The following is a 54356-nucleotide window of genomic DNA, read 5'->3' as shown; positions in this document are numbered from 1 at the left end:
GGTGTCCGGCATTCGAGGTGCGCACCTTGCACGGCTCTCCGGCGCCGTCGATCGCCAGCGCATAGAAGCCGAGATCGTCCAGCCAGAAATCACGCTCGACGGCGATCCGCATCTCTTCGGCGCGATTTTCCCAGTGCTCGGCCTGCGCGAACTCGCCCCGGCGGCGGGCGAGAGCGGCAAGGCCCCTGAAGGCGGCGAAGACATAACCCTGCACTTCGACCAGCGCGATCGGCCCCTTGGGAATGCGCCCGTCGGCGTGGAAGACGGAGTCGAAGCTGTCCTTCCAGCCCTGGTTCGCAAGGCCGGATTCGGCAGCGCGCTGATAGGTGACGAAGCCGGTTGCGCGGCTCGCCTCTTCCGTCCACTTGGCGGCGGCGCAGAGAGACGGCCACAGGCTGGCGATGAAGTCCATGTCGCCGGTGCGTTCGGCATAGGCGCAGGCGAGGTGGATGTAGAGCGGCGTGGTATCGACGCCGCCATAGTAGCGGCCGAAAGGCAGTTCCTGCAGCGCCACCATCTCGCCCTTGCGCGTCTCGTGCATGATCTTGCCGGGCTGCGAGTCGCTGAAAGGCGATGTCTCGGTCGCCTGGTGCTGGGCGAGGAAGGCAAGCACGCCGCGCGCCAGGCCGGGGTTGAGCCATAGCATCTGCAGCGCCGAGATGACGCCGTCACGGCCGAAGGCCGTCGAAAACCAGGGGATGCCGGCATAGGGGTAGGGGCCGGTCGACAACTCGGTGGTCAGCAAGGCGACATCCGCGCGGGCGCGTTCGACCCAATCGTTGAAGACGCGACCCGAACTGTGCACCGTCGCGCCATGGCGGCGCTTGGCCCGCATGCCGAAACGGGCGCGCGCCGCGGCCGCCCGGAAGCGGTCGCGGTCGGGCGTTTCGGTCAGTTCCGCGCCGACCTCGACGTAAAGCATCTTGCTGCTGCGCTTGGTCACTGCGATGAGGAAATCCGCGCGCTCGGCGCTCAACTGGTCTGGCGGCTGCGAGAACGAGATCGCAGACACCCGCGCCAGCCCGTCCAGTCCGTCATAGCGCAGCAGCACCGAGGCAGGCTCGATCTCCGCTGCATGCGCCATTCCGCGCTTCGGCCGGGTCGAACCGCGGACCTCGAACATGTCCCGGAAATCGGCGGCAAAATGCAGCGAGACGCGGATTGCCGAATGCTCCTGGCTGTAGTTGGAAAGGGTGATGCGCTCGAACAGCCGGTCCTGCCACAACAGCCTGACGCGCTCGATATGGATGGCGCCCTGCGGGATGTCGCGGCCACCGACGCTTTGCATCGGCAAATTGGTCAAATTGCTGGTGAACAGCACATTGTCCTGGCTGAGCGAGGCGCCGAGCAGCGATGTCTGCCGGCCGCCGACGGTGAGCCTGAACTCCGACAGCACCCGCGTGTCGTCACGGAAGAAACCGTCGCCCGCGCCCCTGATATCGCCGTAGGCATCGGCCACGGCAAAACAGTCGCCTTGCTTTAGGGCAAACAGCCGGTGCGGCTCGCGCGGCGCGGTTTCGTCCAGGGAGGCAAGGGCCACGGCAGGGTCGAGCTTGCGCTCGTCAAGTTCGGTCATCAGTCACAAATCTCTGTTTCGGCTCGGAACGTCCGCCGTCGTTCACGATGCTTTCGATTCAGCCGGGGCGCCGATGAGACGCGTATAGGCAGTGAGATAGTCGCGCGCCATCCTGTTGGCGGAGAACCGACTTTCGAAGACGGCGCGCACCTTTCGCCGGTCGAGTTGCAGCAAGGCCGGCACCGCGGCGACAGCGGCATCGAGAGAATCGACGACAAATCCGGTAACGCCATGGTCGATGACTTCCGGCAACGCACCGCAGTTCCAGCCGATGGTTGGCGTACCGCACGCCATCGCCTCGATCGCGGCAAGGCCGAACGGCTCGGGCCAGTCTATCGGAAACAGCAGACCAGCGGCATTGCCGAGGAATTCAGTCTTGTCACTCTCGGCGATCTCGCCGACATAGTCGATGCGGTCGCCATCGATCAACGGCTCGATCGTCTCATGGAAATAGGCGCGATCATCGTCGCCGATCTTGGCCGCCAGCTTGAGTTTCATGCCCGAGCGCAAGGCGATGTCGATGGCCCGGTCCGGCCGCTTGTCGCGCGAAAGCCGGCCGAGAAAGGCGAGGTATGGTTCGCCTGCCGCCGTCTCGAAGGTCGGCTGATAGAGACCCGTCGGCAGCCCGTGATGGATGGTGGCCAGCCAATTGGCATTCGCAAGCCCGGTCTTCTGGCTATGCGAGATCGAGATCAGCGGAAAGCGCGGAAAACGCTCATAGGCTGGCGCCAGATCGACATAATCGAGCCGGCCATGAGGCGTTGTCACCGTCTTGTCCGGCATGGTCTCGAAGAACGAGAAATGCAGGAAATGGCTGAGATGAAAATGAATGATATCAAAGTCGTGGGCTCGGTTCCTCACATCGGCAAGCATCGCAAGATGCGCCGCCGTGTCCGATTTCAGTGGACGCGGATCGAGGCGTAGCGCGCGTTCGCGACCTGGTATCAGTCTGGCCGACGTCCGGCTGTCGCCGCTGGCGAACAGCGTCACCTCATGGCCGAGTTCGACCAGCCCTTCGGTCAGATAGGAAACGATGCGCTCGGTGCCGCCATAGAGAAGGGGTGGCACCGATTCGTGCAAAGGGGCGACATGGGCTATGCGCATGGTTTGAACGTGTCCCTCAAGGCAATCACGAGAGCGAAATGCATCAGCCGGCCTAACGTTCCGGACAAAAGCGGGCGTCGGCAACCCAAGCCCACCAGCGCAGATTTTTTTGCAATAAGCGGAACAAACGCGCCATCCGCGAATTTAGTAGGGTTGGTTCGCGCTGCGGCCGACCAGGGAGAGAACAAAATGGACCGCTTGCATTTCTTTACGCCCGTGCGCATTGCGCGCGGGCAGGGACACCCCGTCGAGGAAGTCGATAGCGTTGCCGAAGCGATGGTCTTTTTGCAGAAATGGCCATTGGGACGGCGTGGGCCTGTGTATCAGTGCGCCGTGAATTGCTGCTCCGCGGCCCTGTCGGGCAGAATGTCGGCCGAAGCAGCCAGGAAGGCGTTTACGGGCTTTGCCCGCATCACCCGGCTGCTCGATGATGACATGGCCCTGCCGATGGGCGGCGAAAGCATGGCGGAAGTCCACGCGCTGAGGCGCTAGGCGCCGGTCCAGCCATTTGGCTATTGAACACCCGGGCTTTGGCGGCGCGGGCATCATCTTTTCCGCACCGGAGTATTCCGGCGCGGCCCTTCACCTCATGGGCCACACTGTGCTTTCATGCGGCGTTTCGCATGACCGGTGGGTGACGACCATCCACGGGCGGCCCGAACGTGGAGGGGTAGACAATGCCGAGACTGATCCTGGGAACACTCGGCGCTATCGTCATCGCCCTCATCTGGGCGGTCTTTGCCAGTTTGATGGGCGCGCCATCGATCGTGATCACGGTCGGCGCGGTCGCCATTGGGGCCGGCGTCTACACCTACGTCGACCGACGCTCGACTTGACGCGTCCCCGGTCTGCCGCGCGCTCGACCAATTGCACGCCGGTGTTTGACGCGCGCGGCAGCCGCGGCGGGCATTCTTCAAGGATGAGCTTGCTGGCCGCATAGAGAGCCAAGGCGCAGACAGGGCGCCACACGTCGGACCGGGCTCCGCGAGAACTTGGGAGAGATCGTCAAAGATCTTTCAATCCGGCCAATGTAGATCGAAACGGCGAATCTGTGGATTTCCGGTGGAACATCGTCGCCTCGAAACACTTCGGGCGTTGCACTGCCCCATCAGTGCACGTTCCCTTGTTCTGTTGGAACTGGCCGGCTGCCGAAAGGTGGCCGGCTTTTTTGTATATAAGCGGAACCTGAAATTACGGGGCTTGTTCTGCATGCGGCAGCGAGCCCCTCGCTGCTGGTCGAGGGCCGTAACCCTTGGCCGGGCCCGCATCGCTCCGCCAGTGGTGCGGGCCCACGGCCTCCGGTTTTTCCGGGCGTCTCGACTCGCTGATCCTCACCCTGGTCCGGCTAATGCATGTCACTCAAAAAAAGGCTCGGTTGTGAGACAATGACATGCACACGCGGCGCGCTTTAGCACAATCATTCACAAAGCCGTGGGTTCAACTGTTGCTACCCTTCTTGGCTGGATTGTGCGAATGATGACTGTCCTTTTCACCGCCACCCCCTGAAACTCGGCTTTTGGATCGACGGTCTTCATCCGCCGGGGGCTTGTTGATCTGTAAGGGTTTTCTGGCGTTCTCGTGCGATGCGCCTGGCCCGCCCTGCCGGATCGTGTTCGGGTGTTTCTTCGATGTGGACATGATCACCGATCCTGCTGACGGCCCTGATGAGTGGTGTTGACCTTGGTGTTGGCTTGCTGCCCTTGGCGCTCCGGATCCGGCGCTCCGTGAGTGCCGTGCTGGGCATCATCGTGGCTAATCTGTCGCCCTTCTCCTCGACCCTTCTGGCTCTGGTTCTCAGGCGGCACGGGCGGCATTTTGCTCGACATCTGCATCTCCTTGGTTGGTCTCGTGACTCCAAACCGTGATCGTGGGGGGAAGTTCCGTCTGCTTAGTCAGCACCTGTGATTTCGGTGCCGACGGAATCTGACTCCCAACTCGGATTTCAACGAACGGCAGGGCCTGCGTTGCTTGTCGAGGACAGGCAATCTCTGGGCAGGCCCGCGTCGCCCCGCCAGTGATGCGGGCCTGCAATATAAACCTCAAGACTGGGCTGCTATCGCAGTTTATTGCGAGCTTCCGGCGACTTGCGTAGCGGGCTTCAGTGGCTTTCAGGAGAGCAGCGTGTTGTATCCGGTCGATTTCGAGCGACCGAAATACAGTGCTTGACCACGTTGCTGACATGATCGGTGATGGTGTCGCGCCTGGATCGCGGCAGCAGCCTCAGGTCCGCTCTCCCTGCAGCTGATGGCAGCTAAAACGACGTCAAAAGACCTAAGTCTCTTTGATCGCCCTCGCTGCTCGCACGAGCGATGACCAGTCAGCTCCCATGGCTGCGACAAGGTCTCGAGCATCTTCGTCTGATATTCCGGTACGGTCTACGAGCTTCCGTGCCAGCAATTCGAATGCCAATTCTATGATCGTCATAGCTCAGCCCTTACGAGAGTACCCGTGACGATAGCTTGCAAATGGGTCTTCCGCATTTGCACATGTTAAGCGACCATCACGAATGTCTCAGGTACCGCAGAATGTCTGCAGGACGCGCTCATCCGGGCGTGGCGGCTCAGCATAGCGTTCCATTCCCGGCTGCTCATCGAAGGGACGGCTGACGACCGTCAAGATCTCCTCGAACGGTGTGAAGTCGCCGCCCAACGCCGCCTGGATCATCGCCTCGATGCGATGATTGCGGGGGATGAATTTGGGATTGACGGATTGCATGGCTGCCCGGCGCGTGGCCGTGTCGGCTGCTTCGCTTGCAATGCGCTGGCGCCACCGCGCCGACCAGGCATCGAATGAGCCTGGATCCTTAAACAACTGCCGCGCCGTGCCTTGGCCGTCCGCAGCGTCGAGGTCATCGCCCAGGCGCCGGAAGCCGAGCGTAAAATCCGCTTCGCCGCGAGCCAGCACATCCAGAAAGTCGGCAGCGAGCTGCAAGTCGCCTTCCGCTTCGGTCAGCAGTCCGAGTTTTCTGCGGAAGCCGCGCTGCAACACAGCCTCATAGGAGGCCTGGAACGACCTCAGCACCTCTTCCGCTTCAGACACTGCTTCATTCTCGTCCGTGCTCATGAGCGGCAGCAAGGTCTCGGCAAAGCGCGCAAGGTTCCATGTGGCGACACGAGGCTGGTTGGCATAGGCATAGCGACCGGCGCGGTCTATCGAACTGAACACCGCGCTGGGGTCGTAAGCGTCCATGAAGGCGCATGGGCCATAGTCGATCGTCTCGCCCGAGATCGACATGTTGTCGGTGTTCATGACGCCATGGATGAAGCCGACCAGCATCCAGCGCGCCACCAGGTCCGCCTGTGCGGCGACAACGGCCTCCAGCAAAGCCCGGTACGGCCGTGCTTCCCCCGCCAGCTGTGGGAAGTGACGCTGAATGGCATAGTCGGCCAGTATCTTGAGCGCCTCGGTGTCGTGGCGCGCGGCGAAATATTGGAACGTGCCGATCCTGATATGGCTTGCCGCCACCCGTGTCAGGACGGCGCCGGGCAGCCGGACCTCGCGATAGACCGGGTCGCCGGTGAGCACCGCCGCAAGGCTTCGCGTCGTCGGAATGCCGAGCGCCCCCATCGCTTCGCTGACGACATATTCGCGCAGGACAGGGCCGAGTGCGGCGCGGCCGTCGCCGTTGCGCGAGAACCGCGTTGGTCCCGATCCTTTCAGCTGGATGTCACGGCGAACGCCGTTGACGTCCACCACTTCGCCAAGCAGCAGGGCGCGCCCGTCGCCAAGCTGAGGCACGAAGTTTCCGAACTGGTGGCCCGCATAGGCCAGGGCGATTGCTTGAAAGCCTTCCGGAAATCTGTTGCCGGCAAGCATCGCCACTCCATCCGGGCTGGTAAGCTGGTCGGCATCGAGCCCGAGTTCCTCCGCGAGGTGCCGGTTGAACCGGATCAGCCGCGGTTCGGACACCGGCTTCGGATCTGTTTGCGCGAAGAAGCGCTCCGGCAATTGCGCATAGCTGTTGCTCAGGGCGGGAAGCCCCGTCTGAATGACCGGGGGTTGTTCAGCAGTCGCAGGTGACGTCATGACGAGCTGTCTCTGAAGAGGAGGGGTTCAACAGATCCCGTTTCGAGGAGCCTGTGTTCATTTGTTCATATAGGGACGCAACGTCGTTGGTGCCATCCGGATCCATCAGGCCGGCACCGGATACAAGCTGGGAACCACCCGCCTCAACTATCGAGGTTCGGGCTGCCGTGGGACGACGGGCCGTGGCGGAATCCAGAGCTGACGCCCGCATCGCCACTGTCTCCGAACTGAGCACCCGGCAATCTAGTCAGTGCGGGCGGGCAATGCCGGGGCAGGGTCTGCCTTGGGTGGCAGCGGCTCTCTCGGGACCGCTCCCGGCGACGATGTTGAACCCGGTTCGACTCGTTCCTCGGCGATAAGCCGGGCGCCACGCTCATAGGTCAGGTAGCGCCAGAGCCACTGGATCGAGACCTGAACGCGGTGCTGAAAACCGACGAGCAGGTAGACATGGATGAGCGCCCAGGCAGACCAGGCGATCCAGCCTTTCAGTTTCAGCCTGCCCGATTCGAACACGGCAGCGTGGCGGCCGACAATGGCCGTGTTGCCTCGATTGCTGAAGGCAAAAGCCGGCAGCGTGTCGCCAGTATCTATCCGGCGTGCCAGTGCCATGCCGAGGTGCTCGCCCTGCTGCTTGGCGACCTGGGCAAGACCTGGCAATGGCTGGCCGTTCCCATCGAGGACCAGTGCGACGTCGCCAAGCGCGAAGACATCGGGGTGGCCGACGACCTGCAGGTCGGATTCGACCTTCACCCGACCGCCGCGGTCGAGCCCGACACCGAGCTGGGCGACCAGCGGAGAAGCCGCCACCCCAGCGGCCCAGAGCGTCAAGGCCACCGGGATCACCTGGCCGCCGACGGTGATCTGATGCGCTTCGATCGCCTCGACCCGGTTGCCGAGCGCGACCTCGACGCCCAGGCTTTCAAGGCGCATACGTGCATATCTGGAAAGCTCCGGGGCGAATCCGGCAAGCAGACGCTCGCCGGCTTCTACCAGTATGATCCTTGTCTTCTCGGGCCGGATGTTGCGGAAGTCGCGCGCCAGTGTGTGCCGGCTGAGTTCGGCGATCGAGCCCGCCAGTTCGACACCCGTCGGGCCGCCGCCGATAATGGCGATCGTCATCAGCCGGGATTGCTCGACTGGATTGGTGGTCCGTTCCGCGTGCTCGAACGATAGCAGCAGCCGTGACCGGATCGTGCGCGCGTCCTCGATGGTCTTCAAGCCGGGACAAACCCGAGCCCAGCTCTCCTGGCCGAAATAGAATGGCTGCGAACCGGTGGCCAAGACCAGGATGTCGTAGGGGACCGTGGTCCCATCGGCCAGCACCAGTATCCTGGCCTCGGTGACGATCTCGGTGACATCGCCGAAGAGGACCTGAACCGAGGGATAGCGGCCCAGGATCTTGCGGATTGGCTCGGCGATGTCAGGCGCCGACAAGGCGGCGGTTGCAACCTGATAGAGCAAGGGCTGGAACAGGTGGTGATTGTGGCGGTCGATGATCGTCACCCCGATTTCCGCCTTGCCGAGCGCCTTGGCAACCTCCAGACCGGCAAAGCCTCCGCCGACCACGACGATGCGCGGTGTCAGGCTCCGGCCGTGGCTGCTCTCGGTGGCGAATTGCATGCTTGATACTCCCCTATCCCTGTCCGGAAGTCATAGCCTGGCAGGAGTGCCACGCTGCTGGCTGGAGCTACTGCTCACTCCGGCGGCATCGGTCCAGGCAAGGCATCCGGCAATGACAGGCGTCGTGCTGACCACCAAGGCGCCGCGCGCGTGAAGGGCTACCAACCCGCGCCATGAGACGCGGTCGACCGCCCAGATGGTGCCGCTGGCGTCGACCCATTTGAGATGGGCGTCGGCGACTTCAACGGCCCGCATCATCGCCGCCGGTTCCATCCCGACACGAAAGACGATGATGGAATTGGCGGCGCCGTTGAAGAACGGGCCGGCGCCGGCTGCCAATCCCGCGAGCAGGACGATGCTGGTAAGCGCTGCCGAAGCACCGCGTGCCGGTCCGCCGCGGTTGGGCAGCACCAGCACCAACACAAGCGGCACGATGCCGAAGATGACCAGCCACGCAATATCCCAGGCGAGCGGCAAGTCGCTGTTCATCTTGATCCGGTGCAGACCCAGCAGCCAGTGAAACACGACGGCATCAACGACATGCCAGACGCCGAACCCGGCGAAGGCGAGCCGCAGGATCTCCGTGGTGGTCCCGGGCCGCGCGCCGGCCGCCCTCGCGGCCACCAGCAGCACCGTGCCGGCGACGGCGAGCACATACATGAAAAGATGGAAGAGGCCGTCGGCCATGATCTGGAAGCGCAGGTCGGAACCCGCCGGATCGGCGACGCCCGAGAGAAGATGATGCCATTGCAGGATCTGATGCAGGACGATGCCGTCGAAGAAACCGCCGAGCGCGAAGCCGAGCAGCAGCCAGCCGGCTCGCGTCCTCGGGTCGAGTGTCGCGGTGATCGCGTCCATGTCAGGACCACCGGCTCCAGGCCGGGGCGTTCAGTTGCCTGGGCACCGACATGTCCGGCGGCGTGGGGTCATGGAGACCATGACGCGCCTCGAGCCAGAAGGCGGATATCAGCCCACCAACCACCGTCGTCAGAACCAGGGTCGCAGCAATTATCGCCAGCATGGACGTCGATCCTCAGCCGCGCAGGGTCGGCCGCGCGGAACCTAACAGCGACTTCCGTGGAATGTTCCTACCGCCGGTTCGGTGGAGGGAACAATCAAGTTCCAGCACGGTTCGATGCTGGCGACGGACGGCTCAAGCGGAGAAGGTCATGAACGAATATACGGCGGCAGATCCGGACGGTCTCGACAGCCACCAGCCGACCGGCATCACCCGATGGCTGTTTTCGACCAACCACAAGGACATCGGCTCACTCTATCTGGTCTTCGCTTTCATCGCGGGGGTGATCGGCATGCTCTTGTCGGTGAGCATGCGAATCGAGCTGCAGCAACCCGGGATCCAGTTTTTCCCCGGACTGGCGTCGATGATCTACGGTTACCAGGGCGACGCGGCGATCGACGCCGGCAAGCAGCTTTACAACGTCTTCACCACGGCCCACGCGCTGATCATGATCTTCTACACTGTGATGCCCGCCCTGATCGGCGGCTTCGCCAACTGGATGGTTCCGATCATGATCGGCGCCCCCGACATGGCCTTCCCGCGCATGAACAACATCTCGTTCTGGCTGCTGCCGCCGGCATTGATGCTGCTTTTATTGTCGATCTTCATGCCCAGCGTCCCCGGCGGCTATGGCCCTGGGACCGGCTGGTTCCTGTACCCGCCGCTGTCGACCTCCGGCCATCCCGGTCCCGCCGTGGATCTGGTCATCCTGTCTCTGCACATTGCGGGCGCCTCTTCGATCCTGGGAGCCATCAATTTCATCACCACCATCTTCAACATGCGCGCGCCGGGGATGACCCTGCACAAGATGCCCCTGTTTGTGTGGTCGATCCTCATCACCGCCTTCCTGCTGCTGCTGGCTCTGCCGGTGCTGGCCGGCGCCATCACCATGCTCCTGACCGACCGCAATTTCGGAACCACGTTCTTCGCGCCGGACGGCGGAGGCGACCCGCTGCTGTACCAGCATCTCTTCTGGTTCTTCGGCCACCCGGAAGTCTACATCATGATCCTGCCGGCGTTCGGCATCGTCAGCCAGGTGATCTCGACCTTCTCGCGAAAGCCGATCTTCGGGTATCTCGGGATGGTCTACGCAATCGTGGCGATCGGGGTGATCGGCTTCGTCGTCTGGGCCCACCATATGTACACCAGCGGGATAGGCCTCGACACGCAGCGCTACTTCACCTTCGCCACGATGGTGATCGCAGTGCCGACCGGGATAAAAGTGTTCTCCTGGATTGCAACCATGTGGGGCGGTTCGGTCAGCCTGCGGACGCCGATGCTCTGGGCCCTCGGCTTCATATTCCTGTTCACCGTGGGCGGGGTGACGGGCGTTCAACTCGCAAATGCCGGCCTCGACCGTGAATTGCACGACACATACTTCGTCGTCGCGCATTTCCACTACATACTTTCACTGGGAGCGATCTTCGGCATCTTCGCGGGCTGGTATTACTGGTTTCCGAAAATGACGGGATATCTCTACAATCCGCTTCTGGCTGGGGTCCATTTCTGGACGACCTTCGTCGGCGTGAACCTCGTCTTCTTCCCCCATCACTTCCTTGGATTGGCGGGCATGCCGCGTCGCTATGTCGACTATCCCGACGCATTCGCCGGCTGGAACATGGTGTCCTCGTATGGATCGTACCTGTCGGCCGCGAGTGTCGTGATTTTCCTCTTCGGCATCTTGGAAGCTTTCTACCGGCAAAGAGCCGCCGGCATGAACCCATGGGGGCCAGGAGCTACCACATTGGAGTGGGAGCTGACCTCTCCACCCCCTTTCCATCAATGGGACAGGCTGCCGCAAATCAGATGAGGCCGGGTTGTCGAACTCCTTTGCGCAAGCAAGCCCGGTTCGCCGCTGAGGCGAACTTCAGCCTGCCGGTGGCAGACGCTGGCTGCAGCTGAGAACCGGATCGCTATCTGAAGCTGATTAACAGCACAGCGAACAAGCTTGCGAGCGCGACTGCCCAGCAGAACAACCAATTGGCGATCAGAAGAAGCGATTTGAGCACGGTGGCATGGCAGTAATCTTCGATGATCGATTGCATTCCAAGCCGCATGTGAACGCAGCTTACGAGAATGAAGCCAATAAGGGCTGGCGCGACATAGATCGATCCTACGACGCTGAGGACGGCGTCTCGAGGCTCACCGACCAGCATTATAACGATCGCGACGATGTAAATGACAAGGATCAACAGGGCAGCAGATGTCAGCCGCTCCAGCATGAACGTTTCGGTTCCGTGTTTCGCCGATCCAAGGCCCCGCACTCGAGCTAGCGGAGTTCTGATTGAGGGTCTGTCAGCCATGGCGTTTCCCCAAAACTACTTGGTTGCCTTGCGCGCAACTCAAGCTGTTGCTGTTTCGATGCCCGGGCCGTCGGTGCCGACGGATATTGGGCAAGCACGGTCTCCAGTCGAGCAAGGCGGGCTTTGTGGGCGTTCAGTTCGTATCCTGAACGCCATCCAATTTGCCTGGGTCTGCCATCTCTGCATAGCTCGCTTTCAAGCAGCGAGATACGAAGGCGGACCGCGTCGATCTCCTTGACAAGCGCGGCCTTCACCGATTTTCGACTCTGCATGGCTGTAGTTCCGGTGCAAGGATGGTTCCAAACCTGACGCGTCTGGAAATGTTCCCGGGTGCCGAAGGCGTGCTGAAGATTAATGCCTCAGTGCTGCACCCGCACAATGGGTCGCCATGAGCAAAGCCGGGCACTAGCTCAACGGCCGCGGTGTGCCCGGCGAATGATTGTGAAGAGGAGCGAATGCTTGGCCCGCCTCGTCCCGAGAGATAAGTAGCCCTCAGAACAGCGACCGCACGTGGCCGAGATGACCAGAGGGTGTTCTTGGGCCAACATGTGTTAAAGGCCACTTTTGTTTCTCTCTCCTGCAAAAATATTTGGGCTGAAAGGCCGGGAACTAACCGATCCTCCGGATGTTGCGGAGTTAGTCAGGAGAAACGGACTATGTCGGACAAAGAAATTCATCGGGGCGCCTCGCGTTTTCGCCCTATCCGCGTCGTGGACGCCCGTGTGTTTCGCGGGCCGCACCTCTATAGCATGACGCCAATGGTCCAGATTCGGATCGACCTCGGAGCACTTGAGGCGTTCCCGACAGACAAACTGCCTGGGTTTTCCGAACAAATCGTCCGACTGTTGCCCGGCCTTGCGGGCCATGGCTGCAGCTATGGCGCCGCCGGCGGCTTCGTCCGCCGCATGCAGGAAGGAACCTGGCTCGGCCACGTCGTCGAGCATGTCGCCCTGGAACTGCAGAGCATGCTCGGTCACCGGGTGACACGAGGAAAGACACGGTCGGTCAAAGGCAGTCCGGGCACTTATAACGTCATGTTCGCCTACAAGGACGAGCTTGTCGGGCTGCTCGCCGGGCGCGTCGCGCTCGAACTGGTGGACAGCCTGCTGCCGGCCAATCTCCATGGTGTCGAGGGGCTCGGCGACATTGCGGAAACGCAGGGGCCATTCGAGTTCGCAGCCAGGCTGCAGCAGCTCAAGCTTCTGGCCGCCGAGCGTGCCTTGGGGCCTACGACTGCTTCCTTGGTGCGCGAGGCCGAGAGGCGAGGCATTCCGGCGGCGCGGATCGACGACAGCAGCCTCGTGCTGTTTGGTCACGGAAAGCATCAGAAGCGCATCCGCGCCAGTTGCAGCGACCTCACTTCCGAGATTGCGACCGAGATCGCCTCGGACAAGGACCTGACCAAATTCCTGCTGCAACAGGCCGGCCTGCCGGTGCCACGCGGGGAGCTGGTGCGATCGGCGCAGGACGCAGTCGCGGCGGCAGCACGGCTGGGCTACCCCGTGGTCACCAAACCACTCGATGGCAATCATGGAAGCGGCGTCAACATCGGTCTGGCAACAGAAGACGAGGTCCGCTGGGGCTTCGAACAGGCGCGAGAACACAGCCGTAGCGTTATAGTCGAGCAGCATTTCGTCGGCTCGGACCACAGGATCCTGGTGATCGGCGGAAAGGTGGTGGCGCTCGCCGAGAGGGTTCCGGCCCATGTGGTCGGCGATGGCCGGAGTTCTGTCGCCGAGCTCGTCGAGGAGACGAACCGCGACCCACGAAGGGGAGAGGGCCATTCCTCGGTATTGACCCGCATCGAGATCGACGAATGCGTCGAGCATTTCCTGTCAAAATCGCAGCTCACCCTGGCGAGCGTTCCAGCGCCGGGTCAAATGGTGCTCTTGCGGCCCACCGCCAATCTCTCCACCGGTGGGACCGCGATCGACCGAACGGAAGAAATCCATCCCGAAAACGCGCTGATCGCCAGGCGGGCGGCACAGATCGTCGGCCTCGACATTGCCGGGATCGACTTCGTCTGTCCCGACATCTCACGGCCGGTGAGCGAAACCGGCGGCGGCATCATAGAGGTGAATGCCGGTCCTGGCTTTCGCATGCATCTCGAACCCTCGTCGGGGCGCGCCCGCAACGTCGCACGGCCCGTGCTCGATCTTCTCTTCAAAGGCCGCAAGGACGGCCGGATTCCGATCTTCGCGATCACGGGAACCAACGGCAAGTCGACCACTGCCCGGATGCTGGCGCACATCCTGCAGGCGAATGGGGCAACCGTCGGGCTCACCTCCACCACCGGCGTCTACTTGAACGGCGAGCGGATCATGACAGGGGACTGCTCCGGTCCGCAGAGCGCCAGGATCGTGCTGCGCGAGCCGGGTGTCGATGTCGCGGTGCTGGAATGTGCGCGCGGCGGCATCCTGCGCGAAGGGCTTGCCTTCGATGCATGCGATGTTGGCGCGGTTCTGAACGTCCACGGCGACCATCTCGGGCTGAGGGGCATCGACACGATCGAGGACCTGGCGGAGGTGAAATCGGTCGTGGTCGAGTCCGTCCGCCGCGGCGGATGGAGCATTCTTAATGCCGACGACGTCCACACGTCCGCAATGTCGCGAGATGCCGGCGGCAGGATCTGCTACTTCTCGCTGGCGAGCAGGAGCGAGTGGCCCGGTTTCTTGCGCAGCCACCTGGCGGAAGGCGGCCGCGCCGTGACGCGGGAGCCCAGCAGCGACGGCTGGGACATTTTCATCCACGAGGATGGGGAATCGATGTTCCTGATGAGCGTCGACGAAATTCCCGCGACCTTCGAGGGTTCGGCCGAATTCAACGTTGCCAACAGCCTGGCAGCCGTCGCTATGGCGCATTGCCACGACGTTCCGGCGGCAACGATCCGGGCGGCGCTGGCGGAGTTTGGCACCTCGTTCGAGCAATCTCCCGGTCGCCTCAACGTCTTCGACGGGCATGGTTTCCGCACGATCGTCGACTATGCGCACAATCCGGAGGGGCTGAGGGCGCTCGGAAAGCTCGTTTCCCACATGAGGCGCGGCTATCAGCGCACGATCGGCCTGGTCGCCATACCGGGCGACCGCCGCGATTGCGACATCCGCGAGATGGGCGCGATCGCTTCGCGGATATTCGACGTCATCGTCTTCAAGGAGGATGAGCAGGAGCTGCGCGGCCGAGCCCCCGGAGCGATCGCCGGCTTGCTGCGGGAAGGTGCCTTGAACGCCGGCTGCGCCCCAGGCCGCATTCACGCCGTCTGTCCCGAGAAGGAGGCCGTCGACGTGTGTCTCCGGCTTGCACGGGAAAACGACCTTGTCGTGCTGACCGTCGACGACGTTGAAGCCGTGTGGCGGCAAGTAACCGGCTTCGGAGGCGCGACGCCTTCGAGGGGAGGGCCCGATCAGACCCATATTCGCCATCTGAGGGCTGGCTGATGTGGTCGCTGATCCTGCACGGCGGCGCCAAGGAGATCGATCCGCAAGAGGAGGAGGCGCATCGCAACGGATGCATCGAGGCGCTCGAGGCAGGTCGGGCCGTCCTGGCCGGCGGCGGAACGGCGGTCGATGCCGTGGAAGCTGCCGGTCGCGTCCTCGAGGCCGACCCGACATTCAATGCGGGATATGGAAGTGCCCTCAATTCGGACGGCGAGGTCGAGATGTGCGCTGGCCTGATGGAGGGCAGGGACTTCAATGTAGGTGCCGTCGCAGTGATCAAGGGCGTGCGCCATCCAATCAGTGTCGCGAAGGCCATGCTGCATGAGGAGCCGATCCTGCTGGCGTCGGAGGGGGCCCGGCGTTTCGCCGCCGACAAGCAGCTGGAGCTTTGCGATCCGGCGGATTTGATCACGCCGCAGCAGCGCGACGCCTCCAGCAAGTCGGAGGCGAAGGATACGATCGGTGTGGTTGCCCTGGATCAGTACGGGGACATCGCCGTGGGCACTTCGACCGGCGGACTGGACGGCAGTGCTCCGGGTCGTGTGGGGGATTCTCCGCAACCCGGTTGCGGCTACTATGCCGACAACCAATTGGGAGCCGTCGCCTTCTCGGGAGACGGTGAGCATATTGCGCGAAAGGCTCTCGCGGCCCGTGTCATGCAGGCACTCTCGGCGCGGCAGGCATTGTCCTCGGGGCAGGCTGAAGGCGGCCTGGAGCAGGTGCTGAATCCCGCGCTCAAGGAAGTCGAGGCGATCGGCGGCGAAGCCGGAGCCATCGTGCTTACCGCGACCGGCGTGTCTGGATGGGCGCATAACAGCAGGGAGTTCGCAGTCGCATTCATGACCAGCGAGGACAACCACCCACACGTTTTCCTGCGCAAGAAAGACGTGGACAAATGACCGACAAGAAGAAAAAACGATCCTCGAACGGTAAAGCCGGAACGCTCGTCATCATCGGCGGCCACGAGGACCATGATGGCGATCGTGTCATCTTGAAGGAGGTGGCGAGCCTGGTTCCGAACGGCCGCCTGGTGCTTGCCACCATCGCGTCTCATGAGCCGGATGGCTATCTCGAGAAGTATCAGAGGTCCTTCGGTGAACTGGGCATCAAGGATGTCATCGAGCTCTACGTCAACGACCGCCTCGAGGCAGCTCATGAAAAGAAAATAAGTGCGCTCGCAGACGTGAGTGCGGTGTTCTTCTCCGGCGGCGACCAGCTCCGGATCACCAGCCAGATCGGCGACACGCCCATCGACGAGCGGGTGCACGAAATCTATGAAGCCGGAGGCGTCATTGCCGGCACCTCAGCGGGCGCGTCGGTCATGAGCGACACGATGATGGTGAAGGGGCCGAACGCAGCGTCCTTTCGGATCGGCCACATTCGGATGGCGCCGGGACTGGGCCTGCTGCCGAATGTCATCATCGACCAGCACTTTGCGGAACGGGGCCGCATTGGGCGGCTCATCGGGGCGGTGTCGCAGAACCCGCGCGTCCTCGGCATCGGCATCGATGAAGACACGGCGATCGTGGTGAAGGGCGAGATGTTCAAGGTCATCGGCAGCGGCGCTGTCTATCTGGTCGATGCAGCCGGCGTGACCCATTCCAACATCGCGGAAGGTGAGCCTGATGCCGCCCTTTCGATTCATGATCTGAGGGTTCACGTGCTGAGCTCAGGCGATGCGTTCGATCTCGCGCTGCGACGGCCGGTGGGGATTCCTTAAGAGTTCGCCGCACTCAAGTTAATGGTGTGGTGCGGTCCGCGTACCGGCCCCTCGAGCGGTGCCGATCCACGCGCGAAAGGCGCTAAATATGTGAAGCTGTTCTCCTATCTGAAGCAGCCCAACTTGGATTGTCGCATTGTTGCGGGTCCGGCAGGATTACAGACGGCCTCTCGTCGGCTCCAATCCCGCAAAGCTGAAGACCTTCGCTCGCCCGGCGTTCTGTCGGGCTAACCCCGCCGGCGACTGGCCTGAATGGCAGCAAAGGTGACCGGACGAAACCCCCATGCGTCGACGCCGACATCATGCTGGCGCGTCATCGGCTTCAGACGGCCGTGCGAATGACCGTGCAGGTTTACCGATCTCTTGCCGATGTGGTTCCAGGTGCGAAAAGGATAGTGGCAGAGAACCAGCAAGCTGCCCTCGACAGGAAGCTCCATGTAGTGGTGCACGCTCGCCCAGGCCGGGTCGCCAATGGTGGCAGCGCTGTCATTGTTGCCAATTATCAGGTGCTTGGACCCGTTAAGAGACGACAGCAGTGAAGACACGGTCTCGGCTGGGCCCTTGGCGAAATCGCCGAGGTGCCAGACCTCGTCGTTCGGGCCAACGGTTTCGTTCCAAAATGCAACCAGCGCCTGGTCATGCTCGACCAACGAGGCGAAGGGACGCCGGTCGAGGCGCAGAATGCGCGGATCGTTGAAATGCGTATCGGAAGTGAAGAAGATCATGCGCCGCAGCCGGCTGCGACGCGCGACCGGCGATCGCCTCTAACTGCCGGAGCGCTCTTCGGCTTCATCATCGATCCCGATCGGGGCTTCCCTGAGCATCTTGAGTGCCTCTTCCTTCGTAAGGCCGCACTTGCGCGCGAAGTAGAGCGCCTCGATCGCCTTTTCGCGATCCGCCGTAGATTTTGCGTGCTGTTTGGGCTTTTTGCCCATCGTTCTCTGCCACCTTCCGAGGCCACCAAACCATCACAGTGCCGCGTTGTTCCCGTGCATGGGCTGACCTGCCGGACTGCTCGACTGCCGATGTGGCCGACACCGCGCGAGCCCCCGGACAGCGCGTATATCAGCCGGCTCGCGACAACGGTGGAGCGACTCCAACCCCGACAGCGTGAATTCAAACGAAAGCCCGCGCCGTGGGAGGGGCCGGCGCGGGCGATCGGGCTACCGATCTTGCAGCGCGGGGGTCGACCGCTGCATGGCTCGAACTGTGCAAGCGAGCATTTGTTCCGGGGCGCATGCAAAGCATCGGCGTTTCATTGCATCCTGGGGGACACAACCAGCATTCCGCTTAAGTCCGCCGCCGATGTGGGAGGATGAATACCGCCTTGCGCTAATTCGTCCGCCCTGGACACGAAACCAACCGCGCATTGAGCGCGTAGCTTCGGCGATTTAAAACACCTGCACTGGAATATTTCCGGGCGCATGGAACATCTCCGGCCGCTGATGTTTAGGCCGGAATGACGATGATCTCTGTTCTTACAATGATTTACTCTCTCGCCATCTTTATCGGCGCGAAGCGGCGCAACCTCTTGGTGAATGCGAAACTCGATAGAGTTTTGCGCAATATGGCTGGCGCAGAACTGAATCATCGTGGCCAGTAAACCGCAACAGCGCCGGTTCCAGTTCACAGCCAGTGTCCTCGCAGCCGCTACCTCGGTTCGGGTGGCAAGCGGCTCGGCAGGACTGCAAGGGCCGCCCCCTCTGGGCTGGCTGGTGCGTGGTCGATCTGATTTAGTCGATGAGGGCGGAGCACGCTGGCTCGAATTGGGAGCCACGTCCACGATCCCCGCACCGGGGCACGCACCTTTAGGTCCGGCCCACGCGAGTGGCTTCGGAGGACCTATCCATGAACGATGATGATCCTATAAATTCGCTCGCCAATGCAATTCGTCATCGCAGCGCAATTTTGTTTGTGGGGGCGGGGGTATCGATCAGCGTCGGACTTCCGTCTTGGGAGAAGCTCATCGAGCGAATGGCAAAGGAGCTCGGCGTCGACGATGAATTTTCCACGCGACGCGATCGTTTTCAGACCTTGGCCGAATACTATCGGATCAAGCATGGCAGCATCGGACCACTTCGCAGTTGGATGGACAGAAACTGGTCTGTCGCCAAGGAACGGATCGAGAAATCGGAATTGCACCGTCTCATCGTGACGCTCGATTTTCCCGTCATCTATACGACGAACTATGACCGGAACCTGGAACTCGCTTTTGAAATCCACGGTCGAGAGTACGTGAAAGTGGCCAACGCACGGCACGTTGCGCAGGCCCGTCGAGGCGTAACCCACATCGTGAAATTTCACGGCGACTTTGACGAGGACTCTTCCCTTGTCCTCACCGAAACCGACTATCTTGACCGCCTGTCCTTCAATTCTCCCCTTGATGTCCGCTTTCGCTCGGATGCTCTCGGCAGCACGATCCTGTTCATTGGCTATAGCCTCTCCGATCCAAACATTCGGCTGCTGTTGCACCGGCTTTGGCAAACCTGGCACCGGTCTGGATATGAGAAAGATCGTCCCCCTTCGTTCATCTTCATGCCCAGCCGCAACCCTGTGGAGGAGGCCGTGCTTGGGCGCTGGGGTATTTCGGTGCTCGTTGGCACAGGTGATGATCCTGAAGCCGGTCTGACGGATTTCCTCAGGCGTTTGGTGGAAGCGGTGGCGGTGACCTGAGGCGCGCTCCCTAGTGGACTGCAGTCGGGTTTTCTCAGGTGCGCGATGACCGACGCACCAGGCGGTGGCCGACAGGCGCCAGATCGGCGACTGTTGGAGCCACGACTTCCACAATCAATCCCGCCGCTCTCATCTTGGCGTGAAGTCGATCTCCGGCGTCAATTGCCGGCAATATGCACAAACCAGGTCAATCGTCGTTTGCACATCATCCAGGCAAACAACTTCGGACGGGGTATGCATGTAACGCAAAGGCACGGAGAGCACCCCACTTGCGGCGCCGCCGCGGTTCTGCTGCATGACACGCGCGTCGGTAGGGCTTGAGCTGCCCACCGCCTGAAGCTGATAAGGTAGGCCCTCTTTCTCGGCCACCGACTTCAGCAGTTTGAACACCACCGGGTTGGTGTTCGCGCCTTGAGTAATTGCCGGCCCTTTCCCAAGGTCCAGTTTGCCCTGATCCTCGGCGCGAGCGCGCGGATAGTCCATTGCCACGCCCATATCGATTGCGAGGCCGGTTCGAGGCGCGATATTGAACGCCGAGGTCATCGCGCCTCGGGAACCGATTTCCTCTTGAACCGTACCCAGGATATAGAGCCCCACGCCGGGGTGAACGCCTCCCTCCTCAGAGAGGCAGCGCAGCACCTCGGCGCCGATGAGGAGGCCGACCTTGTTGTCGAACGCTCGTCCGACAGCAAGGTTGCCCTGGAGCGCTGCAAACTCGCCATGGATAGTCACCGCGCTGCCGACCTCTACGACCTTCAACGCTTCCTCTCGCGAACTCGCGCCGATATCGATCCATAGTTCCATCAGCGAGGGTGTTTGAGACGTGTCAGAGGCTTTGAAGGTCTGGATTGCTTTGCGACCCACGACCCCCAGGATCGGCTCTTTGCCGTGCACCCAGACACGCTGGCCGATTTCAGTGGCAACGTCCGTTCCACCTATGGTGCTGAAGAACAGAAAACCGTCATCGTCGATGTAGTGGACGATGAAGCCGACCTCATCCATGTGCCCGGCATACATGAAGCGCATAGACGCCTCAGGATTGATGATCGCTGTGACATTGCCCATGACGTCCGTCGTCAACCTGTGGGCATACGGACGAACATACTCGCGGAAAAGCTCCGCTACAGGTTGCTCAAAGCCGCTCGGCGACGGGGTCGCCACAATTTTCTTCAAGAACTTGAGTGATTCATCGCGCATGAAGCTGACTTTCACAGTTCATGGGTGGAGGGCCATTCGAGCATGGTCATACTCGTCGGGCTTCGCGCCAATTTTGGCCTTCTTCGGTGCGATCGCCCGCGAATTGGTCAGCCCAAGGCAGGTTGTGGAGCCAGGCTTCGCGCCGGGGGGTCCAAAGCTCGTATGCCGGGAGAAGGTCGTTTGGCGCATCATCGAGAGTGCCGATCATGATCTCGGCTTCGTCGTCGCGAAGGTTCACCACGCGCGACCCGCATGCCGGACAAAAACCTCTGCCGTTGAATGCAGCAAGCTCGCCCTTGCACTGGTAAGCCGACCGCGGCCACACGGCAAAGGCACTGTAGGTGCTGCCGCTGGTTCTCTTGCAATCCTGGCAATGACACAAGCCAACGCGCAACGGCGCGCCGGTAACAACATACCTCACAGACCCGCAAAGACAGCCGCCGGTCCGCTCTATCTTTTCAACCTTGCCGTTCATGGTCGCCGGAGCCATGAGTGAGGGAAGCGTGTTGGACTCGGCTCTGCCGTTTGCATCCGAGGCGTCAAGTTAATCGGCAATGTCTTCAACAAGGCCCAACTCCAAAGCTCTGGCTGCCATCAGGTAGCAGTTGGTCAAGGCATGGTCGCGCAGCTCTTCCAGCGATGTTCGAGAACCTTGGACGAGATCGGCGAACCCTTCATTCTCGAGTCGCTCTGCCGTTTCCAACAGCGCAAGTTGTTCGCGAACGATCTGAAGACAGCTTCGAATTGGTCCATTCAGAACCAAGTCTTTCTCAAGCCTTCTTTCATGAATCAGCAGGACTGCTTGCGGGCAAAGGAACCTGCAGGCTTTCGGGAAAGCGGCAAGGACCGTTACCCCGGCAGAGTAAACCGTATTCTTGCCAATGATGTAGCCGTTGCGGCCCGAGTGTTTCAGAAAAAGTTTGAACTCTAGAGTTAGACGTCGCGCGCCGTCGGCGTCGCCTCCGGGCGTGTCGATTTCAACGTAGAGATCGTCTTCCCCGGAACGCACGGTTTTCAAATCGTCCAAGGCTTTGGTGACGACAGTGTCATCAATCAAGCCGTGTATACGCAAGTTTGGATCGAACAAAAGCCGGTGAAGGTCTGGAGCGGGCGGCGGGGAGACGGTGTGTTCGGCTGACTGGGGCAACAGGTCCATATAGGCATCCTCATTATGGGGGCCGAACTTAGTTGGTACCCTTTTGTTCCCTTGAGGGAGTTCGAGCGGTGGTGATCACAGCCGCGTCTCTCGGCGGCTGTTGAGCTCCCTCTTGCATTGCAGATCGTTTTCGCACCAGGCCCGGTAGAGGCACCTCAGCCGCTGGGTTGGCTCCATGGGCATATCGGGCATTTGCCGGAGCTGACGCAGTCGCTTTGCTGACATCTGCCATGTCCGGGGCCAGTCCTGTGGACGGTTGAACTCGACGGCCTCAATGGTTCCCGGCTGCTGCCTTCCGGACCCCCGCGGTCGGGCTGTTTTTCCTGGCCGTGCCATTTTTCCGGGGGGCTGAAACAAACAGCTTTGTTGGCAGTTCTAGCGTCCGGAGCACCGGCTCCGCGCGGCGCGGCCGAGCGGCCGGGGCTGTCCGGCAGGAGGTCCAGCAATGTCTCACGATATGCAAAGACGATTTGCAACGCGCTTGATCGCGGTTGCGCTGATGCTCTCGGCCAGTGGCGTGGCGCCTGTCCTGGCCCAGGATACCCCGACCGACTTCACGGCGATCATTCAGCAGAAATTGCCGGCCGTGGTCGCGATCACGACCCGGGAGGTTGTCCAGGACCAGACGACGGCGGGCGACTTTACAAGTCCGTTCGACGGCCAGGGCCTCGGACCCGTTCAGCCACAGGTGAGGGAGGCGCTTGGCTCCGGATTTGTGATCAGTCCCGACGGCTATATCGTCACCAACAACCATGTCGTTGCCGATGCGACAGAGATCCATGTCGTATTTTCCGACAAGGAAACGGCGCCGGCGCAATTGGTCGGCCGTGACCCCGCCACCGATATAGCGGTGCTGAAGGTCGACCCGCGGCCCAACATGACCACGACCAAATGGGGTGACTCGGATGCAATGCAGCCGGGCGCATGGACAATCGCGATCGGCAGTCCCTTCGGACTCGGAGGGACAGTCACTGTCGGCGTTCTGTCGGCCCGCTCGCGAGACATTCAAGCCGGGCCGTACGACGATTTTCTCCAGACGGACGCGTCGATCAATCGAGGCAACTCGGGCGGTCCGCTGTTCAACGCACGTGGCGAGGTGATCGGCGTCAACACCGCCATTGTCTCGCCGTCGGGCGGCAGCATCGGGATCGGATTTGCGGTGCCATCGCGCACCGCCCAGAGCATCGCCGACCAGTTGATTAGAACCGGCCGGATCGAGCGTGGCTTCATCGGGGTCCGCCTGCAGGACATCACGCCGTCGCTGGCTGAGGCCCTCGGGATGAAGGATGACAAGGGCGCGCTGGTTGCTTCGGTCGAGCCCGGCAGCCCGGCGGAGAAAGCCGGCTTGAAGCCGGGTGACGTGATCACCCGGTTCAACGGCAAGGGCATTGAGGGTGTCCATGACCTCACGCTTGCGACGGCTAGCCAGAAGCCTGGCAGCAAGGCCACTCTGACACGGAGTAACGGCGGCAAGGACCAGGAGATCGCGCTTGTCATCGGTGAGCGCAAGGATGCGGAGGTGAAGACCGGCGCTGTTCCCGACAAGAAGTCGGCGGCCGAAGGCCTCGGCCTATCCCTCAGCCCGATTCCGGATCAGGCGCGTCAGCAGCTAGGCATCAAATCAGGAACGACCGGCGTCTTCGTCGTGGAAGTGGTTCCCGATGGCCTTGCCGCCCGGAGCGGATTGCAGCCGGGCGATGTCATCATATCGGCCAACGATCGCCGCGTGACGGAGCCTTCGGATATCGTCGAGGAGTGGGCGAACTCTCGCCGGCAGAGCAAGCCCATCCTGTTTCGGCTGGAAAGGCAGGGGCAGTCCGTGTTCGTGGCGGTCGCCGGGAAATGACCGTCTCCAGGACGGCCATGTGACTGCACCACGATCCGCTTGCGGATCCGCTCCAAAGGCGCCGGAGCCCAGGTGCAACGGGGAAGCATCGCCGCAGAAAGTTTGCGGGATGCGCTCATTGGCCAGGCGCGCAACGCGCACTTATTCTGCAGCGTCAGAGCTCTTTTGAGCTCGTCGTGCTCGAGTGTGCTCCCCATCCTCAGGCAGTTTCGCGCCTTGCCGTAAGCCGTGCCTGGAGAAGGACGACGACGAGCAAAAACAGCCCGCGGATCACCGACTGCCAGTAGGCTGACAGCGAAATCCAACCCATGCCGTTTTCGAAGTTCAGGACGTTGAAAAGGATCCCGAGCAACAGCACGCCGGCCAGCGTGGTCAACACCGAGCCCGAGCCGCCGGTCAGCAGCGTCCCGCCCACGACCACGGCTGCGATGGCAAACAGCTCCCAGCCGACGCCCTCGATCGGCTGGCCTGCGCCGAACTGAGAAGCGAGGACGACGCCGGCGAGCCCGGCCAGGCACCCGCTTGCGACATAGACGAGAAATTTGACGCGGTCAGTGCGCAGCCCCATCAGCCGCGAGGCATCCTCGCCACCGCCGATGGCCAGCACCGTCCGTCCCGTGCTGGTGTAGTTCAGGACCACTGAGCCGACGGCATAGGCAACCAGGGCGATGACTGCCGGAATCGGGAAAATCCAGAAATTCCCTTGGCCGATGGCGGTGAAACCCGAATCGTAAGACACCGAAACGGTCTGGTTGCCGGCCAGAAGCAGCGCCGAGCCGCTTGCGGCCAGCATGGTGGCAAGCGTGGCGATGAATGGCATCAGGTTGCCGCGTGTAACCAGGAGCGCGTTGATCAGCCCGGCTGCCAGGCCGGCGCCAACGCCCGCTGCAAGGCCTGCCACGATGCCGTGCGGGCTCGCCAGGGCTGACGCGACGCTGCCCAAGGCGGCGACGGAGCCGACGGACAGGTCTATGCCGCCGGTCATGATCACGAAGCACATGCCGAGCGCGACGAGCGCGAACATCGAGTTGTAGCGCAGAACGCTCATCACGTTGAAGAGGCCGAGGAAGCGGTCGTAGCGCAGGAATCCGAACAGGACGAGGGCTGCAAGCGCGATGACGACACCGTAAGTGCCGATGATGCGAACCAGTCTGGCGCTGTTCATGGATTACACCCGGTGTTGCTGCTGCAGCCAGACGGCGAATGCGATGATGCCGGCCTTGACGACGAGCGCAGCGGCGTCGGGTACGCCATTGGCGAGCAGCGTGTAGCGCACCAACTGGATGGTCAGTGCGCCCAGCAGGGTGCCGATGATTGTGGCCTTTCCGCCACTCAACAGCGTGCCGCCCACCGCGACCGCCGCGATGGCGTCGAGTTCCATGCCCAGCCCCACGAGATTGGCGTCGCTGGAGGAGTTGATCGCAATGACGACGAGACCGGCTAGCCCCGCGCACAGGCCGCTGATCGCATAGACAGCGAGCTTGATCCTCGATACGGCGATGCCGGCGAGTTCAGAGGCCTTTTCATTGCCGCCGACCGCCAGGATGCTTCGCCCGAACACCGTGCGGTGAAGGGCCCAAGCGGCCACCGCAACCAGCACGGCCATGATGATGACCTGCGCGGGAATGCCGAGCGGGCGGGCAAGTCCGATCCACTGGAATTGCGGCACGCGGAAGGTCTGCAGATTGCCGTTGGTCATGACCTGCGCGATCCCGCGCCCGGCGATGAACAGCACGAGCGTTGCAACGATCGGTTGGATGCGGAAACGCGAGACCAACCAGCCATTGAACAGCCCGAACAGGCCGGCGACGAGGATCGAGGCAATCATCGCGACGGCTACCGCCAGATAGATGTTTCCGACCGGGAAGATCGTGCCCATGAAGATCATCGGCGCCAATGCGCCGGAGATCGCCATCAGCGAACCAACCGACAGGTCGATGCCGCCGGTGGCGATCACCAGGGTCATCCCCACCGCGACGATCACAATCGTGCAGACCTGGGTTAGGTTGACGTTGAGTGTCTGCAGCGTCGCGAAATTGCGCGTATAGGCAAGGTTGAAGACCACCAGCAGCACAAGCGCGATCACCGTGCCGTAGCGCGCCAGGAAACCGAACACATCAAAGCGGCGGTTTCCAGCGTCGTTGGCTGCGGATGGTGTGGCCAGATCGCTCACGCTGCCTCCTTCGCCGCGCCGCCATGCGCCATCGCCGCGAGCACGTCCTCCTCGTCGGCTGCCTGGCCTTCCAGTTCGGCCACCCTCACTCCTTCGCGCAGCACGAATATGCGGTCGGCTCCTTCCATCACTTCCTCGAGTTCCGAGGAGATCATCAGCACGCCGAGCCCGTCATCGGCAAGCTTGCGGATGAGGCGCTGGATCTCGGCCTTGGCCCCGACATCGATGCCGCGCGTCGGCTCATCGAGAATGAGCAGCTTCGGGTTCATTGCCAGCCAGCGGGCAAGCAGCACCTTTTGCTGGTTGCCGCCCGACAACTCGCGGACCTTCTGGTTAGGCCCCGAGCATTTGATGTCGAGTTCACGAATGAAGCGCTCGACGATCTCCTTCTGCCGGGCCTCGTTCAGGATGCCATTGCGGCTGATTTTCGGCAGCAGTGCCAGTGTTATGTTCTCCGCGACGGTCATTTCCGGCACGATGCCCTCGGCCTTGCGGTCCTCAGTGCAGAAGCCCATCCCTGCGGCGATGGCATCAGCGGCACGTGCGGGATGGTAGGACGCGCCCTCCATCGTCATCTCGCCTGCGCTCCGGCGGTCGGCGCCGAATACGAGGCGGGCTGTTTCGGTGCGGCCGGCGCCGAGCAAGCCGGCAAAGCCGGCGATCTCGCCGCGGCGCAGGTCGAAGCTCACGTCACGCACCAACTGGCCGGCCGCCAGCCCTTGCGCGGTAAACAGCACATCACCGATCCTCGACCGATCGCGTTCACCGAACGCGGTCGCATGGCCTTCGACGGCTGCGACGTCGCGGCCGAGCATGGCCGCGACCAGCTCCAGCTTGCCGATGTCGCTCATCGCCGCGCTTCGTACCGTGCGGCCGTCACGCATGATCGTGACCCGGTCGCAGACCTCGTACAACTCGTCGAGCTTGTGGCTGACGAACAGAACGGAGACGCCGTCGGCCTTGAGCTGACGGATAACGCTGAACAAGACCGAGACTTCACGCTCGTCCAGCGAGGAGGTCGGCTCATCCATGATCACGAGGCGGGCGGAAAAGCCGATGGCGCGGGCGATCGCCACCATCTGCTGCGTGGCGGTGTTGAAATCGCTGAGCGGGCGGCGCACGTCGATGCCGATCGAGAAGCGGCTGAGCAGGCGCTCGGCTTCCGCATGCATCGCGCTCCAGTCGAGCAGGCCGCGGCGGCGCTTCTCGCGTCCAAGGCAGATGTTCTCGGTCACCGAGCGCAGCGGTACGAGATTGATCTCCTGGTAGATGGTGCTGATGCCGCTGACCTGCGCCTGATGCGGAGACCCAACTTCGAACGGCTTCCGTTCGAACAGCACCTGCCCCGCATCCCGGCGGTAATAGCCGGTGAGCACCTTGATAAGTGTCGATTTGCCCGCACCGTTCTGGCCGATGAGTGCGTGGATCTCGCCCGGAAGAACCTGGAGCGAGGCATCGGCCAGGGCAGGGATGCCGGCAAAACGCTTCTGGATGTCACGCATGTCCAGGAGCAGCGCGGCTTGGTCCGGCTGAGCGGTCATCGTCAAACTCCCAAACCCTACCCGCCGAAGCGGGTAGGGCAACTGGAAAGAAAGTGGATATCAGAACGCAATATCGAAGTCTTTCTTCGCGTTCGTGGCGTCGAAGAAGGCATCCTCGTTCTTGATGAACGGCGGGATCTTCTTGCCGGCCGCATAGTCGGCCATCGTAGCGAAGGCCTTCGGCCCGAACAGCGGACTACAAGCGCAGATAGCGCCGATCTTGCCGTCAATGATCGCCTGGACGCCTTCCTTCTCGCCGTCGATCGACAAGATCAGCACATCCTTGCCCGGGGTCTTGCCGGCTGCTTCCAAAGCGGCGATGGCGCCCAGCGCCATCTCATCATTGTGCGCGTAGATGATATCCGCATCAGGGTGCGCCTGAAGCAGCGTCTCGGCGACCTGCCGGCCCTTGTCACGAGCGAAGTCGCCGGACTGCGACGCCAGGATGGTGAACTGCGAGTGCTTGGCGATGAAATCGTCGAAGCCTTTCTTGCGGTCGGTAGCGGCCGAGGCTCCGGTCGTGCCTTCCAGCTCGATGATTTTCGACTTGCCATTGGCGTTCTTGACCAGCCATTCGCCGACGCGGGTCGCCTCCTCGATGAAATCCGAACCGATGAAGCAGACATAATCCTCGCCCGGCTTGGCCATGGTGTGATCAACGTCGCGGTCGACCAGAAACACCGGTATGCCGGCATCGCGCGCGGCAAGAATGACCGGCACCAGGGGCTTGTCTTCGCGGGGCGGCAGGAAGATTGCGTCGACGCCCTGCGCGATCATCGAGTTCACGTCGGAGGCCTGCTTGGCCGACGAACCGGCGGCATCCGTGTAGACCAGCTGATGGCCGAGCTTGGCGGCTTCGTCCTGCATGCTCTTGGTCTCGGCAAGGCGCCACGGATTGTTGCTTTCCGTCTGGGCGAAACCGACCTTGTACTTGTCCTTCTTGGCGAGTGGCGGGAGCGCCGCGAAGGCGCGTGAGCCGAGTGTCAGCGCAACCGCGCCGGCAGCGGAGCCAACCAGTAGTTTTCGACGGGTAATGATCATGCTCTTTCCTCCTTTATTGTCGCTTTCAGCGACTGTGTAATTTCCTCACGATATCGGCCCAAACGGCTTCGGCGATGAGGCCGTCGGCAAGCTGGATCCGGCGCTATGCCGCCTCCAAAATAAAGTCGGCGCAGCGGTCGCCCAGCATCATGGCGGGCGCCGCCGTATTGCCGGCATTGATGTTGGGGCAGGCCGACATGTCGGCAACCCGCAGATTGTCTATTCCGCGCACGCGCAGCGCCGCGTCCAGCACCGCCATCCGGTCGCTGTCCGAGCCCATCCGGCATGTCCCGGCCGGATGGTAGTTGGTCTTCACAAAGCGCTTGCAATGCTTTGTCATGGCTTCGTCGCTGAGATCATCCTGGCTTGGCACGGCAATGGCCTTGACCCGATCGGCGAGCGGCTTGGTCTGAAAAGCCTGCAGGAAATAACGCTGGCCGGAGATCATTTCCCTCATGTCGTCGGGATGTTTAAGGAGGTTCGGCGAAACGATCGGCATGTCCTTCGGATCCGCCGAACGCAGCCTTACGAAACCGCGCGACTTTGGCTTCACCACCACTGTCGTCACGGTAAGCCCATAGGTGTTCTCGACCAAGGTCAGGATATCGCGGTCCAGATAGACGTGCGGCACGCAGAAGGCCTGGATCGTCGGTTCGCCCTCGGGATCGGCCGGATTGACGAAGGCTCCGGCCTCCACCCCCGCTGACAGGATCGTGCCGGTGCCGAAGAGCTTGAAATGCAGGCCGTTCCTGATCATCCTCCAGCCTTGGCCCTGCCTGAAATAGCCGTATGGGCCGTTTGCGGTGGCGATGATCGGCACCTCCGGATGGTCGATCAGGTTTTCGCCGACCCCGGGCAGGTCGGCGACGCAGGAAATGCCGTGCCCGGCAAGCGCCTCGGCGGGGCCGATGCCGGACAGCATGAGCAGTTTCGGCGAGACGAGGGCACCGGACGAGACGATCACGTCGGCATCTGCATGGACGGTATGCTCGGCGCCCGACGCATCCGAATAGACGACGCCGGTGACCCGACCGTTTTCGATCAGCAGCCGGCTGACTGTGCAATTGAGTTTCAGCGTCAGCTTGGGATCATTCGTCAGCGGCTCGATGAAGGCATAGGCGGCGCTGCTTCGCTTTCCCCGCCGGTTCATGAACTGGTAGAAGCCAACCCCGCGCTGCGACGGTCCGTTGAAGTCATGGTTGTACGGCAATCCAAGGCCTTGGACGGCCTGGACGAACCAACGGGAAACATCATCGATGTGGCCTGGATCAGAGACCAGCAGCGGACCTTCGCTTCCATGCAGTTCGCCGCCGAGGCGGTTGTTTCCCTCCATGCCGGTGAAATGCGGCAGCACCGCCTGCCAGTTCCAGCGTACGCCGGCATTGTTGCCGCGCAGCAGCTCGTCCCATTCCTCATAATCGGCCGAGCGGCCTCGCATGTAGACCTGGGCGTTGACCGAGGTGCCGCCGCCCAGCACGTTGCCTTGCGAGATTTCATGGACGCGGCCGTCGAGATGGGCCTGCGGCTCGGTGCGGTGATAGCGCATGAATTTCGAGCCGTTGATCATCTTGAAGATGCCGGGCGGCATGTCGAGCAAGGGGTGATGATGGGAATGGCCGGCCTCCAGCAGCAGGGTTCGCCGTCCCGCTTTGACAAGCCTTGCCGCCGCGACGCAGCCGGCTGCTCCGCCGCCCACCACGATATGGTCGTAGGACTGCGTCATGCTTCCGGCGCCTCACGGCTTTCGAATGTTCCGCGGACATACTCCCAGGCCGCCGAGAGGTGGTTGAGCAGCGCCCGCTCGGCGCCGTCAGGATCTCGCTCAAGGATGGCCGTGCAGATTTCACGATGGCTGAGGAAATTCACGCGGTTGCGCTCGGGCGACCGTGGCATGCGCATCCAATGCGGCGACAGCCATGCGGTAAATGCCTTGTGCACGACAGGCAGCACCGGGTTGCGCGCGATGTCATAGAGCGCTGCGTGGAACGCCACGTCCGTCGCATAGAATTTCTCGGAATCCGGGATGGCCGCCTCGTTCATCGCCAGCGCCGCCCTCAGGGCTGTGACGTCATCCTTGCGGGCATGGATGGCGGCGTTGCGCGCCAGCGACGCCTCGAGGAAGACGCGCATGTCGTAGAGGTTCTTCACGCCCGCCTGGTCGCTCAGCAGATGTCCTACGATGCCGTCGAGGGCGCCGAGCGCGGCATCCAGGCCAGGCCGGCGCGCCACGGGCCGGAACCGCGGACGCGCTTCCACCAGGCCGCGGCTGGCCAGGCGCGCAATCGCCTCACGCACAACGCCCCGGCCTACACCATACTCGATCATCAGTTCGCGCTCGGCCGGCAGGTAGCTGCCGTCGCCAAGCCTTCCGGATGTGATGTCGGCCTCTATGCCGGCCACCATCGCGTCGGCCGCGCGGGCGGCGAGAATAGCCGCGGGCATCTCAGGACGCTCTTCCGTATCCAGCAAGCCTTTTTCCTCCCAGATGGTCCTGTTATTAGAAGGTAAATCGGACCAAAGCACAAGCGGATTGATGCTTTTGTAGGACCAAAAATGACTGATTGGCTTCAGAATCGCTGAAAGATCAGCCACATTGTTGCCAGTCAGCGCTGCCGGTGCAATTATGGTCCGATGAAAAAACCTGAATGGAGCGCAGCATGAGCCGCACCGAAATCAAGGAAGTCGAGACCCGGCTGTTCCGGGTCCCACTGCGTGAGGTGATGACCGATGCCAAGCACGGCGCGCACACGCATTTCGAGCTGGTCACCGTCACGCTGAGGCTTGCCGACGGCACCGAGGGCACAGGCTACACCTACACCGGCGGCAAGGGCGGCTATGCCATCAAGGCAATGATCGATCACGACCTCGCGCCGTTCCTCAAGGCACGCGACGCAACGCAAATCCACACCATCTACGACGGCATGCTCTGGCACATCCACTATGTCGGGCGCGGCGGCATCGCTTCTTTCGCGATCTCGGCGATCGACATCGCATTATGGGACCTCAAGGGCCGGCGTAGCGGCCTGCCGCTTTGGCAGATGGCGGGCGGGGCCGGGAAGAGTGCCAAGGCCTATCGCGGCGGCATCGACCTAAACTTTACCCTCGATCAGCTTTTGGCCAGCATCGATTCCTATCTCAATGCCGGCTTCACCGGGGTGAAGATCAAGGTCGGCAAGGACGACTTGACCGAGGATGTGGCCCGGGTGAAAGCAGTTCGCGAGCGCATAGGACATCACATCACCTTTATGGTTGACGCCAACTACGCGCTCGACGTCCCGCGAGCGATCGAGGCAGCGAGAGCATTCGCCGCCTACGATCTGCTGTGGTTCGAGGAGCCCATCATACCCGACGACTATGAGGGTTACGCCAGCATTGCCAAGGCGACCGGAATGCCCCTGGCAATGGGAGAAAACCTGCATGTCATCGAGGAGTTCGAGCATGCCTTCGCTTGGTCGAATCTCGCCTACATCCAACCCGACGCCTCCAACTGCGGCGGGGTCACCGGCTGGCTGCGCGTGGCAGCGCTCTCACGCAAGGCTGGCATTCCGGTCTGCAGTCACGGGATGCAGGAACTTCATGTCAGCCTCGTTGCAGGTCAGACAAATGCCGGCTGGGTGGAGGCGCATAGTTTTGATATTGACCATTATACCACTGAGCCGCTGAGGCTTCAGGATGGTTTGGCGATAGCACCCGACGAGCCTGGAGTGGGCGTTGTCTTCGACTGGCGGAAATTGGCGGATTTTCGCCAATAGCGCCTTGCATGGAACATGGTGCCTGTCGCTGCCGTTTAGAAATCTTGGAGGCGGCCGCATGCATTTTGTCCAGATCCTGCTTCCTCGTTCCGGCAACGCGGAGAGCGCTTCGCCGAGGAAGACTTCGACCGTCTGAAGAACGAACTCGCCGCCGCCGCAGCCAGCGGGCATACCTCTTATCGGATGCCACACTTACATTTGTAATTGCAGCGACGCTTCACCGGCTTTAACTCACGCGATCATAGCAGCGACACGACAAATGCAGGCGGCCGCCCGAACACCGGCAGAAGTTGCAAGCATTGGGTGCGCCTGCAGGGAGGCGGCGATGGTTGCAACGCGTACGGACACTGCGCATGCGGTTATGGAGGACTTCATTCTATGGCGGCACCGCTCACCGGTCCGCGAAGTTGGATTTTACGAGGCTATGAGTCAAACCCGACAAGCGATCGCCGCATCTCGCGAGGTGCTGAGGCGCTTTCGCGAACGTCAGGGCGACGACACTCCTCGAGGAAAGAATACAGACCGTGGTCCTGTCGCCGTGTCAGCCTTCGATGCCGACATCATACGCGCTGCATGCCGAGATCTGATCGCGGAGATGAACGTGCCCGAGTGTCAATGGCGCGAGCTGGCGCGAAGTCTGGTGCGCGAATTCGTGGCCTGCGAGCAGACCGAAGCCGGTTTGGTGGATTGGATCGTCCGCCGGCCAGCGATGACGGAGACGGACGAGGCCGGCTGACCGGAGCCAACTGGCGAGGCGGCGAATGAGCCAGGAGTCGGTCGACCGCAATTAACGCGAGCAAACAGTCCTCCCGGCGACTTGTTGCGCGGGAACTGCGGTGATCCGAGGATCGGAAACTTTGGCGAGCGGCTTGGACACATCTGATCCTCCTCGTTTTTAGGCGTCCGGCCCCGTGTTCGTATTCGGAGACGCATGCGTCCAGCCGACTGTCTAAGGCAGACGGCGACGGCCATGTCGCGTTGCTCCCGGCCTTCGCACACAAAGGAGCCCAAGCCGGATGCTAACTGGCTGCATTAGGCCAATGGGAACAATTTGCGCGAGCCGAGCTTGGGCTAGCGTCGTACAGAGGTGCAAGTATGCAAGATAATTTTGACCGAGCTTCATCCGTCGCGGAGGTTGCGGAATCATTCGTGAGATCCCGGAGGCCGTTCTCTGTCGTATCGACCCGGGATGCGGTCACGATTGTCAGGAAACAGGCAGCTTTTTGCGAGCATACGGATGGCGAGCTTGCGGAGTTGGTGGCGGCAATTGCGGTCAGGCATGGTCGATTGGTCGCGTTCGATCTTGATCTCGACGACACAGGCTTGGAGATCGGTCGCGCAGCATAGCCAACGCCTCACGCAATGAGATAGCCACCGTCAACCGGCAAAATTGCCCCAGTGATGAATCCCGCGAGCGGCGAACACAAGAACATGGCGGGGCCGGTCAGGTCGCCCGGCGTACCCCAGCGACCCATCGGAGTGCGTTTCATCAATTCCGCGTTGCGAGCTGGATCGGCCCGTGGCGCGGCGGTCATGGCGGTCTCGATCCAGCCAGGCGCCAATGCGTTTACGCGAATGCCATCCCCGGCATAGGCGATCGCAAGTGACTTGGTAAGTTGCACGACCGCGCCCTTGGATGCGGCGTAAGCCGGCGCATGAGCCGCGCCGAAAAACGCGAACATCGATGCGATGTTGACGATGGCGCCCCCGTTCGAGAGTGCCCCTCGGAACGCGCTCGCACTCCGCATGGAGCCGGTGAGATTGATATCGACCACCGTTTCGAAACCCTGGACAGTGAATCGGCGGCGCGCAGGTTTACCCCTGCGCAATTTACGAGCGCTGCAACGGATGTGAACTGACTTGAATATCCTTCGACCGCAGTCATGTCCCGGACGTCGAGTACTGAATACGAGACGGCGGTGCCGTATGCACGAGCGGCCGCCACCTCGGCGGCCGTCGCCCCCGTCGCGTGGACGATTGCCCCGGCCCCGGCGAACGCCATGGCGATGCCGTTTCCGATGCCTGTCGTGCCTCCGGTAATGACGACGATCTTGCCCGCGAAGAAGGGCATGGCCCATATGGAATCGGTCACCAAAAAATCTCCTCGTTTCGCCTCTGTGGCGGAGCGCGAACTCATCGCAGCGGAAGACAAACGGGCGGATGTCTACCGTACGAATTGATCGACGAAATCGTCACCGAGACCCACGCTCGCATAGTGATTTCTGCACATGTCGATCTTGGTGAAAACGTCCTCGAAACCAATCTGCTTGTTATCCTTGTCCAGGTAAACCATGCAGCCGGAAATGTTGAAGAAGGTGATCATCTCGGGCACGTCGCTTGGAACCGTGAGCGTGTGGATTTCACCGGGCGGCTCGAAAACGTAAGATCCCGTCTCTGCCACCCAGTCGTGTTCAAGATAGTGCCAACGCCCCTTGATCACATAGCCATGCACGGGGGCCGGATGCAGATGACGGCTTAATATCCCGGCCCGGCGTACGCGGAGCAGATTGCACCACTGCCCTTGCATTGTGTTGAGCATAAGTGGTCGGAACCACACGCCCTCCGCCTGTGGGACCCAGACACGCTCGTCTTCGGGGACGGCAGCGATCGCGATCTCTTTCGGTGCCAGGGGATGGGCGGAGCCGTTGAAGGATTGATACATAGGAACCTCTGTCGCCAATTCATTGGAGTCCATATCAGCGCGATCCTAACAACTGGGCCGAGTTCTGCCGAGGCGCAATCGGGCGCCCACGCATTGGGAAAGTTGTCGGCGCGCGCCCGCCCGCTGCCGCGACCGCAAGCGGGAAGGGTTTCGGGATGGTCCGTTGGGCGTCGAAGACGATCAGTGGGTTCCTTCTTGCCTTATCATGCGGCTATCCGGGAGTGCACCGGGCTGGTCCTGGTCTGGAAGCCCCGGTTTCGGACTTCCAAGGCCAGCAAGGCGAGTTCGACCTCGTCCAATCGCGACGGGCGTGCATTTTCCGGCATGCCTTCGGCGGTGGCCAGGTCGATCAGGTACTCGTTCCAGGCCCAGTTCTTGAGCACGGCGCGTTCTCGTCGGGTGCGAGCACCGGGTCATCCACAACCTCCATCGGAGAGGCGTAGAATGTCTCCGGCTCGGAAAGCGCCGTCTGTATGTGCGCTGCCTGTGCGCCGGCGCCATAGCCGTGGCTTGCCTGGAGCCAAGCCAACTGCAGCTCCTCCGATGCATGCTGGCGCGTGACCTTGGCCTGGGAAGCAGGAGGTGCAGCCTGCACGACATAGTTGAGGCCTTGACGCTCGGCATAACGGATCGCCGCTTCCAGCGTCGGAAAGTTCAGTTCAACCTGGGTCAGGGTGTCCCGGCCACCGGTATAGCCCATCAGCGGCTCGATGAACGGGGCTGTGCGGCGTTCGAAGACCAATCGCCAGGCCTTGCGGGGCTTTGCCGAGGTCATGGCCGGGCGGCATGGCTGGTAGATCCGCGCCGTTGCGCCGTCCGGAAACACTGACCGTCCCATTGACAAAGCCGGCCCGTCTAGACGAGGCCGATTGTCATTGTCCGGCCGGACGGACGTCTTGGTTAGGTTTCTGTTGTCGCTGCTTTGAACTGTCTCCATTGCCTGTCCCTCCCGTTATGAAGGGTCGCACGGGCAGCGGCCGTAAGGGCCGCCACCCATACTGCATCCGTCAGTTCTTCCCGTTGATTGCGATCCGCTTGGCCTTCGCCTGCGCCCGCTCGGTCTTGGGCAACGTCACAGTCAGCACCCCGTTCTTGAAGGCGGCGTTGACCTTGTCTTCTTCAACCTCGTAGCCGAGCGGAATGAGGCGCTCGAAGCGACCGTAGAAGCGCTCGGAGAACTGCCGGTCCTTGTCCTCGGTCTCGGAACGCTTCTCGCCTTTAAGCTTGAGCGCCCCATTTTCCAGCAGGACTTCTATGTCGCTCTCGTCCAGGCCAGGTATTTCCGCCGTGACGCGGACTTCCTTGTCCGTGTCGGAGATTTCGACACTCGGCCAACTGGCGGCGAAAGAGGGACCGAAGGCCGGCAGTCTGGCGCCAAAGCTGCGGAAGGCGTAATCGAACAGCCGATTTACCTCCCGGTGGAGGGAGACGAAGGGGTCTCGATCTCCGTCGGGGAAGAGACTGGGCGCCGAGTTTCCGTTGCCCCGGCCCCAGGGGATCAAGTCACGTACGCTCATTGTCTTTCTCCTTTCGTAGGTCTCTGAGCCGGACGGGACGCCCGGCTCAAGCGAAAGCCTTCATAGTGGATTGCTCAGGCGGCCAGCTTGTCGGTCTCGATCTTGGGAGCCTCGATCTTCGGCATGGGAGCCCCGCTGGAGATTTCGATCTTGCGCGGTTTCATCTCCTCGGGAACCTCGCGCTTGAGATCGATGCTCAGCAGCCCGTTCTCAAGGCTGGCGCCCTCGACTTTGACATGATCGGCCAGTTCGAACCGACGCTCGAAAGCGCGCCCGTTGATGCCGCGGTAGAGATACTGGCCGTTCTCATCGCCGGATTGCGACCCGCTCAGAACCAGCATGTTGGGCTGGTGGGTGACGGTCAACTGGTCCTGCGGGAAACCGGCGACCGCCATCGTTATGCGATACTGATCATCATCAACCTTGGCGATATCGTAGGGCGGCCAGTTGTCGAACGAGGCCACACGGCTCGCACTTTCAAGCATGTCGACCATGCGGTCGAAGCCGATGCTGGACCGGTATAGAGGGGTAAAATCGAGGTTTGTCTTCATAGCCACATCCTCCTTTGAGCAACATGGACAACAGAAGGCACCCAAGAGCCTTGCCGCCTCCTGGTGTTGCCGGCCCCATTGGGCGGCCGGCGACCATCAATTTAGAATCGCGACTTGCACCTTCAAGAGCAAGAATAGGAAAATTTTCATCGGCAATCTGGGCGAACGCACCAATGCCACCCCTTCCGCCGGCGGGGTCACTCGCCGACGGGTCCATGGTGCAAGAACAACTACGTCGCCCTTAAATCCGATCGACGAATGGTACGAACGCGGCCACTGCCGCGCTGTCACTGCAGTCAGGACCGGCACGCTCATCCGATTGATCCAACTGTTGCAACGCATCCATGATCGTGTCGAAGCTGGCCGGTTCACCCGCTCGCGGCAGCATGCGAAGCGCTGGCACGGATTCTACGGCGCAGGCATCCGATGCCCATGACGAAAGAATGGCGCGCTTCTCCTGAGCGTCCAGGGCAACGTCGGCCAAAACGTCGTGGGGATGTTTGAAATGCCGCGCCGGATGCAGCAAGCGGTCCAGAAAAACGTCGGGGGCCACGGGTTCAATCGATGCAAAATAGGTCGAAATGGGTCCTTCCATGGATGGTCCTCCGCTTCAGACAATCTCATGCGTGTTTGAGTCTGGCGGCTCTCGCCAGCGGCTGTCGCGATCACGACCAGGCAGATCATCCAGGAACGACGCTCAACGACTTTCCCAGGTGATGTCGATACCGAGACTCATCGTCCGGCACCCTGGGCGGCTCGATCACGACCGATGCGAACGAGCCGTTCGCGATCGAGGGTGGCGATGCTGCACTTCCCCAGATGTTCGGAGCATAGCGAGGGCTGCGGCCTTGGAGCGGCGAGGGGACTTGCCTACATCGCACATGTCGTCGATATGGAGGTCGATGAGTTCGCCGAAGGCTTCAGGCGCGCTAACAGGGCTTTGTCGGCGTCTCACTGCGATCGACTTGGTGTCGGTGCCCCGGCGCCGCGCAACGTCGCGTTGCAGGGAGGTCTCGCTGACGCAGCGTGTGCGGCAGGTTCTAAGGTTCTGATGTTAAACAGATGCTGAAAAATCAAGAGCATAGACTGGCCATTGCACCGATGATGGATAGGGAAGATAGATAAAATCAAATATTTATGAGGGTTCGTGTGCAAATACTGCACACGCAAGTTCCGCTTCTCTTCTTTTTTCGTTCCTACGAGGGAGCTGCCGAAAGGCCTTTTCGGACCCTCTTTTGCCGACGATACTATCCGCTCCAATGCGAATAAGCATCAGTGGAGGCAGACCACAAACCCTGGCCGACGTTGAAGTCAAAACGTCCGGGGCGGCCTTCTTCTTGTCGGGGTCGATCACCGGCAGTGGCGCAGTCGGCTCATGGAGCGGGGGCGACAGCCCAATTCATGACGAGATTGCTTTGACCAACGATCGGCCTGTTGCGACCGACGCATGGTCGATACCCACAACAGAGAACGATGCGACCAGAGATTTCACAGTCACCCTGTCCGGCTCTATCATCAAGGCCGTGGGCATCTCGTTCCAGTAAGGATCAGCCGGCGATTCGCCATTCCAAGGCCAAGCTAAGGGCACCTAGTGGGCCATATCGCGCAGAGGCTTCTTGCGCTTCGGCGGCACATAGGCCTGCACCAGCCTGACCTTGTCGATGTCGACCGTGACCGGCGGTCCAGTATAATTGTCACCTTGCCGCCTTCCTCGTCGACATAGGTGACGTTGCCGACGAGTTCGATCTGCTGCCCGCGCTTCACCTTCGTCGTGCGATCGAGGATCGAATGGGGGAAGTTGTAGCTGTGTATGCTGACGCTGACGTGGTCCTCGTCGACCCGCCTGCGCACTGCGGCCGTTATCGCCACCTCGTCGCCGATGCCTATTCCCCGAGCCATGACAGGATTCTGAGCGGACAGCTTTTTAGTCGAGATGTAGCTAATATACGGCGCAGCCCTTGGCGGACTGACGGGCGCCACGGCCGAATTTGCCTATTTCCCAGCCGGCCAGGCCTGGCGCGTAGGCTGACTACCAAGTTATATACGCTCATGCTAATATGAGGGCACCACACCTTTATGAAGTAGGCAAAGGTGGAGCATGGTCAACGAGTCGGTGACAACCTACGTTGTGAGCGTGTTTGAAGCGCCGAACTGGCGCACGGTGCTTACGACCAACGACAAGGCTAAAGCCTTGGCCTGGGCGAGAGAGATCGGCGAAAACGTGCAGGTCGAGGAGATCACGCCGGAGCCAAAGGGTGCTTGCGCTGAGTAAAACGGCTGGTTGCTGCTGGGCGGCTGGCCGGAAGGACCGTTATCCTACCGGAATTGATCAAGCGCGACCGTGACGAGTGCTGCCTTGCCTTGCAGGCGGCTCACGTCGCGTTTGCCATGACAGGGGAGCCGGATTTGCAGCCACGCCTAGGCCGATACCGAGGCCGAGGAACAGCTTACCTGCCGCATCGATGGCGAAGGCGGGAGCAGGGCGCCACACGTCCTGGCTAGGCTCTCTGAGGGCGCTGGCGATATCATCGAAGATCGCTTCCTTGACCAGATTCTAGATCCAAATCGCGAATATGTGCGGCGGGTTTCTCGCAACAAAAACGGGCGCTACTTCTTCGTGATCCAATCCAGCAAGCCGGCTTCGATCTGCTCACACCCGACATATTCGCGTACCAAGCATTCAGCGACAACGCGCCACTGACACTCGGGCACGTCTGCATCCCTGACTAGATTTTGAAATGCGGAGCGGAGAACGTCGGCATCGAACCCCGATATGCGCATCGGCGCGAGATCGTCCTCGTCTTCGAGCACCTGGGCCATATCTTCGCGGTAGCGTTGGCGAAGGCGCTTGAGCAGTTCGCGCGACTCTTGGATGGCTTGCCGGGTGTGGTCGATGTGGCTGCGGAACGCAGCTGTTCCGGTCATCGACCGGCTCTGCAACTGAAAGCTGGTTTCCATCACCCCACGTGCGGTTTCTAAATGCTTTATTAGATCCATCGCGGCCTCACTTCCGGCGAAGGGAGTTATTTACTCTCTTTTTAGCGAAGGAGGTTCAAAGGTACGGTTTCGTACAGGGGAGGCCCCGGCCTAATCAGCCAACATTGAGCGTGGTCGGCGCTGTCGGGGGCAACGTTACAGTTGGGTGACGTGACGGTGCCGACCACACTGGAGAGTGGCATTAACCACACCCCGATCCTACCCGCAGAATGACAGCGCAGCAATTAAGCCTGATGGTCTAATCCGCGCTGCAACCATAACCCGATTTAAACTCGGTCCCTTCCCGAGTGCCCGTATGAGTTTGAGCTGTGAAGCACCTGCGCGGCGAGGAGGACCTCCGCCACGCCTCACTGCAGGACTTCCGCGAGGAGAACTAGCCCGGAGGCTTCTCCCGCGGCTGTGCCGGTCCTGTCATGTTCGGCTGGATGAATGGCGCCCTCTTGCCGGTAATGGTCTCAATCGACTTCAACAGCGGTCGATGGACCTCACGTAGAGCTTGGTAGTGCTCGCTGTGATACGCCAGGAGCGGCCCGACGATGCTCTTGTGCAGCGCTTCGGCTGCCGCGATGAAGCGCTCGATTTCAGCCCGGGAAAGCTGTTCGGAAGGTTTGGTTCTGGCCATTGGCGATCTCCGCTTGAGGGGGTCGCCGCAACGAGGACTACAATCCTACATGCCGGACTGCCTCACAATAGGGCTCGCTGGCCTACTTCGAGGGAAGCGATAGGACCAGCGTCAGCATGATCCTCATTGCCCCCGTCCGCAAGCGGCCACCGAAGCCCCTATTTCCTCAGCCTATCTGGTCTCGGCAAAATGACGCGCGAAGCTCCCCTGGAGCCTTGCGGAATCTTCGGCAGATACCCTCTCTAGTCTCTACTCAGGAGCCGAATGCTGGTATCGCGACGCAGTTCGGAATCGGCGCGATCGACGCCTTCAACCGTGATCGCGATTGTCCCGTTCTCAATTCTTGCAATCCATCCCTTTGCCTTCATGTACCAGAGATGAAACTCCAGATGCTCTGGTGGACAGCCTAACAACCGTTCGATTTCGACGTCGCCAATGCCCGGATTGCCGACATCCTGGCGGCGCTTCACATAGAGCAGCGAAAGCAGTTTGGCCTGGACCAAAGCATCCTTCTCGACCCCTTTGGGGTCGCTTGCCTCCTCGACCAATTTAAGCCGCTCACCGGCATGCTCTCGATAGGAGATATCGTACTGGGCGCGCTTAACGGGATCCCTCAAGACGTTGTGTGCTTCTACTATTTCGCTGAAGCGGGCTTCGTTACCAGTTTGCTGATTGTCGGGATGATAGCGCATCGCAAAGTAGCGGAATATTCGCTCAAGTGTCTCCGAGTTGGCGTTTGGGCTGATCTCCAAGAGTTCGTAGTAATCGACGAACAATGCGCTGCTCCCTCAAACATCGCTCGACAGCCGCGGGGGCCGACCGCCTACATGGCGATGCAGTGCCCTCACTCGTCGAGTTCATATACGGACAATACATTGCGCCCGGGGTCAAGATGAGCGGGAGCTAGTGGACGTCAGCCAAGGCGGCTCCCGCGCGGGGTGCAACGAAAATGGCCGGGGCCGCAGTGGGAGATTGCCTGATCAGCGCCGGCCGGAGTTCGGGGTAGAACTCAATGCCGAAGCCGCCTGCGCAGCCAAGGTTGGGGTTTGACCGCGCCGTCCTATAATGGGACAGCGCGGTCAGGCGGTTTCGTCATCACGCGCAATTGCATCTGGTCGATCGTTGCGACGATGGCAGCCGCCAGCGCTTCCGCCTCATCCATGAGCCCCGGCCCATAGAGACCGTTCACCGCTTCCTCGCTAGGCAGCACGCCGGGCGGGCAGTGGTCCTCGATTGTGCGCCGGATGAGCGTCAACGCTGCCCGGCATTCGTCGGCTTCGATCTTCATAACCATTGAAACATGCGTTTGAGCTAAAATGTTCCGGAACCGATTTCGGGCTCGCGGCTTGAGACGGTGAGGGAAGAACACTAGTCATGCCCATCAGACGAAAAGCCGTGGATGCCGGGATCCTTAAGCCTGCCGAATTGGCCTTGCTAGGGCGCGTTTTCGAGCAGCTTAAACTCGTCGACGACCAATCACCCGATGCGCAGGGCCGGTTGGCCTCTCGGATCATTGCCAACTACATGGCCGGGATAAAAGATGAGGCCGAACTTCTCTCGCTTTCGAAGCAGCCGTTAGGGCGGTAAGGTCGGGAAAGCTAGAGCTTCACCAGCCGCACAACATCAAGTGCGACCGTCACCACCGGGCCACCCAGGCTGACCGTTACGGCGTCCTTCTCGACCCGTGTGACGCTGCCGATCAGTTCGACGGTCTGACCTTTGACCACCTTCGTGGTGCTATCCCGAACGGAATGCGGAAATCCGTAGGTCGGTATCGACACGCTGATCCTGTCGTCAGTGACGCGTCGAATAATGGTGGCGTCGATCGCCACCTCATCGCCGATCTTGAGACCACTAGCCATGCACTGGAGTCTGGTGCGGCCGTCTCAGGGGTCAAGTAGCGGAACCTAATATGCGCTTTGAACTTATCGGCTGATGAGCACACGCGGCATCAACTTTCTCGATCGGTGGATGGCAGAGCACCTGCCCAACGCAATGACTGATGATCCAGTGGCGGTTAGCGACCTCGCTGACGAAATGATGAAATCTGCGGAGCGTGAGGGAATCGGTGCCGACGAGATCAAAGAGGAGGTCGGCAGCGTCTATGAGGTGATCTTGGAGGCGATGCACCACCGGGAAGGCAGCTTGACCGAATAACCTGCCGTCCAGGTCCAGTTAGGAATAAAATCCTTTGCGGCGACCCCCTTCAACGGAGATCGCCATGCCCAAAAAACTCTCGCGACAATCTGGCCGGGCATCCCATGTGCTGCAAGTCGACCAAACTGACGGCATCAACGCGAAGCCGGCGGTCGCGGCCGGCAGCCTTGCAATCCGAGCAGGCGAATAGCCCTCATCTGTTCGGCCGATGTGCCGGGCAAAGGAAGGCGCCAATTTGCAAATGTGATCCTCCCCGGGTCACACCGCCAAACAGCCCCTTCAGCTAGTCCCTGAGTGGGCTGTTCTAAGAGCTCCACCGGCTGATTCCGGTGGGGCATCTTGCTTATCCAGGCCTCAGCCAGGCGGCGCGTCAATATTTGATTTTTCTCGATCCCATAGGGCCAAGCCCATCCGACACACGTCTCGCAACGTCCCTGACCAAATCATGGATCGCACTCGGCTCATGCGCCGCGTATGCCGCGAAGAATTCCATCGACTGTGCGACCTGATAGATCTCGCGGAAGTTCTGGGACATCAGTTCGTCATTATCGTCGAATGGATTCAACATGACATGTTCCATTCGCTCTACGGCGCCCGGGAACCTCGCGACGTAGGCTTTTAGGAATTCCTCGATCTCTTCGTCGCGGAAATGCTTGCCCATTGTCTCCTCACCAAAAGGCGCCAGCGTAACGGCATACAGGCGCTCATGCCGGCCATCACGAGGCACGCGGCCACACCCACCATGTCCCGCTGCCGGTAGCGCCAGACACCGTGATGAATGATGACGGCGCTGACCTTCCTCGATCTGGAGCGCGTGTCATGACCGCCCTTCGCGTTCTAAAGCCCATGGGATGCCCGCAGGGAACCGACGCGGCATATGGCGCCAGTCCGTAGAAAAGCGCCTGAACGACCTCCTAGACCGTGCCATGAGCCTGTAACGGCACTGGATCTCATGCAGACTGATTGCGATCTGGAGGAAACGGCAGACGATGAGCCGTCGCTTGGCTGCCTTGATGATCTAGAGCTGGACAACGTCGGCGACGAGGAAGGCGCGGACGCAGAGCCATGCCCGGACACCCACGGTGAAACCGTGATTTGGGGCGAGGATCTGAAATCTCAGGAAGTGCTGGTGGAGAGCGGCCCTAAGATGAAATACTAGCACCATGTAGTCCTCGACAGGCTGGTTCTTAAAATTGGGTGGAACAAGGAGCCGCCTCTGCGGGTTTATGTCGTGCGCGGTCTTCTCCGTGGCCGCTCTATTCAAGGTGAAGAAACCCGCCGCCCTGGCCCCCTCTCAGCGGCGGGTTTCTCTATTCCGGCGGGTTTTTTTGTTGTCATGTCGCGTTTCTTTACCTGAGCTTTTCAGCGGCGGCGTTTGCCTTGTCCCTGTTGCCCTTGGTTTCCTTGATTATTTTCAAGGCCATATCCTTTGTGATTGCGTGCTTCCGGGCGAAGTAGTTCACCTCGTAAGGCTCGCTGGTGGACACCCTGGCCCGATCTTGCTTTCCCCGATTTGATTTGTTGTCAGCCATAGCTCTCTCCATGTCGCGTCCAAGTCCACGGACCTGCCGATAGTTGCAGGAAAGAATTGGCGCCGCAATCGGCTATGGGTGGCGCGCGCCTTCATTGGCGAACATGAGGGGAACAATCCGCCTTTCCGTGTTGCAGTCATGTTGCAATGACAACAAGGTACAGGACGGGACAAGCCCGGAATGCAAGGGTTTGCGCGTTACAGAGCGGGAAAACCGATGCAACACGGTTCGGTCGCGGCCTTGTTCGCTAACTTCATGATTTGCCTGATCAATTGTTTGGCTGGGGTTCCTGGAAGTTTTTCGAACTTTCTGCGTCGCGGGTCAGCCCGAATTGCGCTTGCTTATGGACTCGTTAAGCCTGTGGTCGGGGGCTCGGACCGCACCGGCCCACGATATCGCGTCGGCGGCGCCGCACCTATTAGATCGCTTATGGCTGGCTGCTGCTCAACAGGGCGAACGTCTACGACGCCCGCCTTCCGCATGAGCCAGGCAGGACACAGTTCCTTCAGTACCGATTTGAGATAGTCGACCATGCAAAGGCAACGCTCGTTGCCGCCTGCCGGTTCCGCCGCCGACTTGGCGCTCACATACCGAGCGTTTGAGTGCTTCCGACAGGTCGAGTCGCCTCAGCGAACAACTCAGCCGCTGCTTGCACCTTATCGGCAGCCTCTTCGACCCGATCGAAGCGCGTCAACACACGACATTGGAGGATCGACAACCGCGCCGCACTGCGCTTGTGACCGTCCAAGTCCAAGGGTTCAAACAGCATCGTCATGGCGAAACCCCTCCCTCCGGTGCCCGGCTCTCGTCGAAGGCCGGGCCGTTAGACTGCGATCAATAGTCGGTGTCATAATCGCTGTTGTCGTCCTGCTGAATGACGACGTGACGGCGGTGATGCATCGGACGGTTGATCGATCCGGTGACCACAAAGTCGCTGGACCGGTGATGATGCCGGCGCCAGGCGCGCTCGCCATTGTCGTAAAACGCCTGCTCGCCATGATGGCGGCGATGGAGACGGTGTCCGTTCCGATAGATGACCACACGGTCGTTATTGTTGTCGTCCCAATAATGGCGGTGGTGATGTCGCTGGGTCTGGACGACGATGCCTTCTTCTGCGGACGCGACCGCAGGCGCAGCCAAGCAAAGCGCCAATGCGCCAAGGATGATGGTCTTCATTTCGAGTTCTCCAAAAACCTAAAACGCCCTTCGGTAAGGAAACTTTGCTCAACGACTTTGGTTCCGGCATCGATCGAGACGTGCCCATGAGCACCGTGCGCAAACTCGCAGCGATCAGACGCCAACTCGCGCAAATAGCGGCGCTCGTCGCTGAGATCGAAACGGAGTTCGAGGATCGGAGTTCTGGAGATTGGGTCGAGACGGCGGTTGCCGCCGAGGCTCTCGGCCAGAAGATCGGAAAGGTTTCGGCCGGCGCGTCGGCGATGGAAAGCCGAGGTAGCGGCTATGCGGGAATATTTTCGGCAAACGTGACATACGCGACGGGACGCATCGCGTTTGCGATGGACATAATGGCAATGAACATCGCTGCCAAGACATCTCGCCCTTCGAAAATGGCCAGCGCGGCTTACTTCAGATCAGCACTGAAGCTCCCGAGACCGACCTCGGAATTCGTCGCGGCGGAAAATGCCTACCGCAAAGAGCCGACGCTCGGCGGAGTCTGAGCGGCAGGCTCGAAGCACTGAAGATCGAAGCCAACATCGACAACCCTTCCAGGGCGAAGATTCCGACGCCCGGCACCGATTCCTTCAAGGACCAGACCGGCGGCGGCCGGTACTTCGAGAAGATTGGGGTCACCAGTGCGCAGCCGGCCGTTACAACTGCAGGTCCAAACAGCCGGACATGCGCCGATTTCAACGGCATCACCAGCCAACTGATAGGCGCGAGCATCTCCAATTTCGTGGGGCTGTCGTCCGGCTTTGTGATCTGCTCGGGCTACATCGATGCCATCGACACCAACAACACTGGCGCAGGCAACGCCGCTAACAATGATTTCCTGTGGAGTGACGACGCTGGTTATTGCAAATGGCACTTCTATCCGGGGGCCGATTGTCCAAGGATCGAATTTCGTGTCGTACCCTTGGCAGGTTGCCAGTACTGCCATTTCGACCGGCGTGCCTGTGGTGACGACATGGCGCCACGAAGGCGGGAGCCTCTATTCTCCGTCAATGGCGGCATCGAGGCGTCCGTGGCGTCGGGTAATACCATCAAAGATTTGACGACGCGCAAGATGTGCCTCCGCAAATCGGTTGGCGGCTATCTCGACCGCAAGATTTTTGAGGTTGCAACGTTCTCGACGGCACCGAGCGCACCCGAGAGGGCCACCGTCATTGCCGATTTCATGGCCCACATCGGTGCAGTCTGATGGTTGCGGCAACCTTCTGCCCATGATGTGCAACCAACCGCGATGCGCTAGTTTATGAGTTTGAAGCCTGCGACTAGACCCAGCTGCGTTTAATCTGGGCAGTGTACAGCCCTTTGTTTGCCACGTTGTCCCAGATGTAGAACACTGCGACAGCGGCAAGGATCAACAGAAATATTCGCATGATCTGCGCCTCGGTAAGGTGGTTTGCCCACGGCGCCTTAGGCGAGTTGAAGGTTTCGGCCCGAGTCCGCGCGTATCCTCAACACCAGCAGGCGCGTCGCTGCGAATGGCGTCAAAACAATAAGCGCCATCGTGGTGTTGACTAAGAGCGACAGCAAACAGATCGAGCTTTGGGCGTAGCAAACGGATTCCATGACGTTCCCCTTTTCCACCGTTACTGGTGGCCTCCGTTCGGCAAGAATGATCCTGGTTCACGAGAAATACAAGCAGTTGCTAATACGTTGATATTTCCCCTGGGTTGGGGCAACGATGCGAAATCGACGCCGGTCAGTTGTTTGGATAGCGATTGCCCTTGTCCTGGCGGCGTTGGCGATCACGGCGGCGATCATTGGCTTTCAGAATGTACGGCGCGCGTCACCGATCATGGTCTCGGCTGTCTCGTCCTTTAATAGTGGCGGGCTCGTCCCTGGCCCCACGGCTAAGGCGCCCTCGAAAAACCTTGGTGCTGTTGCTGCCGGTCGGGATATCTGGCTCGAAGTCTCATGGAAATTTTTCGGGGAGTTGCGGACGCTGGATACCGTCACTGTCGGCGACGTTCCGGCAAGGCGCCTGGTGCGCAGTCATGATGTGCCCTCAAGCGCCAATTCCGAGATCTGGTTCATATCAGCCGGCAGCGGCGACATATTGTGCCTTCCATGAGGAACTCGAGGAGCGCCGACACCAGCCACTCGGCGCTGTCCCTGTCCAGGGTCCCGCGAGACTCGGCCGGGCTCGCATCACCTCGCCGGTCGGTGCGAGCCCACAATCGCGGCCATCTGGTCCGCTGCTTGAGCTTGGGCTTCATCAGAATGAAGGGCGACATGGTTCATCTGAATGTAGAAATTTGCGCTGGGGGGAGGTGAGAATGAGGCTACCAGGAAATGTGTTGGCTGGGAGAACGCCGAGGTGCAGTGCGGTCCGCGAAAGCGATCAATGAGGTTGAATGCACAGAACGTGCCGCCAAGACAGCCAGGTTGAAATCGCTACGCTTGGCTCAGATCTTGCCAGAGGCCGACCCGCACTTTTCGTTCAACGAGGAACTCGACTGCTCGGTACTTGTCGCGGTGCTGGCTCGGGAACCGCATGACTATCCAAAGCGGCCCGAATCCCATTCTTTCCGGCGGCTGCCCCTGCGACGAGGCCTTTGATCTCCTCAAGCAGCGCCGTTAGGCTTTGTCAACAATCGGCTTTTTTCGCCGTGGCGAACCCGCACGTGCTCGGCGTCGACAGTCACCAGTGGCCGGAGGCTGACGGTTACCTTGTCGCCGTCGATGCGCGTGACCGGGCCGACTGAAGCCGATCACGGCCTTCGAAGTCGAATCGACAACCGAATGCGGGAAGCCATAGGAGGGAATCGTCACGCTCATGCGATCGGGTGTCACCCGGCCCGGGGCGGGTGCGGTGTCAAGGATGAGAGGTTGCTAATAAATGAGCGTCCGTGGCCTGAAGTTTCTCGACAAGTGGGTAGCCAAACAACTGCCCATTGTGGCGCAGGGAGACCGCATCTCGGTTGGCGACTTGAAAGACCAGTTGATGACAGCTGCCGAGAAGGCCGGCATTCCTGCCGACCAGATCAACGGCGAGCTTGAAAGCGTCTTCTATGGATGGATAGCGCTAGCTGATGCGACATCATGCTACAGCGATATTTTAGAATCAGCTAATTGCGCAATCGCTAATTGATGAAATGCGTGAGGAATGTATTTTCCACAGGGCGATCTGGACCTACATCGAAGCCGGTTCAATTTGGACGGCGCTCGGCTGTGCGGTCCTTGCGCTGATCGTTCTGCAAGTAGGGTACGCCGGGCCGGTCGTTTGCTTGATATACTGGCGATCTCGGAAGCGGCTGACTCGACTAGTCGAATTTCGGTCGCGGCTCAAGAGAACGTCGACGGCATCTGATACCCCGCGACCGTCTCGGCACGGTCACAACCTCTTTCTCACTGGCCTTTGCAAGCCGAACGCCGGCCTTCCGGACCTTTGCCGTCACAACAACTGCCTCGCCTTTGTTCTGTTCGGCAGAGCGAACCGCGAACCATTCGGCGATGTCGCGGTCTATAAACAAATACCCCACGCTGCCCCAGCCGCAATCAAGCCGCGAGCCAAACGGGGCAATCTCAATGTTGAAGAATATCGCCGCTTCGGCGGATGGCGAAGCTTTGCCTACAAAAGTGGTCTCAATGCTGTGGCCTTAGGCAGCAGTTTTGCCTCGCAGTGCCGCCAGCAAGTGGGCCTACAACGTGTTTGCGGTGACAGACACCTACCCCGAGCTTCGGGCGCCATTGGATCAACCCGTCCATGGGACGATCATCAGGCCTCTGCTCGAAAAGCCGGGTATAGAACTCCTCCGCTTTGTCCATCCTTGCCGTGGCGAACGGCGTAAATTCCTTGGATTTGCACCCACATGCCTCGTGCAAATTGATTCCACCAATAAAAGGGCATGGGCGGGTTCCGTTCCGAAATGCGGCGTTTGCGGCAACCTGCTTTGTACGTTTCCGACTCTTGCCTTTTTCGGAAAGTGACCCACAGAATAGCTGATGAGGTTCTATCTCTCTGGGAGGATGGGATGGACATTCAAGCACCCGTTCGGCCTACGCAGCAAACGGCCAAGGAGCTGGTCCGCGAGGTCCTGTTGGGCTCTCAACCCGGCGACATTATTTCCGTTAAAGCGACCATTGTAGCGGTCCGTGAGCGCGGCCGCGATGTTCTCGAAACTGACTGCCAGTTAGTCGAAATGATCATCAAATCAGCCTCCGTTTGGGGACTGTTCATCGCCTTTGACGTTCGAGAGGCGTGATGCCCCACCGTTGGTTCAACCCTCCGGTTTATGTGAAGACCGAGCGCCCGGGGCTTCGCCTTGGTGTGAACCGGGTTGATGCCGCCGCCGAGGAGCTCCTAAAGTGGTCCAATCGTGGCCCCAAGTGGCGGCTGGCGGCCGAGGCTTGCCTATCTGCGATCGATGGCAAAATGCCAGGTAATGACTTCCGGCTGCTGTTCGAAGCGGCAGCCGATGAAGAGGAGATGCTACTGCCGGATTAACAACGCTATACGGACGGGACCATTCGCGTCTGTTCGCGTTGGCGGCCGGCGAATTACTTGAACAATCTGACGCAAATGGCTGTGGCCATTGCTCTGTTTTGACCTTTGTGTTACCTATTGTGCTACCTAACGTCCTACAAATGGGGGGCGCCAAAGCCAGCATCCCGACGTAGGTGGCCTCGCACTGCGGGCCAGCAGAGGTGTCCCCGATCAACATCGTAAATCCGCGTTCCCGAGCCTCCTTTTCGATCCCTTGAAGAATACCGGAAAGAACGGGTTCGCGATGTCCGACACCAGAACAATAAGCGCATCGGAACGACCCCGGCGAAAATCAATAGCTTGTCGATTGAACTGAAATCCGATCGACCTTGCAGCCTCGTTCACGCGGGTTCGGGTATCCTCCTTCACGTCGCCTGTACGCTCGAATTTCTGCTTTTGAGGCGCTTAGCCGACTGGCGGCTCATCACGAGAGCGGTCCGGCAGCTTTAGGAGTAGTCGATTTGTAATATGGGTGCCAACTATTCGTCCCAATTGGGACAGGCTGCGGCCGGCAAGCTGCGCCTAGGTCTCCCAAAAGGCTCAGGCGCTGGCATCGGAAAAGGGGCGGCTGCTAAATTCTGAATGACCGATATGAGGCGCATGCGGTCCGGCAGTATAGGGAACGAGAGCAGAAGGTCTGCTTCTGGTGCAAACCAGCGGAAAGGCGCCATTCCGCTGGTGGCGCGATCTTGGCCGCAACGACGTTGGTTGCCGCTGCCTGAAAGCAGACACGGTGATACCGCGTTGGCAGCTTTGGCGCCTCAGAGCGATATTGAGGCTCAGGACGGTTTTAATCTCACCTCGCGACCAATCAGCTTGGAAAAGCGGCATAGTCCGGATGCTCGTACCCCCAGCGGCCGGCGGAGATCGCATGATGCACGCCAGCTTCCTGCGCCGCCTCCAACACCTCCTCCGTGCTGTTGTCCTTGTCGGTGCAAACGAGCCAGCCTCCGCTTCTATGGTTTCCGAACGAATTAAAATGATCGTGAGAAAACCATTATCAAATGCGCGTCCCGAAATGGGGGCGAAGGCGATGCCAGCGCATCGGAGCGGAAGTTCTATGCCGGCGACCCTCCGCGGAAGTCGGTGCGAAAACTCCTGCCACAGCCCGCAACCGGAACATCAGATGTGCTGGTGCATTGCTAGTGAACGCCAATTCGACTGGGGCGCAAAATGCATCGCGCGATCACAAATGCATGGGCAATGGTGCGAGAAGCCGTCGTTGGGTTCGTCAACGACAATGCTCTCAGCCATGGCGCAGCAATCGCTTTTTATGCCACAACATCGTTGGCGCCAATTCTGCTCATCGTGGTTGCAATTGCGGGTCTCGCATTCGGTCACGAGGCAGCCCAAGCGGCATTGTCCGCCCAAATCACAGGGATGATGGGTACAGAAAGCGCAAATATCCTGCAAACCGCACTGAAGAGCGCATCCGAAAAGCCATCCGGCGGCACCTGGGCGGCGGTGATTGGCATCATCACCTTGCTTGTGAGCGCTTCCGGGGTCTTCGGCGAAATACAGCAGTCCTTGAACATGATATGGAAGGTCGAAGCGCAGGGCAGTTCGTTGTCGCGCCTGGTGCGCGCACGTGCGGTAAGTCTGGGACTGGTCACCGCACTTGGCTTCATGTTGCTCGTCTCTCTAGTCGCGAGCGCGGCGATTTCGGCCCTAGGCAACCTCATCAACGCACAGCTGCCGTTCGGGACACTTGTCCTGGCCGTTATCAAGGCGGTCGTTTCTTTTGTCCTCCTCGCAGCTATTTTCGCCGCTATCTTCAAGATCTTGCCTGATCGAACCCTGGAATGGCGGGATGTCTGGATTGGCGCTGTTGTGACCGCTGCCCTGTTCACGCTCGGGAAATCGCTTATCGGTTGGTATATAGGCTCCAGCGCGGTCGCGGCCTCATATGGGGCCGCCGGTGGGCTGCTCGTCATCCTGTTGTGGGCTTACTACTCGGCGGAAATTTTTCTTTTTGGTGCGGAAATCACTCGCGCCTACTCCATTCGACACGGCAGCAGGTCCGATCAGGAAGCTGTGCTTCACAGTGCTTGACCTGCAAGACATGCCACTATCGCCGGCTGATCCCCGGTCCTGATCGCGTACTCTGATCAGGTCTAGGCTCGCCGGGATCGAGGTGGTTGGGGTCTTCGCCCGGCGAGCTGTCCACCTGCACGGAAAGTACTGGCCGTGGGTTTGCCCATCAGCCGTGACTTATCCAATATCGGTGCGGTTAAGCCCCACAAGCACGCCCAACTGCTGGGGGGCTTTTTTGGGTCAGTCGGGAACATCCTCGCCCTGAGGCTGTTCAGTCACACCCGGCTCGTTCTTAAGCGGTCCTGCCGGTGACCAAGATGGCCCCTCACTCATCATGGTCGGCCCGCGCTCGGAAGCAAGCGCGGGCCATCCCTGAACAAGTCCGGGGCAACCGGCCAGGCAATTGCAGCATCGATGGTGGCCGGCCGCCTTGACCGAACTTGCGGGCCAATTCCTCCTAGGTTGACGACGAAATATCGGTAGCAATTTCTACAATTTTCAATTTGGCTGGAAACCCTTTCTACCCGCAAGCGTTGAATTAGCACGGCTGCATTAAAGCAGTTGCATTCGGAGGAATTTTGATGAATTCGAAAATGCTCATTCTCGGCGCGACATTTGCCCTTATGACCGGATCGGCCTTTGCCGGCAATTCCACTGGCACGTCTGCGCTCGACGATCCTGCAAGAATGTCTCCTTTCTTCACGGACAGCAGCATGAAGACCATGAAGTCTGAGGCCGAAGCGAAAACCGCTTGGTCGGCTATGTCTCAGGAGGATAAGGACGCGGTGATGAAGGACTGCGCTGACGCAGATATTGCGAAGGCCCATGAGAACTTCTGCAAAGCTGCGATGATGATGGGCAAATAGGCCCAGCACCTATCTTAATATAATACGCGCCCGCTGGCCCCGGCCGGCAGGCGTTTTCATTTGCCCTCGGACCCTGGGCCAATTCGCACAGTTGCTCCCCTGGGATGGCGCGGGCCACTCGATCTGAGACTCTGTCAATCGCCCGTCGGGCCTGATGCCCTCCATGGCGCAAGCCGGAATGCATAACGATTGCGGATGTGGCTGTTAAAATAGACTCCCTTGGCAAAGGCAGCTTTGAACGCAGCAACGGCCTCAGCAGGTACGTCCAGGAACTCGTAATGCTTCCCGCTCGCTACAAACCAAACCGACAGAACCCTGGTGTTGGGGTCATATTCGAACTTGCGTATCGAGGTCGACGGCATGGTATGCCATTCAAAAACTCAGCTAGCCGAGTTGGATCGCCAGCTACAGGCTGAAACTGTATTCGAATATGTGGCCGCGCTTTTCGTCGGCAACCCTGATCCAGATGGGCTCGCTGGTGCGCAGAGTGACTTCGCGCTCTGTCGCCTCCCGCGCCGCCCTGATCGGCGTTGTCGCATGGACGATGTGGGTAGCCGTCACGGTATCGCCGTCCATTTCCTCAACGTGGAATTTCGGCACTTTTGGTCCTAAGCGTCCAGTTCGAGCGGCTCGTGCTCCGGATCGGCATGATAAGTGACCTGGCGAAAATCGCGCATATCAATCTGTTGCCCGCAAACAGGGCAGGGGAGGAAATGCGCGAGTTCGCTCGCGGGCGGTCCTTCATGTCGGTGCCCGATTAATGGTCTGCCGAGATCAGATAGCCTGGTCATTGTTTCCGCAGCGCCTTGGCTACCCGCTCTAAAGTCTCGCGTTGGTTGCCGTGCTTCGCGATCAGCTCTTTGACCTGCTGGGGTGTGATGCCGGTCTTTGTTGCGAAATATTCAACTTCATAATCCTCATCGGCCGAGACACGGTCCCGATCGCGGAAATCCCGCTTGCTCTTGTCATCGGCCATATCGTTTCCTCCTTCGCTCATCCTGCAACGCCGAGTTGACGTGTTTGTTGCACCAAAAGGCTGATTTCCGGTTTCGGAACTATTTTAGCTTAATCTTATTGAATCGCGGAGGGTGGGTCAGTGCATGCGTTTGAAGTTCATCGAGCCGTTGATGCCGACCCTTGTGGAGAAGCCTCCCGAGGGTGGAGGCTGGACCCACGAGGTGAAGTTCGACGGCTACCGTTCCCAGATGATCATCGATGAAGACGGCACACGCATTTATACGCGCAATGGCCACGACTGGACTGCGAAATATCGCGACATGGTGAGAGAGGCCAAGCGCCTTGGTGCCAAAAGCGCCATTGTCGACGGCGAGATAGTCGTTCTGAACGACAGGGGCCTTTCGGACTTCGCAGCGCTGCGCAAAGCCATCACCCGCCGGCAACACGACTTGTATTTTGTTGCCTTTGATCTGCTTCATCTTAACGGCCACGATCTGCGCGATAAGGCGCTAGAGGAGCGGCGCGAGATCCTGGCCAGCATGATCGAGCTCGGCGGGCGCATTCAATTCAGCGAGCCGCTGCCGGGCGAAGCGAAGGCCATCTTTCA

General features: G+C 60.6%; 62 protein-coding genes and 1 pseudogene (1 of these 63 running past the window's edge). 24 read left to right on the top strand and 39 right to left on the bottom strand.

The genetic code is table 11. The annotated features are described in order from the left end of the window. Nucleotides 1-1576, bottom strand: partial view of an amylo-alpha-1,6-glucosidase gene (locus NKI37_RS00310; RefSeq protein ID WP_023748420.1) — the 5' portion only. The gene continues 587 nt to the left of window position 1, outside the view; 1576 of the gene's 2163 nt are visible here — the first part of the coding sequence; its start codon is at nt 1574-1576; the stop codon falls past the left edge of the window. Between the two features lie 42 nt (nt 1577-1618). Then, complete coding sequence (locus NKI37_RS00305) at nt 1619-2680, bottom strand: glycosyltransferase family 4 protein (RefSeq protein ID WP_352787819.1); 1062 nt, start codon at nt 2678-2680, stop codon at nt 1619-1621. On the opposite strand from NKI37_RS00305, the gene NKI37_RS31900 reads away from it, so the two are divergent. Together NKI37_RS31900 and NKI37_RS00295 are read left to right on the top strand one after the other, a co-directional pair. Beyond that, on the top strand, nt 2666-3172 hold the full coding sequence (locus NKI37_RS31900; protein WP_373432840.1) for a DUF982 domain-containing protein: 507 nt from the start codon (nt 2666-2668) through the stop codon (nt 3170-3172). The two genes, NKI37_RS00305 and NKI37_RS31900, sit on opposite strands and share 15 nt — an antisense overlap. A 185-nt stretch (nt 3173-3357) precedes the next feature. Continuing rightward, the gene (locus tag NKI37_RS00295) at nt 3358-3516 is read left to right on the top strand and encodes a hypothetical protein (RefSeq protein ID WP_023672685.1); all 159 of its coding nucleotides are present in this window, start codon (nt 3358-3360) and stop codon (nt 3514-3516) included. Nucleotides 3517-4117: 601 nt separating this feature from the next. On the opposite strand, the gene NKI37_RS00290 is transcribed toward NKI37_RS00295, so the two are convergent. The 5 genes from NKI37_RS00290 to NKI37_RS00270 all read right to left on the bottom strand — a co-directional run bounded on the left by NKI37_RS00290 (nt 4118) and on the right by NKI37_RS00270 (nt 9184). Continuing rightward, the gene (locus NKI37_RS00290) at nt 4118-4318 is read right to left on the bottom strand and encodes a hypothetical protein (protein ID WP_081726098.1); all 201 of its coding nucleotides are present in this window, start codon (nt 4316-4318) and stop codon (nt 4118-4120) included. Nucleotides 4319-4320: 2 nt separating this feature from the next. Continuing rightward, nucleotides 4321-4506, bottom strand: a complete 186-nt coding sequence (locus tag NKI37_RS00285) for a hypothetical protein (RefSeq protein WP_023682450.1) — start codon at nt 4504-4506, stop codon at nt 4321-4323. Nucleotides 4507-5191: 685 nt separating this feature from the next. Further along, a complete protein-coding gene (locus NKI37_RS00280) occupies nt 5192-6706 on the bottom strand; it encodes a protein adenylyltransferase SelO (RefSeq protein ID WP_352787822.1) in 1515 nt (504 codons plus the stop codon). A 243-nt stretch (nt 6707-6949) separates the two neighbouring features. Continuing rightward, nucleotides 6950-8326: an NAD(P)/FAD-dependent oxidoreductase gene (locus NKI37_RS00275; protein WP_023734366.1), complete on the bottom strand. Its 1377-nt coding sequence runs from the start codon at nt 8324-8326 to the stop codon at nt 6950-6952. A gap of 30 nt (nt 8327-8356) precedes the next feature. Further along, nucleotides 8357-9184 carry a DUF2243 domain-containing protein gene (locus NKI37_RS00270; RefSeq protein ID WP_023734367.1) on the bottom strand — a complete coding sequence of 276 codons (828 nt, stop codon included), beginning with the start codon at nt 9182-9184 and terminating at the stop codon, nt 8357-8359. A gap of 311 nt (nt 9185-9495) precedes the next feature. On the opposite strand from NKI37_RS00270, the gene ctaD reads away from it, so the two are divergent. Next, nucleotides 9496-11154 (top strand): cytochrome c oxidase subunit I, encoded by a 1659-nt coding sequence (gene ctaD, locus NKI37_RS00265; RefSeq protein WP_023734368.1) that lies wholly within the window; start codon nt 9496-9498, stop codon nt 11152-11154. 103 nt (nt 11155-11257) lie between these two features. Here ctaD and sdhD read toward each other — a convergent pair whose 3' ends face one another. Further along, entirely contained in the window at nt 11258-11647 is a 390-nt protein-coding gene (sdhD, locus tag NKI37_RS00260; protein WP_023688545.1) for a succinate dehydrogenase, hydrophobic membrane anchor protein, read from the bottom strand. 536 nt (nt 11648-12183) lie between these two features. Here sdhD and cphA point away from each other — a divergent pair. Genes cphA through NKI37_RS00245 form a run of 3 tightly spaced genes read left to right on the top strand, consistent with a single transcriptional unit; the run spans nt 12184 to nt 16801 of the window. Beyond that, complete coding sequence (cphA, locus tag NKI37_RS00255) at nt 12184-15081, top strand: cyanophycin synthetase (protein ID WP_352787826.1); 2898 nt, start codon at nt 12184-12186, stop codon at nt 15079-15081. Next, a complete protein-coding gene (locus tag NKI37_RS00250; protein WP_023738739.1) occupies nt 15081-15980 on the top strand; it encodes an isoaspartyl peptidase/L-asparaginase family protein in 900 nt (299 codons plus the stop codon). Before cphA ends, NKI37_RS00250 begins: the two co-directional genes overlap by 1 nt. Next, the gene (locus NKI37_RS00245; protein WP_352462495.1) at nt 15977-16801 is read left to right on the top strand and encodes a cyanophycinase; all 825 of its coding nucleotides are present in this window, start codon (nt 15977-15979) and stop codon (nt 16799-16801) included. Before NKI37_RS00250 ends, NKI37_RS00245 begins: the two co-directional genes overlap by 4 nt. A gap of 227 nt (nt 16802-17028) precedes the next feature. Here NKI37_RS00245 and NKI37_RS00240 read toward each other — a convergent pair whose 3' ends face one another. After that, nucleotides 17029-17526: a metallophosphoesterase gene (locus NKI37_RS00240; RefSeq protein ID WP_352597167.1), complete on the bottom strand. Its 498-nt coding sequence runs from the start codon at nt 17524-17526 to the stop codon at nt 17029-17031. A gap of 39 nt (nt 17527-17565) precedes the next feature. Further along, the gene (locus tag NKI37_RS00235; RefSeq protein ID WP_023672674.1) at nt 17566-17736 is read right to left on the bottom strand and encodes a hypothetical protein; all 171 of its coding nucleotides are present in this window, start codon (nt 17734-17736) and stop codon (nt 17566-17568) included. Between the two features lie 913 nt (nt 17737-18649). Between NKI37_RS00235 and NKI37_RS00230 the strand changes: the two genes are divergently transcribed. Continuing rightward, nucleotides 18650-19474 carry an SIR2 family NAD-dependent protein deacylase gene (locus NKI37_RS00230; protein WP_352787829.1) on the top strand — a complete coding sequence of 275 codons (825 nt, stop codon included), beginning with the start codon at nt 18650-18652 and terminating at the stop codon, nt 19472-19474. 129 nt (nt 19475-19603) lie between these two features. Here the strand turns inward: NKI37_RS00230 and NKI37_RS00225 are convergent, their stop codons facing one another. The 3 genes from NKI37_RS00225 to NKI37_RS00215 form a co-directional block, all read right to left on the bottom strand. Next, nucleotides 19604-20671 (bottom strand): M42 family metallopeptidase, encoded by a 1068-nt coding sequence (locus NKI37_RS00225; RefSeq protein ID WP_352787832.1) that lies wholly within the window; start codon nt 20669-20671, stop codon nt 19604-19606. Nucleotides 20672-20717: 46 nt separating this feature from the next. After that, nucleotides 20718-21146: a GFA family protein gene (locus tag NKI37_RS00220; protein ID WP_352787834.1), complete on the bottom strand. Its 429-nt coding sequence runs from the start codon at nt 21144-21146 to the stop codon at nt 20718-20720. Between the two features lie 69 nt (nt 21147-21215). Continuing rightward, nucleotides 21216-21827, bottom strand: a complete 612-nt coding sequence (locus NKI37_RS00215) for an ATP-dependent Clp protease proteolytic subunit (protein WP_352787837.1) — start codon at nt 21825-21827, stop codon at nt 21216-21218. Nucleotides 21828-22308: 481 nt separating this feature from the next. Here NKI37_RS00215 and NKI37_RS00210 point away from each other — a divergent pair, with 481 nt between their 5' ends. Continuing rightward, complete coding sequence (locus tag NKI37_RS00210) at nt 22309-23673, top strand: Do family serine endopeptidase (RefSeq protein ID WP_352787840.1); 1365 nt, start codon at nt 22309-22311, stop codon at nt 23671-23673. A gap of 199 nt (nt 23674-23872) precedes the next feature. On the opposite strand, the gene NKI37_RS00205 is transcribed toward NKI37_RS00210, so the two are convergent. From NKI37_RS00205 to NKI37_RS00180, 6 genes are all read right to left on the bottom strand, one after another. After that, nucleotides 23873-24838 (bottom strand): ABC transporter permease, encoded by a 966-nt coding sequence (locus NKI37_RS00205; RefSeq protein ID WP_023672667.1) that lies wholly within the window; start codon nt 24836-24838, stop codon nt 23873-23875. 3 nt (nt 24839-24841) lie between these two features. Beyond that, nucleotides 24842-25846 (bottom strand): ABC transporter permease, encoded by a 1005-nt coding sequence (locus NKI37_RS00200; RefSeq protein WP_023693472.1) that lies wholly within the window; start codon nt 25844-25846, stop codon nt 24842-24844. Further along, the gene (locus tag NKI37_RS00195) at nt 25843-27387 is read right to left on the bottom strand and encodes a sugar ABC transporter ATP-binding protein (RefSeq protein WP_023707501.1); all 1545 of its coding nucleotides are present in this window, start codon (nt 27385-27387) and stop codon (nt 25843-25845) included. Before NKI37_RS00195 ends, NKI37_RS00200 begins: the two co-directional genes overlap by 4 nt. 60 nt (nt 27388-27447) lie before the next feature. Continuing rightward, on the bottom strand, nt 27448-28428 hold the full coding sequence (locus NKI37_RS00190; protein WP_023672664.1) for an ABC transporter substrate-binding protein: 981 nt from the start codon (nt 28426-28428) through the stop codon (nt 27448-27450). 103 nt (nt 28429-28531) lie between these two features. Continuing rightward, nucleotides 28532-30151: a GMC family oxidoreductase gene (locus NKI37_RS00185; RefSeq protein WP_023815751.1), complete on the bottom strand. Its 1620-nt coding sequence runs from the start codon at nt 30149-30151 to the stop codon at nt 28532-28534. Continuing rightward, nucleotides 30148-30897 (bottom strand): FCD domain-containing protein, encoded by a 750-nt coding sequence (locus NKI37_RS00180; RefSeq protein ID WP_023707502.1) that lies wholly within the window; start codon nt 30895-30897, stop codon nt 30148-30150. Before NKI37_RS00180 ends, NKI37_RS00185 begins: the two co-directional genes overlap by 4 nt. 188 nt (nt 30898-31085) lie before the next feature. On the opposite strand from NKI37_RS00180, the gene NKI37_RS00175 reads away from it, so the two are divergent. Both NKI37_RS00175 and NKI37_RS00170 read left to right on the top strand, forming a co-directional pair. Next, nucleotides 31086-32180, top strand: coding sequence for a mandelate racemase/muconate lactonizing enzyme family protein (locus NKI37_RS00175; protein WP_352787843.1), 1095 nt, complete (start codon nt 31086-31088; stop codon nt 32178-32180). Nucleotides 32181-32505: 325 nt separating this feature from the next. Further along, nucleotides 32506-32916 carry a hypothetical protein gene (locus NKI37_RS00170; protein WP_023693476.1) on the top strand — a complete coding sequence of 137 codons (411 nt, stop codon included), beginning with the start codon at nt 32506-32508 and terminating at the stop codon, nt 32914-32916. 619 nt (nt 32917-33535) lie between these two features. On the opposite strand, the gene NKI37_RS00165 is transcribed toward NKI37_RS00170, so the two are convergent. From NKI37_RS00165 to NKI37_RS00130, 8 genes and pseudogenes are all read right to left on the bottom strand, one after another. Next, nucleotides 33536-33955 (bottom strand): SDR family NAD(P)-dependent oxidoreductase, encoded by a 420-nt coding sequence (locus tag NKI37_RS00165; RefSeq protein ID WP_352787845.1) that lies wholly within the window; start codon nt 33953-33955, stop codon nt 33536-33538. Between the two features lie 92 nt (nt 33956-34047). Then, nucleotides 34048-34182, bottom strand: a pseudogene (locus NKI37_RS00160) (hypothetical protein); the annotation flags it as partial. A gap of 162 nt (nt 34183-34344) precedes the next feature. Continuing rightward, nucleotides 34345-34842: a 2,4'-dihydroxyacetophenone dioxygenase family protein gene (locus tag NKI37_RS00155; protein WP_023710477.1), complete on the bottom strand. Its 498-nt coding sequence runs from the start codon at nt 34840-34842 to the stop codon at nt 34345-34347. 203 nt (nt 34843-35045) lie between these two features. After that, complete coding sequence (locus tag NKI37_RS00150) at nt 35046-35225, bottom strand: hypothetical protein (RefSeq protein WP_156033784.1); 180 nt, start codon at nt 35223-35225, stop codon at nt 35046-35048. Beyond that, nucleotides 35192-35668, bottom strand: coding sequence for an NADH dehydrogenase ubiquinone Fe-S protein 4 (locus NKI37_RS00145; RefSeq protein ID WP_352787848.1), 477 nt, complete (start codon nt 35666-35668; stop codon nt 35192-35194). Before NKI37_RS00145 ends, NKI37_RS00150 begins: the two co-directional genes overlap by 34 nt. Before the next feature lie 181 nt (nt 35669-35849). Beyond that, on the bottom strand, nt 35850-36359 hold the full coding sequence (locus tag NKI37_RS00140; protein ID WP_352787851.1) for an Hsp20/alpha crystallin family protein: 510 nt from the start codon (nt 36357-36359) through the stop codon (nt 35850-35852). Between the two features lie 74 nt (nt 36360-36433). Further along, the gene (locus tag NKI37_RS00135; RefSeq protein WP_023672654.1) at nt 36434-36910 is read right to left on the bottom strand and encodes an Hsp20 family protein; all 477 of its coding nucleotides are present in this window, start codon (nt 36908-36910) and stop codon (nt 36434-36436) included. A 241-nt stretch (nt 36911-37151) separates the two neighbouring features. After that, on the bottom strand, nt 37152-37505 hold the full coding sequence (locus NKI37_RS00130) for a hypothetical protein (RefSeq protein ID WP_352787854.1): 354 nt from the start codon (nt 37503-37505) through the stop codon (nt 37152-37154). Nucleotides 37506-39008: 1503 nt separating this feature from the next. On the opposite strand from NKI37_RS00130, the gene NKI37_RS00125 reads away from it, so the two are divergent. Further along, nucleotides 39009-39182, top strand: coding sequence for a hypothetical protein (locus tag NKI37_RS00125; protein WP_352794333.1), 174 nt, complete (start codon nt 39009-39011; stop codon nt 39180-39182). Nucleotides 39183-39517: 335 nt separating this feature from the next. On the opposite strand, the gene NKI37_RS00120 is transcribed toward NKI37_RS00125, so the two are convergent. The 4 genes from NKI37_RS00120 to NKI37_RS00105 form a co-directional block, all read right to left on the bottom strand. Beyond that, nucleotides 39518-39907: a hypothetical protein gene (locus tag NKI37_RS00120; protein WP_352787856.1), complete on the bottom strand. Its 390-nt coding sequence runs from the start codon at nt 39905-39907 to the stop codon at nt 39518-39520. 373 nt (nt 39908-40280) lie between these two features. After that, complete coding sequence (locus tag NKI37_RS00115; RefSeq protein WP_023672647.1) at nt 40281-40529, bottom strand: hypothetical protein; 249 nt, start codon at nt 40527-40529, stop codon at nt 40281-40283. A 242-nt stretch (nt 40530-40771) separates the two neighbouring features. Further along, entirely contained in the window at nt 40772-41305 is a 534-nt protein-coding gene (locus NKI37_RS00110; RefSeq protein WP_023672646.1) for a J domain-containing protein, read from the bottom strand. A 284-nt stretch (nt 41306-41589) separates the two neighbouring features. Next, entirely contained in the window at nt 41590-41823 is a 234-nt protein-coding gene (locus tag NKI37_RS00105) for a hypothetical protein (RefSeq protein ID WP_032894393.1), read from the bottom strand. A gap of 80 nt (nt 41824-41903) precedes the next feature. Between NKI37_RS00105 and NKI37_RS00100 the strand changes: the two genes are divergently transcribed. Further along, nucleotides 41904-42116, top strand: coding sequence for a hypothetical protein (locus NKI37_RS00100; protein WP_023672644.1), 213 nt, complete (start codon nt 41904-41906; stop codon nt 42114-42116). A gap of 11 nt (nt 42117-42127) precedes the next feature. Here the strand turns inward: NKI37_RS00100 and NKI37_RS00095 are convergent, their stop codons facing one another. After that, nucleotides 42128-42391: a hypothetical protein gene (locus NKI37_RS00095; RefSeq protein ID WP_023822658.1), complete on the bottom strand. Its 264-nt coding sequence runs from the start codon at nt 42389-42391 to the stop codon at nt 42128-42130. Nucleotides 42392-42464: 73 nt separating this feature from the next. On the opposite strand from NKI37_RS00095, the gene NKI37_RS00090 reads away from it, so the two are divergent. Both NKI37_RS00090 and NKI37_RS00085 read left to right on the top strand, forming a co-directional pair. After that, on the top strand, nt 42465-42686 hold the full coding sequence (locus NKI37_RS00090) for a DUF768 domain-containing protein (RefSeq protein WP_023807464.1): 222 nt from the start codon (nt 42465-42467) through the stop codon (nt 42684-42686). 64 nt (nt 42687-42750) lie between these two features. Next, nucleotides 42751-42876 (top strand): hypothetical protein, encoded by a 126-nt coding sequence (locus NKI37_RS00085; protein WP_023807463.1) that lies wholly within the window; start codon nt 42751-42753, stop codon nt 42874-42876. 180 nt (nt 42877-43056) lie between these two features. Here NKI37_RS00085 and NKI37_RS00080 read toward each other — a convergent pair whose 3' ends face one another. Beyond that, nucleotides 43057-43413 (bottom strand): hypothetical protein, encoded by a 357-nt coding sequence (locus tag NKI37_RS00080; protein ID WP_352787862.1) that lies wholly within the window; start codon nt 43411-43413, stop codon nt 43057-43059. A gap of 225 nt (nt 43414-43638) precedes the next feature. On the opposite strand from NKI37_RS00080, the gene NKI37_RS00075 reads away from it, so the two are divergent. Next, nucleotides 43639-43845 carry a hypothetical protein gene (locus NKI37_RS00075; protein ID WP_352787864.1) on the top strand — a complete coding sequence of 69 codons (207 nt, stop codon included), beginning with the start codon at nt 43639-43641 and terminating at the stop codon, nt 43843-43845. A 190-nt stretch (nt 43846-44035) separates the two neighbouring features. On the opposite strand, the gene NKI37_RS00070 is transcribed toward NKI37_RS00075, so the two are convergent. The 3 genes from NKI37_RS00070 to NKI37_RS00060 all read right to left on the bottom strand — a co-directional run bounded on the left by NKI37_RS00070 (nt 44036) and on the right by NKI37_RS00060 (nt 45394). Further along, complete coding sequence (locus NKI37_RS00070; RefSeq protein ID WP_023734668.1) at nt 44036-44218, bottom strand: DUF3606 domain-containing protein; 183 nt, start codon at nt 44216-44218, stop codon at nt 44036-44038. Nucleotides 44219-44801: 583 nt separating this feature from the next. Next, complete coding sequence (locus NKI37_RS00065) at nt 44802-44993, bottom strand: hypothetical protein (RefSeq protein ID WP_352787867.1); 192 nt, start codon at nt 44991-44993, stop codon at nt 44802-44804. Between the two features lie 59 nt (nt 44994-45052). Then, nucleotides 45053-45394: a hypothetical protein gene (locus NKI37_RS00060; RefSeq protein ID WP_023706891.1), complete on the bottom strand. Its 342-nt coding sequence runs from the start codon at nt 45392-45394 to the stop codon at nt 45053-45055. A gap of 86 nt (nt 45395-45480) precedes the next feature. Between NKI37_RS00060 and NKI37_RS00055 the strand changes: the two genes are divergently transcribed. The 8 genes from NKI37_RS00055 (at nt 45481) to NKI37_RS00025 (ending at nt 52792) form a co-directional block, all read left to right on the top strand. Then, a complete protein-coding gene (locus NKI37_RS00055; RefSeq protein WP_031208153.1) occupies nt 45481-45897 on the top strand; it encodes a hypothetical protein in 417 nt (138 codons plus the stop codon). A gap of 236 nt (nt 45898-46133) precedes the next feature. Next, a complete protein-coding gene (locus NKI37_RS00050; protein ID WP_023724422.1) occupies nt 46134-46598 on the top strand; it encodes a hypothetical protein in 465 nt (154 codons plus the stop codon). 1647 nt (nt 46599-48245) lie between these two features. Further along, nucleotides 48246-48497, top strand: coding sequence for a DUF768 domain-containing protein (locus tag NKI37_RS00045; protein WP_023707510.1), 252 nt, complete (start codon nt 48246-48248; stop codon nt 48495-48497). Nucleotides 48498-48501: 4 nt separating this feature from the next. Next, the gene (locus NKI37_RS31895; RefSeq protein WP_502896314.1) at nt 48502-49197 is read left to right on the top strand and encodes an exopolysaccharide production repressor protein; all 696 of its coding nucleotides are present in this window, start codon (nt 48502-48504) and stop codon (nt 49195-49197) included. 183 nt (nt 49198-49380) lie between these two features. Beyond that, the gene (locus tag NKI37_RS00040) at nt 49381-49611 is read left to right on the top strand and encodes a hypothetical protein (RefSeq protein ID WP_023709645.1); all 231 of its coding nucleotides are present in this window, start codon (nt 49381-49383) and stop codon (nt 49609-49611) included. Beyond that, nucleotides 49611-49853, top strand: a complete 243-nt coding sequence (locus NKI37_RS00035) for a DUF982 domain-containing protein (RefSeq protein ID WP_023708228.1) — start codon at nt 49611-49613, stop codon at nt 49851-49853. Before NKI37_RS00040 ends, NKI37_RS00035 begins: the two co-directional genes overlap by 1 nt. A gap of 1212 nt (nt 49854-51065) precedes the next feature. Continuing rightward, nucleotides 51066-51944 (top strand): YihY/virulence factor BrkB family protein, encoded by an 879-nt coding sequence (locus NKI37_RS00030; RefSeq protein WP_352787872.1) that lies wholly within the window; start codon nt 51066-51068, stop codon nt 51942-51944. 563 nt (nt 51945-52507) lie between these two features. Next, on the top strand, nt 52508-52792 hold the full coding sequence (locus NKI37_RS00025; RefSeq protein WP_023708229.1) for a hypothetical protein: 285 nt from the start codon (nt 52508-52510) through the stop codon (nt 52790-52792). A 134-nt stretch (nt 52793-52926) separates the two neighbouring features. On the opposite strand, the gene NKI37_RS00020 is transcribed toward NKI37_RS00025, so the two are convergent. From NKI37_RS00020 to NKI37_RS00010, 3 genes are all read right to left on the bottom strand, one after another. Beyond that, nucleotides 52927-53154, bottom strand: a complete 228-nt coding sequence (locus NKI37_RS00020; RefSeq protein ID WP_081731378.1) for a KTSC domain-containing protein — start codon at nt 53152-53154, stop codon at nt 52927-52929. A 43-nt stretch (nt 53155-53197) separates the two neighbouring features. Next, nucleotides 53198-53392 (bottom strand): hypothetical protein, encoded by a 195-nt coding sequence (locus NKI37_RS00015; RefSeq protein ID WP_155921714.1) that lies wholly within the window; start codon nt 53390-53392, stop codon nt 53198-53200. A gap of 187 nt (nt 53393-53579) precedes the next feature. Further along, nucleotides 53580-53768 carry a DUF3606 domain-containing protein gene (locus NKI37_RS00010; RefSeq protein ID WP_023708231.1) on the bottom strand — a complete coding sequence of 63 codons (189 nt, stop codon included), beginning with the start codon at nt 53766-53768 and terminating at the stop codon, nt 53580-53582. A gap of 124 nt (nt 53769-53892) precedes the next feature. Between NKI37_RS00010 and NKI37_RS00005 the strand changes: the two genes are divergently transcribed. Beyond that, nucleotides 53893-54356: ATP-dependent DNA ligase (locus NKI37_RS00005; RefSeq protein ID WP_502896315.1), on the top strand; the 464-nt coding region annotated here is incomplete at its 3' end.

The organism is Mesorhizobium sp. M0626, from assembly GCF_040320665.1.
Taxonomy (GTDB): Bacteria; Pseudomonadota; Alphaproteobacteria; order Rhizobiales; family Rhizobiaceae; genus Mesorhizobium.
The sequence above is the reverse complement of the archived record's forward strand: the minus strand, read 5'-3'. Positions and strand labels throughout refer to the sequence as shown.

Excerpts from the sequence above, each read along its gene's own strand:
- NKI37_RS31900 (WP_373432840.1), top strand. The coding sequence starts at position 2,666 with ATGGGCTATGCGCATGGTTTGAACGTGTCCCTCAAGGCAATCACGAGA.
- NKI37_RS00305 (WP_352787819.1), bottom strand. The coding sequence starts at position 2,680 with ATGCGCATAGCCCATGTCGCCCCTTTGCACGAATCGGTGCCACCCCTT.
- NKI37_RS00295 (WP_023672685.1), top strand. The coding sequence starts at position 3,358 with ATGCCGAGACTGATCCTGGGAACACTCGGCGCTATCGTCATCGCCCTC.
- NKI37_RS00290 (WP_081726098.1), bottom strand. The coding sequence starts at position 4,318 with ATGTCCACATCGAAGAAACACCCGAACACGATCCGGCAGGGCGGGCCA.
- NKI37_RS00285 (WP_023682450.1), bottom strand. The coding sequence starts at position 4,506 with ATGTCGAGCAAAATGCCGCCCGTGCCGCCTGAGAACCAGAGCCAGAAG.
- NKI37_RS00280 (WP_352787822.1), bottom strand. The coding sequence starts at position 6,706 with ATGACGTCACCTGCGACTGCTGAACAACCCCCGGTCATTCAGACGGGG.
- NKI37_RS00275 (WP_023734366.1), bottom strand. The coding sequence starts at position 8,326 with ATGCAATTCGCCACCGAGAGCAGCCACGGCCGGAGCCTGACACCGCGC.
- NKI37_RS00270 (WP_023734367.1), bottom strand. The coding sequence starts at position 9,184 with ATGGACGCGATCACCGCGACACTCGACCCGAGGACGCGAGCCGGCTGG.
- ctaD (WP_023734368.1), top strand. The coding sequence starts at position 9,496 with ATGAACGAATATACGGCGGCAGATCCGGACGGTCTCGACAGCCACCAG.
- sdhD (WP_023688545.1), bottom strand. The coding sequence starts at position 11,647 with ATGGCTGACAGACCCTCAATCAGAACTCCGCTAGCTCGAGTGCGGGGC.
- NKI37_RS00250 (WP_023738739.1), top strand. The coding sequence starts at position 15,081 with ATGTGGTCGCTGATCCTGCACGGCGGCGCCAAGGAGATCGATCCGCAA.
- NKI37_RS00245 (WP_352462495.1), top strand. The coding sequence starts at position 15,977 with ATGACCGACAAGAAGAAAAAACGATCCTCGAACGGTAAAGCCGGAACG.
- NKI37_RS00240 (WP_352597167.1), bottom strand. The coding sequence starts at position 17,526 with ATGATCTTCTTCACTTCCGATACGCATTTCAACGATCCGCGCATTCTG.
- NKI37_RS00235 (WP_023672674.1), bottom strand. The coding sequence starts at position 17,736 with ATGGGCAAAAAGCCCAAACAGCACGCAAAATCTACGGCGGATCGCGAA.
- NKI37_RS00230 (WP_352787829.1), top strand. The coding sequence starts at position 18,650 with ATGAACGATGATGATCCTATAAATTCGCTCGCCAATGCAATTCGTCAT.
- NKI37_RS00225 (WP_352787832.1), bottom strand. The coding sequence starts at position 20,671 with ATGCGCGATGAATCACTCAAGTTCTTGAAGAAAATTGTGGCGACCCCG.
- NKI37_RS00220 (WP_352787834.1), bottom strand. The coding sequence starts at position 21,146 with ATGAACGGCAAGGTTGAAAAGATAGAGCGGACCGGCGGCTGTCTTTGC.
- NKI37_RS00215 (WP_352787837.1), bottom strand. The coding sequence starts at position 21,827 with ATGGACCTGTTGCCCCAGTCAGCCGAACACACCGTCTCCCCGCCGCCC.
- NKI37_RS00205 (WP_023672667.1), bottom strand. The coding sequence starts at position 24,838 with ATGAACAGCGCCAGACTGGTTCGCATCATCGGCACTTACGGTGTCGTC.
- NKI37_RS00195 (WP_023707501.1), bottom strand. The coding sequence starts at position 27,387 with ATGACCGCTCAGCCGGACCAAGCCGCGCTGCTCCTGGACATGCGTGAC.
- NKI37_RS00190 (WP_023672664.1), bottom strand. The coding sequence starts at position 28,428 with ATGATCATTACCCGTCGAAAACTACTGGTTGGCTCCGCTGCCGGCGCG.
- NKI37_RS00185 (WP_023815751.1), bottom strand. The coding sequence starts at position 30,151 with ATGACGCAGTCCTACGACCATATCGTGGTGGGCGGCGGAGCAGCCGGC.
- NKI37_RS00175 (WP_352787843.1), top strand. The coding sequence starts at position 31,086 with ATGAGCCGCACCGAAATCAAGGAAGTCGAGACCCGGCTGTTCCGGGTC.
- NKI37_RS00170 (WP_023693476.1), top strand. The coding sequence starts at position 32,506 with ATGGTTGCAACGCGTACGGACACTGCGCATGCGGTTATGGAGGACTTC.
- NKI37_RS00155 (WP_023710477.1), bottom strand. The coding sequence starts at position 34,842 with ATGTATCAATCCTTCAACGGCTCCGCCCATCCCCTGGCACCGAAAGAG.
- NKI37_RS00140 (WP_352787851.1), bottom strand. The coding sequence starts at position 36,359 with ATGAGCGTACGTGACTTGATCCCCTGGGGCCGGGGCAACGGAAACTCG.
- NKI37_RS00135 (WP_023672654.1), bottom strand. The coding sequence starts at position 36,910 with ATGAAGACAAACCTCGATTTTACCCCTCTATACCGGTCCAGCATCGGC.
- NKI37_RS00130 (WP_352787854.1), bottom strand. The coding sequence starts at position 37,505 with ATGGAAGGACCCATTTCGACCTATTTTGCATCGATTGAACCCGTGGCC.
- NKI37_RS00125 (WP_352794333.1), top strand. The coding sequence starts at position 39,009 with ATGGTCAACGAGTCGGTGACAACCTACGTTGTGAGCGTGTTTGAAGCG.
- NKI37_RS00120 (WP_352787856.1), bottom strand. The coding sequence starts at position 39,907 with ATGGATCTAATAAAGCATTTAGAAACCGCACGTGGGGTGATGGAAACC.
- NKI37_RS00115 (WP_023672647.1), bottom strand. The coding sequence starts at position 40,529 with ATGGCCAGAACCAAACCTTCCGAACAGCTTTCCCGGGCTGAAATCGAG.
- NKI37_RS00105 (WP_032894393.1), bottom strand. The coding sequence starts at position 41,823 with ATGGTTATGAAGATCGAAGCCGACGAATGCCGGGCAGCGTTGACGCTC.
- NKI37_RS00100 (WP_023672644.1), top strand. The coding sequence starts at position 41,904 with ATGCCCATCAGACGAAAAGCCGTGGATGCCGGGATCCTTAAGCCTGCC.
- NKI37_RS00095 (WP_023822658.1), bottom strand. The coding sequence starts at position 42,391 with ATGGCTAGTGGTCTCAAGATCGGCGATGAGGTGGCGATCGACGCCACC.
- NKI37_RS00090 (WP_023807464.1), top strand. The coding sequence starts at position 42,465 with ATGAGCACACGCGGCATCAACTTTCTCGATCGGTGGATGGCAGAGCAC.
- NKI37_RS00085 (WP_023807463.1), top strand. The coding sequence starts at position 42,751 with ATGCCCAAAAAACTCTCGCGACAATCTGGCCGGGCATCCCATGTGCTG.
- NKI37_RS00075 (WP_352787864.1), top strand. The coding sequence starts at position 43,639 with ATGCAGACTGATTGCGATCTGGAGGAAACGGCAGACGATGAGCCGTCG.
- NKI37_RS00070 (WP_023734668.1), bottom strand. The coding sequence starts at position 44,218 with ATGGCTGACAACAAATCAAATCGGGGAAAGCAAGATCGGGCCAGGGTG.
- NKI37_RS00065 (WP_352787867.1), bottom strand. The coding sequence starts at position 44,993 with ATGACGATGCTGTTTGAACCCTTGGACTTGGACGGTCACAAGCGCAGT.
- NKI37_RS00060 (WP_023706891.1), bottom strand. The coding sequence starts at position 45,394 with ATGAAGACCATCATCCTTGGCGCATTGGCGCTTTGCTTGGCTGCGCCT.
- NKI37_RS00055 (WP_031208153.1), top strand. The coding sequence starts at position 45,481 with ATGAGCACCGTGCGCAAACTCGCAGCGATCAGACGCCAACTCGCGCAA.
- NKI37_RS00045 (WP_023707510.1), top strand. The coding sequence starts at position 48,246 with ATGAGCGTCCGTGGCCTGAAGTTTCTCGACAAGTGGGTAGCCAAACAA.
- NKI37_RS31895 (WP_502896314.1), top strand. The coding sequence starts at position 48,502 with ATGCGTGAGGAATGTATTTTCCACAGGGCGATCTGGACCTACATCGAA.
- NKI37_RS00040 (WP_023709645.1), top strand. The coding sequence starts at position 49,381 with ATGGACATTCAAGCACCCGTTCGGCCTACGCAGCAAACGGCCAAGGAG.
- NKI37_RS00035 (WP_023708228.1), top strand. The coding sequence starts at position 49,611 with ATGCCCCACCGTTGGTTCAACCCTCCGGTTTATGTGAAGACCGAGCGC.
- NKI37_RS00030 (WP_352787872.1), top strand. The coding sequence starts at position 51,066 with ATGCATCGCGCGATCACAAATGCATGGGCAATGGTGCGAGAAGCCGTC.
- NKI37_RS00025 (WP_023708229.1), top strand. The coding sequence starts at position 52,508 with ATGAATTCGAAAATGCTCATTCTCGGCGCGACATTTGCCCTTATGACC.
- NKI37_RS00020 (WP_081731378.1), bottom strand. The coding sequence starts at position 53,154 with ATGCCGTCGACCTCGATACGCAAGTTCGAATATGACCCCAACACCAGG.
- NKI37_RS00010 (WP_023708231.1), bottom strand. The coding sequence starts at position 53,768 with ATGGCCGATGACAAGAGCAAGCGGGATTTCCGCGATCGGGACCGTGTC.